We start from the raw sequence: 54,962 nt of genomic DNA, 5'->3' as shown, positions 1-54,962 counted from the left end.
CCTAGAACAAGAGGCCACCGACGCCGGCTTGCGTCATCCCAACCGCAACCTCGACAAGCCGGAACTCGACAAACCACCGTACGCGTAAGTGACACAATCAATAGAAAAGCACCTTCTTACCTGAGAAGGTGCTTTTTTCATCGTTATCCATCGGCTAATCTTATTGCTCATTGCTATGGCCCGTTATGCTACCACCGACCTGCACGGCTGCCTGCACACGTTCCGGCACTTGCTCGAGGAAGAGCTGAAGCTACAGCCCACCGACGAGCTGTACGTGCTCGGCGACTACGTGAACAAGGGTCCCGACAGCCGCGGCCTGCTCGACTACTTGCTAGCGCTGCCCGCCCAAGGCTACCGCGTACACTGCCTGCGCGGCAACCACGACCAAGAACTGCTCGACGCGGCTCACGGACGAGGACACCTTACCTGGGCCTCAGCCACTGACCGTTTAGCGACTCTGCAAAACTTCGGCGTAGAGCGACCCGAAGACATACCCACGCGCTACTTACAGTGGCTCGACGAATTGCCGTACCAGCTCGATATTCCGGGTTTCACGCTAGTGCACGCGGGCTACAACTTCCGCCTGCCGCCGGACCGAATGCGTACCGATTGGCACGGCATGCTCAACATCAAGCAGTTTTCTTTCGATGCTTCCCGATTGGAGGGCCGGCGGTTGCTCCACGGCCACGTGCCCACGCCCACCGCCGAAGTGCAGCGCCAAGTACGGCTGCACAGTGGGGCAATCAGCTTAGATACGGGTTGCGTGTACCGCCACAACCCAGAGCTAGCGCACCTGGCTGCCCTCAACCTCGATTCGTTTGAGCTGACCCTAGTGCCCAATCGAGAGCCTGCGTATTACATAGCGCGCCGCTAACGCACTACCCGCTGCTCGGCAGCCTGAATATATTATTATAGCTGTCAGACTTCTTTCCCTTCACGCCATTGTGAAGAGAGAGCAGATCGTTGTTTAGGCTACTGTCGAGTATAACTTCAGCAATAAGATTCACTCCTATTTTTGCATCGATTGAATAACAGATACAAATAAAAAATCATTGATGATAAAAATAGTCATAAAAGAGAAAGCCGATTATACCTGAATATTAAGTTTTTTCAACCAGCGTGAGAGGCATTGTTGTCTTGACTAGCCTGTTGGGAAACAGTTGCTCATCGCAACCTGCGATGGTTGAAAAGGCGCATTACGGAATGATTAAGCAGGTTTTCAAGCATTGTTTAATCAACGTGTTAGGAATGGTAATGCAAATTTTATTCTGACTGGCTTGCCCTCATTTTATTTGCCTTTATATTTGACGAATCATATTGGGTGCAAGCTTACACAAGGCCTAATAATTAGATTTTTACAGGAGAAACGCACCATCTCTTTTCTGATTTCGTGGCTGAGTTGTGTGGTACACCAGTAGCGGCTGGTGGTGTGTGGGGCTCTCTTTTGAGAGCCAAGGGCCCTAAGTGGGGCCGATAGTTCTGTTTGCGCTTTTTAACCGTGCTTGTCTACCAATCATAAGGATGAAAACACCAGTACTTTTCAATCGAACAGCTTTTTCTGCGGGCCTGCGAGGCGTTTTGCTCTCGGGTTCCTTGCTGCTCAGTTCTACGGCTTGGGCCGCTCCTATCGTTAAAACCGTGGGAGTCTTGGGGAATTACCCCACCATCACGGCGGCATTGGCTTCTATTCCAAACACTTTTTCGGACCCTATCGAAATTCGGCTGCTAGACGTAGCTTACTCCGAAAACGTGCTCATCAATAAGGCCGGAACGGCAGCCAATCCCATTACCATTCGGCCGGCTACCGGCATAGCCACCGAAATTACGGGTACTCTGGTCTTCGGAGCTGGCAGCCGCTACGTGACGATGAGCGGCAACAATGGCTCTGGTCTGCCTGGCCGTTTTCTTACGCTGCGGCAAACTGCCATCACGAAATCAACCGTGGAGTTCAAGGACGATGCTTCGTACAATGCTGTGAGCGAAGTGCGGGTGCTAGGCAACTGCCAGATGCCGGCTATGGGCGTGATTACCATTGGCAACGCAAACTCTGGCGGCACCGGTAACGACCATAACACACTGAGCAACAACTTTATTTCTAACGCGTCGCCGACGGTACTGCCTACTACATTGGTGTACGCCTTCAACATTGAGCCCGGCACGCTCAATGATGCCACTAGCATTACGGGCAACTACTTGTCCAATTATACGGCCAATGGCCTGCAAGTGCAGGGCGGCAATGGCTTGAACTGGAACGTATCGAACAACAAGTTCTTCTACGACGCCCTCACCACGCCTACCACCACCCAAACAGCCATCGACTTCGAGCCCGGCGCGGCATCTACCGGCAACACCATCAGCGGCAACGTTATTGGTGGGCAATCTATAGAAATCAATGGCGCCATTCCGGTCGTTATCGGTACGTGGGTGAATACGGGCGCCGAGTTTCGGGGTATTGTAGCGCGGTTTGGCGATGAGGTGAGCAGCACCGTGAGCAACAACCTGGTGAGCAACGTGAGCCTCACCAACACCACGCAGCCACTCACGGCCTTGCGCCTGGAAGACGGCCGCGCCACGGTGTCGGATATCCGCGTTACCAACGTCACGAACAGCGGCCAAGGCGGCGTAATCAGTCTGAATTCCCGCACCGAAACCAACCTCACCAACTTCACGGTAGCCAGCGGGCAGATTGTGAACGTAGAAGTAGGCGGCCTGCTGAACGTAACCGGCAACCTGCGCAACGATGGAGTGTTGAAAAACGCCGGGGACGTGCTGGTGACCGGGGATTTCGTGAACAGCAGCACCGGCACCTACAACCAGACCCAGGGTACGCTCGAAATCAAGGGCGACATGGACAACCAGAGCGGCACGTTTACGAGCGTGGGCGGCCTGGTGAAGCTAACCGGCAACCGGCCGCAGCTGGTCAGCGGCGGGGTGTATTTCAACCTGGAAGTCAACGGGTCCGGCAACAAAACCATCACCCGCGACGCCGACATCATCAGCCAGCTTACGCTCATCAACGGGGTGCTCGTGACGGGCACGCGCACGGTGAAGCTGCTGGAGCAAGCCAACATAACGGAGTCGGAGACGAGCTACGTGCTGGGCCGGCTACTGGCCAGCCGCACCGTGCGGGCCAACAACACGGAGCTGTTTGGCGGTCTGGGTTTGGAGCTGACGCCGGCCTCCGGCTCGGTATTGCCCGGCGTTACGGATGTACTGCGCGTAACCGGCACGGCTTCTACCGCTCCCAACGGCAGCCCCACCATCAAGCGCTACTACGACGTAACGGCCGCTACGAGCACCGGCCTGAACGTGAATATGGTGTTTCGCTACCTGCCCTCGGAGCTGAACGGCGTTGCGCCAGCTACTCTTGGCTTCCTGAAGTCAGTAGATGGGGGCGTGAGCTGGCAGCCGCGCGAGGCCACCAGCCGGGGCACTAACTTCGCCATGCTCAGCAACGTGGAAGGCTTCTCGCGCTGGACCCTCGGTGATGTGCAGCGTCCGTTGCCAGTGGGTCTCACGGCGTTTCGGGCCGTGCGCCAAGGCCGGCAGGCTCTTGTTTCCTGGACCACTGCCACCGAAGTCAACAACCGTGGTTTTGGGGTGGAAGTGAGCACCGACGGCCACAGCTTCCGCCCGCTAGGTTTCGTGGCGGCGCAGGAAGGTTCGGCCACCGCGGCCCGCAACTATCAGTTCCTGGACCAAGAAGAAGGCAAGCAGGGCACCCGCTACTACCGCCTGCGCCAGGAAGACCTAGATGGCAAAACCAGCTACTACGGTCCTGCCGTGGTTTCCTTCCAGGATGGTCTCTCGACTCAACTAGCCGCTTACCCCACGTCTTTCGAGCAGCAATTAACGGTGGAAATGACGATTCCGGCCGCTACCCCAGTCGCCTTTACCCTGACCGATGCTATAGGCCGCGTGGTGTGGCAGAAAACAGAGTCGATGGCCGCTGGCTTCACCCAGATGCAGGTAGCTCCGCAGTGCCCAGCTGGTACCTACATACTCACGGCTCGGGTGAATGGCACTGTGCTGCGCCAGCGCGTGGTACGCCAGTAACTGTCCATGAATCAATAGGTAGAAGCGTAAGCTTCAAACATAAGTTGAAATGCAGGCAGCCGAGCCGTTCCTTCCGGGGCGGCTCGGTTCTTTTATGGGCCTGTTGATGAAGCTACTGATGGATAGCCGCGCAAATCGTGTAGCTTTAGAGTCAGGTGTTTTACGTTGCTCGCCCCTGTACTATATGTTGGACTACTTTGCTCCTGCTGCCTCCTCTCTTTTGCCACTGCCGCACACTGCTGCCACGGCTTCCAGCACGCCCGCGCGGTTGCGGAAGCGGGCCTGGGTAAAGGAGCGGGTGTTTCTGATGCAGAACATTGTGCGAGGCAACTTCATCCACAACACCGGTGGCGCCCTGAACGTGATGCGGCTGCTTTCGGTGCACAAGATGCCAGCCGGGCTGCTGCCGCCCGCGCACCCCTGGGTGACGGGCCAACAACCCAATGGGCAAGGCGCGGTGTGGCCGTGCAACGTCGTGTTTCGGACGGCAGTGGGCACGGAATGGGCCGAAGCCAGCTACACGCCCGAGGCCGATGAAGTCATAGTAAGCAAAGTGGGCAAGTTCCTCGCCACGATGGTGGGTAAGTCGGTGCCGACGCCGGAAATCCCGCACGGCACGCGCCGCCGGATGCCGCACGCCATCAACTACCTGCACGGCGCGGTGCACTACAACGGCGTCACGCTGCTGTTCAACAACTTCGCCGAAACCCTCGAATACCTGGCCGATACGCGCTTCCGCAAGGAGTTGCGCCGATTGATAAAAACGGAGCGCCGAGAAGTAACGCTGGTGTTTCGGGAGCGGAATTACGAGCCGGTGGAGTACGCTTACTTCTCGGCTTTTGTGATGTCGCACTTGCCGTGGTTTGCGAATGTAAACGGGGCTCAGCGCCGCGTCATGTGGGGCAATCCGTCGCCGTACCCGGCCGTCAACATCATCAACGGCAGTTGGGTGGCTGACACGGAGCGCCTGCGCCACGGCGATACATCGAGCATCGTGCGGCCGCCAGTGGAGCTGGGCCGCTACTTTCAGGGCGAGTACGGCGTGGCCACGCGCGGAGTGAACAAGCTGGAGAAGACGCACGCTTTTCTCATCAATAATTGGGTGCGTCGGCGGGGCTTCCGCGGCGGTCTGTATTTTGTGGATAGGCGCAAGGTAGAAGCGGAGCGGTACCAACAGTATAAGGCCACCCGGGGCCAGAACTTCATCGGCAACGAAGAAATCCAGAACCCGCTACGCCGCCGAAGAAAAGCGAAATAATCTTCACCTTCTGTCCTTACGAGGCCGCGCGCGTGTCATTGCGAGCAGCGCGAAGCAATCCTTCCTCTATGGGCCGAGAGCTGCACTTGTAAGACAAGCCCTTGGCGTACGCTAATGTCGAAGGCTTGTCGCTCCAGTGGGTTTTGCGCATAGAGAGGAAAGATTGCCACGGCTGCGCCTCGCAATGACAGAGGATTATGTCACACCTTATCCTGCCGAATCAATTTTCGGTACACCCGAACCAACGTGGACTGCGAAACGCCAAGCCGGTAGAGTATCGTGATGAGCCCGAAGATGCCTTGCAGCCGGAACACGCCGTTTTCGCGGTATTTGCGGGCCGAAGTAGTAGCAGGGCCGCGCAGCACCTGGAACGAACCGAGTTGTTTTAGGCGGTGAATAATTTCCTGATCTTCAAACACCAACAAATCGGCGCGGTAGCCCTGGGCTTGCTCGAAGAGCTGGCGCCGTACGAACAGGCTTTGGTCGCCGAAACGGACGGGCTCCACGTTGAAGCGCGTAAACCAGGCATTGGCCCGCAAAAACCAGTGCGGGTCGTCGAAGGCGAGGCGGAAGCAGCCGCTGCCCGCACCCTGTGCCACTGCCGTCCTGATTTCGTGGGCGAAGTTTGGGGGCGGGTAGGTGTCGGCGTGCAGAAAATAAAGAATGTCGCCAGTGGCCTGAGCCGCGCCGAAGTTCATCTGGGCGCCGCGGCCTTTCTGCGGGCAAATAAACGATTGGGCGCCCGCGCCCTGCGCCACGGCTGCTGTATCGTCGGGGCTTTGCCCATCGGCCACTATAACTTCCAGTGCAGATTCCGGCCCGGCCTTCGCGTACAAATAGCGCACTAGCGGCTCAATCTGGCTGGCTTCGTTGTAAGTAGGAATAATGACGCTGATGCGGGCCGGCGCGGCCGCCGCAGAAAAACTAGCACGCATAAGTTGCTTCCTGACGGTGAAACGCCCGGAGCCTAGTCGTGGAGTTGCAGTACGCTCGCCTGTAGCACTTGCCGGGCATTGAGCCGATACGGATTTTGTGGGTCTTCGGCTACGGCGCGCAACGTAGTGCTGGCCTGGGTGCTCTGGCCGGTACGCCACTGCGCCATACCCAGGTGGTAAAGAGCCTTGCCTGTGAGGGCCGAGCCGGGTTGGCGGCTGGCGCGGGTAAGGTAGGAGCGGGCTGACAAAGCTTCGTCTTGCCGGAGCAGCATCACGCCCGTGTAATAAAGGAGGGTATCGGCGCCGAGGCTGGCTTCCGGGATGCGGCGCAGCGAGTGCAGTGCGGCGGGATAATGACCGTCGCGGTACTGGCGCATGGCCTCAATGAGGAGCGGGCTGGCCGTGCGTTGCGTGGCGGCTTCGGTCAGGCCGGGGTCGGGGGTGTAGTAACGGGCCCAGGCTTCGTCGGGGCTCACGGCGTGCGGGCGTAGTAGCAACCACAGCGCGCAGCTCAGCACCAGCAGAATCACGCCCCCTACCACCGCCCACCGCACTTGCTTGCGGCGGCGGCGGCGCTGTATCCGCACCAAGGCTGTCTGACGCTGGTCGAGGCGCTTATCGAGGCTGATAAGGCGGTGGCGCAGGGTTTCATGGCCCGCCACCCAGCGCAGGTCGGCCGTGAACCGCTCGTAGGCCTCATACGCGGCACTCAACTGCTCATCCTGCTCCAGCCGCAACTCAAACGCCTCCTGCTCGCTCACCGACATCTGCCCATCGGCGAAACGTTCCAGCTCATCAAGGTAGGGGCGCAGGTCAGACATGGGTTGTTAGTGCTTGTGTGTTAGTGCTTGGTGCTTAGTGCGTAGTGCTTAGTTGATAGTGTTTGGGTGGTAGTGCTTGGGACTGAAGCCAATTATCCAGGGGGTGAAGGTATTGGTTATTGGTTGTGTTGAATAGGCCTTGGTGAGCTGAAACTATTAACTAAGCACTAAGCACCAACAACCAAGCACTAACAATTACGCACCAAACACTAAGCACTAACCCGCAGGCTGAGGTCGTAGAGACGGCGCAGGCAGCCGGATTTCTGGAGGCGGGCCACCGTGGCATTGGCGAAGCCCATCTTGCCGGCTACCTTTTCGAAGTTATAAGCGCGGAAATAGAAAAACATCAGGATCTGTTGGCAGTCGGAGCTGAGCTGGCCGAACAAACCGAGCAGGCGGCGGCGGCGGCGCGCTTCGGCGGCGGGCAGCTCGTCGGTTTCGGGGCGAGAGGTTTGTTGCATCTGCACGGCCATGCCGTACACGTGGGCCCGCAAGTCGGGCGGCATTTTGGTGAGGCGTCCGTCGGCTACTTGGTCGTAGAACTCCACCAGCACCGAACGCAGCAGCTCGTGGGCGGCGGCGGGTTCTAGTTGGTGCTGCCGCCGCGCCCAGCGCGCAAATAGGTCGCGGTTTTCCTGGTAGAAATTGACCAGAAACGACTGGTTGCCAACGCGCAGATGGGTTAGGGTTTCGGCTAATGGCTGAGGCACGGCACCAGAACGATAAAGGCGAAAAAAACACCCACCGTCAGCTAACGACTAGGGCCGGAACAATATAACGCAGAAAGTTGGCTTGAAAGGTAGCGGAAGTGTTTTTAGCGCGGCACAAGGGTAGCGGCCACAACCACCAAACCGCAATAGCAGCCGGAAACCGCGCCGGCCGTATCTTGGCGGAACTTGCGGGCCGCTGGCCAGCTCCGTTTCGCATTATGTTCTTCCGTCGCCGCCCCGTTGTCCCTACTGAGCTGCCCGATGCGGCGCTACTGGCCCGTTACCGGACCCAGGGCGACGTGACGGATTTAGGCGTGCTCTACGAGCGGCACATGCCCGAGGTGTTTGCCATTTGTAGGCGCTACCTCCGCGACGATGCCGACGCGCAGGATGCCGTGATGCAGTTGTTCGAGCAGCTCGTCGAAAAGCTGCGCCGCCATGAGGTCGACAACTTTCCGGCCTGGCTGCACGCCACGGCCCGCAACCACTGCCTCATGGTGCTGCGGGCCCGGCAGCGGCCCGGCCCCGACCGGGGCGGCGGACTGGTGCTGCATTTTCCGGATGCGGCCAGTATGGAATCGGCGGTGGCCGGGCATCTGGATGACGATGACCCCGCCGAAGCCGAATTCACCGAAGCCCGCCTGCAAGCTCTGGAGCACGCGCTGGCCACCTTGCCCGACGGCCAACGCCGCTGCCTGGAACTGTTCTTCCTCGAAAAGAAGTGCTACCGCGACATTGCCCAGGAAACCGGCTACGACCTGAACGCCGTAAAAAGCCACCTGCAAAACGGCAAGCGCAGTTTGCGCCGTCACCTCGAATCTCCCCCCGCTACGCCTTCGCCTTTCTCCTCCGATGCGGCCCGATAACCAGTCACCGTCTTCCCCGCTGCTACCCGCCGACTCCGGCGGGGCGCACCTGCCGCTGGCCTTGCTGCGGCAGTACGTGGCCGGTACGCTGCCCGCCGCTGAGCAGTACCGCGTGGAGCGCCACACCCAGGCCTGCCCCCGCTGCGCCGACGTGCTCGAAGGCCTGTCCCAAACCGACCTCACCACCACCGACCAAGCCCTCACGGACTTGCAAACCCGCCTGCGCGCCCGCGTAGCCGAACTCCAGACTGTTGCCGAACCGGCCGTGGTGTCCATGTGGCCCTGGCGGCAGCTGGCGGCCGTGGTACTGCTGCTGCTAGTGGGCACGGCCGTGTGGCTCGGGGTGCGCCGCCCCACCGAAGGCCCCGCCGCCGTGCCGCGGCTGGCCCAGCGCCGCGCCCAACCCAAGACGTACGCTACGGCCCCCGTGCCGCCCGCCTCCACGCAAGCCGCTAAGCCAGCCGAGCAGAATGATCTGGCCGCCGTGCCCGTTGGGCCTCCTCCTGCCCCAGTAGTAGCGCCACTACGGTCCCCGGCGGTTCGGCAGCCCCTGCCAGCCTCTACCTCCGCAGGCTCAAGCGCTGGCCTTGCCGAAGCTGAAATAGCGGAGGGAACTAGCGTGGCAAGCGCCCCAGCCGGAGATTACGCCGCCGTGGCGGACAGCCCGCCACCGGTTGATTCTGTGGTAGCCAGAGAAGAGGTAGCCGATCAGACAAAAGCAACTGCCGCGGGCGTGGCTTCTGCCCGGGCTCGTGCAGCCGCGCCATCTGTTGCGTCGCCATCCGCTCCAGTAGCCGCGGCTCCGGCCGCGGAGACAATGGCCGGGAGTGGGCGTAAGGCCAAGCTTTTCTCGGCGGTGACTGGTACCCGCACAGTGCGGGGCCGCGTCACGGACCGCAGCAGCGGCGAGGGCCTGAGTGGGGTAACCGTGACGGCGAAAGGCACCGATGCCAGCGTGCGTACCGCCGCCGATGGCTCATTTACGCTGGCCGTGCCCGCGCCGGCTACGGCTCTCGCTTTATCCCTGCCGGGCTATAGTCCGGTTGAACAATCCGTGCCCACCGACGGCACCGCCCTGGCCCTCACGCTGGCCTCTGCCCCGGTAGTGGCTAGCAAAAAGGCGGAAGAGCCGGTGTTGGTTCGGCGGGAGGCCCCTCCGGCGGCAGTGAACCTCGCGGCGGTGCCCGTTGGCGGCCAACAGGCCTTCCGCAGCTACCTGCGCGACAGTCTGGAGTACCCGGAAAAAGCACTCAAAGAAGTGAAGGAAGGCACTGTAAAGCTGAGCTTCGTGGTGAATGTGGATGGCTCTCTACAAGACATCAAAGTAGTGCGCGGCCTCACGGAAGAGTGCGATGCCGAAGCCATCCGGCTGCTGAAAGAAGGTCCGGCCTGGCATGCTGCCATCATAAACGGCCGCCGCACCGCCCGCACCGTCCAGGTCAGCATTCCCTTCCGCATTGCCGATGTGCGGTGAGGAGCCGCCAGATACGGGACATGGGACTATGAGAGATGAGAAGTGGGAAAAGGAAGTGCGAGCCTGTGATTTTAGCCTGTTTAGACAGCCCGTCAAGACGCCTGGCTCAAGAGAAGAAGCGCCTCTACCACTTCGTTGGAGGCACCAAAATGAAGCATAACAGACTATTTTGCTTGTGTACTTCTGACCACTCACTCCCCTCGCAACACAAACGCCCTTGACGATTGATAACGTCAAGGGCGTTTGTGTTGCGAGGCGGGCGTTGAGCCAGTGCCGACTAGGTTAGCCGCTGTACCCGCCGCCGCTTTCGGGTTCGGTGGCGCTGCCGCCGGCCTTATCGGGCTGGGGCAGGTCGGGCTCGGTTTTGATTTCCACCTGGCTGTAGTCGGGGGCGCCGTTGCCGCTGGTGGGCACGGGTGGCTGCTCAGTATGAGTAGTGCTAGGGTTGGTGGTAGCGGCGGGCTGGGCGGTAGTGGGCGTGCTGCCCGCCGTAGCCAAGGCGTCGGATTCGGCTTCAAAAGTCTTTTTCATAGGGAAGGGGGTGGACGGCTAAGTGCGTTTACCTTTCTATACGCGGCAATGACCCAACGCGGCCATCTGCTGCCTAGCGCGAGCAGCAGGTATTTCCCGTCGTCCCAGGGAGTAGGTAAGTTTCTTCCTGGAATCGAAGCCGCTTCGATGCTGGTACCGGACCCGCTGACCGTCCGCGCGGATTCAGCAGCTTTTTCAAGAAGTCCGCACCACTCTGCCCTTCTTGGAGTCAGCGGCCGGGGCCAAATCGTACGACATATCTTTTGGCCTTGCTGCTTACTTTTGCCCACCTTTCTTACCTCCTCACCCGAAACCTTCCTCACCCCCGACGCATATGCAATTCCGCCAGGAGAAAGACACCATGGGCACCGTGCAGGTGCCCGCCGACGCCTACTATGGTGCCCAGACGCAACGCTCCATCGACAACTTCCAAATTGCGCAGGACATCAACCGGATGCCTAAGGAAATCATCCGGGCCTTCGCGTACTTGAAGAAAGCTGCCGCCCTCACCAACCGCGACGCGGGCGTGCTGCCTGCCGACAAAGCCGAGCTAATTGGCCGCGTGTGCGACGAAATTCTGGAAGGCAAGCTGGATAAGGAGTTTCCGCTGGTGGTGTGGCAAACTGGCTCGGGCACCCAGAGCAACATGAACGTGAACGAGGTGGTGGCTTACCGCGGCCACGTGCTGCAAGGCGGCCAGCTCAGCGATGAAAAGAAGGTTCTAGCCCCCAACGACGACGTCAACAAGAGCCAGAGCAGCAACGACACCTTTCCGACGGCCATGCATATTGCGGCCTACAAAATTCTGGTGGAAACCACGATTCCCGGCATCGAGAAGCTGCGCGACACGCTACGAGCCAAGTCGGAACAGTTCATGCACATTGTGAAAATTGGGCGCACCCACCTCATGGACGCCACGCCGCTCACAGTAGGCCAGGAGTTTTCGGGCTACGTGTCGCAGCTCGACCATGGCTTGCGCGCCATCCGGAACACGCTGGCCCATTTGAGCGAGCTGGCCCTAGGTGGTACGGCCGTGGGTACGGGCATCAACACGCCGCCCGGCTACGCCGAAAACGTGGCCAAGCACATTGCCGACCTCACCGGCCTGCCCTTCGTTACGGCCGAAAACAAGTTTGAAGCCCTGGCCGCCCACGACGCCATTGTGGAGGCGCACGGCGCCCTCAAAACGGTGGCCGCTTCGCTGATGAAGATTGCCAACGACATCCGACTGCTGGCATCGGGGCCGCGGGCGGGCATCGGGGAGCTGCACATCCCCGACAACGAGCCGGGCTCCAGTATCATGCCAGGTAAGGTGAACCCCACCCAGAGCGAAGCTATGACGATGGTAGCCGCCCAGGTGATGGGCAACGACGTCGCCATCAATATCGGCGGCATGAATGGCCACTTCGAGCTAAACGTGTTCAAGCCCCTCATGATCTACAACTTTCTGCACTCGGCCCGCCTCATCGGCGACGTGTGCGTGAGCTTCAACGACAAGTGCGCCGTAGGCATCGAGCCGCTCGAAGCCAACATCAAGAAGCACGTGGATAGCAGCTTGATGCTCGTAACAGCCCTCAATCCGCACATCGGCTACTACAAAGCCGCCGAAATAGCCCAGACGGCCCACAAAAACGGCTCGACGCTGAAAGAAACCGCCTTGCAGCTCGGCTACCTCACCGAGGAGCAGTTCGACCAGTGGCTGAAGCCCGAGGACATGGTGGGCGAGATTAAAAAGTAGCGCGCAAGAAGCCGCCGCCCAGGCCTGGTGGCCGGGCGGCGGTTCTCAGCTCAAAAATTAGGATAGGGCGGTGATTGTATAGCTTGTAAACGTGCATGTTCAACGTCGTTTTGCCCTATCGTCTGGTGCAGCGCAACCGCAACCGGGCGGGCCTGGGTAGCTGGCGCTTCGAGTGGATTTACAAGTTCTTTATCCATTCGCCGGACTCGCGACGCAAGTACTTGGTAGAAGTGCGTCAATATCCCGGCCACTTGTACACGGTGGACTTCTACGCGAAAGTCCACAACGTGAACCGCTACCGGCTGCGTACGCACCAGTACACGGCGGGTAAGCTCGGTGCCACCGTGCTGGATATTATAGCCCGCACCATCCGCCACGACTCGCAGGCGTGCTTTGGGTTCGTGGCAGCCGCCATGCTGGAAGAAAAGTCGGAAGTGAATACCCGGCGGTTTCAGCTGTACGTAAAGATGCTGGAACTTAAAACGGACCCCACACGCTATAAACACGCTATAAAGTAGAAGCATTTACAGAAAACAGCACCATCTTTGTCCTTCCCGTTGCGCTTGTGAATCAGCCCGGAGCTTTGCAAAAGATTATTTACCGCTATGACAGCATCTTCCGCGAAACGTTCTAGAAAAACGGATGCCAGGCAGGCTGCCAGGGAAGCCCGTAAAGCCGCTAACCGGAAAATCAAGCCCGAGCAAATTGCAGCAGTTCATGTGCTGGCTGATGGTAGGGAGCTGATAGAGTTGAAACCGGTTCATATTCCCGGCTACACCTACGCTTTTTAACAGAGAAATTTTCTTCCGAAACCCACTGCTCGACGCCGGGCGGTGGGTTTTCTGTTTTTGGGGCATCTTTACATTTCCTCTTCATTGATTGCCCTAATGGATTTCGCCCAGGACCTTCTACTCGAAAACAACCGCGCCCTGCTACGCCCCTTGGCTGCTACCGATATTGACCTGCTCCACGAACCCGCCTCCGACCCGGAGCTGTGGCGCTACACGCTCACGCGCGGCGACGACCGGGCCAGCCTTGAAGCCTACGTGGTGGCGGCACTGCAAGGCCGGCAGCAACAGCAGCGCTACCCGTTCCTCATCATCGACAAGCAAACGGGCTGCGCGGCAGGCAGTACCAGTTACTACAGCGTGTTTCCCGACGACCAACGCCTGAGCATCGGCTACACCTGGATAGGGCGCGACTTCCAGCGTACTGGCCTCAACCGGGCTTGCAAGCACTTGCTGCTGCGCCATGCTTTCGACGAACTGGGCTGCGAGCGGGTGGAGCTGGAAACCGATGCCCGCAACCAGAAATCGCAGAACGCGATGCGCCAAATGGGCGCTACTGAGGAAGGCACCCTCCGCAACCACCGCAACACGCAGGGCGGCATCCGGCGCGACACAGTGATCTTCAGCATTATCCGGCCCGAGTGGGAGACGCTGCGGCAGACGGTGTTCCGGGATTTCGACGCGCGTGGCTAAGCCTGATTCCTCGCCCCGCCGATTTCCGGCTCTGGTTCGGCGCCGCGTGGCCAGCTTCGGCTACGCCTTCCTGGGCGTGTGGTCCGCACTCCAGACGGAGGTACACTTACGGTTTCACGCCCTGGCAACGGTGGTGGTGCTAGGTTTGGGGTTGTACTTCGGTATCAGCCGGCTGGAATGGGCCTTGGTGGCGCTGGCAGTGGGTTTGGTCTGGAGCCTGGAGTTGGTAAACACCGCCGTGGAAACCGTAATCAACTTGATATCACCAGACTACCACCCCCTGGCAGGCCGCGCCAAAGACGTAGCCGCCGGGGCCGTATTGGTAGGCGCAATAGCCGCTCTGGTAGTAGGTCTATTAGTATTCGCCCCGCGTGTGTGGGCGTTGTTACAGTGAGTAGGTGATTGAGTGATTAGGATATTAGGTGATGAGGTAACAAGGCATCTCTCCCTGCTTTCCGCTACGTAGCCCCGGGCTTCAGCCCGGGGAGCCAGCCAACCTCACCTGTCACCTAATACCCTACTCACCCAATCACCTCACACCCCAACCCTGCGCCGTGTGGGGGCGTAAGCTCGGGAATGAGGCTATGCTTTTAGAGTTGGCCTGCCTACTTTCGCGCCCTCTTTCTTCGCTCTTATGCGGTTCTCTTCTCTTTTGCCGACTGCCGCGCTAGGCTTGCTGCTCTTCGGATTCGCTTGCCAGCGCAACGTGAACGTGACGACGCCCACCGACGCGCCCGTTACGGGTACGACGGGCATTACATCAACCCCCGCGCCAGCCGCCAAGAACACTACCACGCCCGTGCCCGATGCGCCGGTGGCGCAGTTCGATACTACCGCCCGGCCCGGCTGGCTGCGTGCGCGCATCGACGCGCATTTGGCCGAGAAGAAGCAAAACCCACCCATCCAGATTTTTCGCTACCGCTACAAAGGCAACATCGTGTACTACGAAACAGCCGCGTGCTGCGACCAATTCACCAACCTCTACGACCAGCGCGGCAAGCTGCTCTGCCACCCCGACGGCGGCATCACCGGCCGCGGCGACGGTAACTGCTCGGACTTCAGCAAAAACAAAACCGAAGAAAAACTGGTTTGGCAAGATCCACGGTGATGTGCTGATTGTTTGATGTGCTAATGTGCTGATTCTTTGATGTGCTGGTTTGACGAGGAGACTAGGCTAAACCGCCCCAAAGCCAGAGCAAGAGTAAGACTCATCCCGTTGTAACTAAGCACATCGGCCTACCAACCACCAAATCAACCCATCAGCACGTCAAAAAATTAGTATACCAAAGAATCAACCCATCAGCACATTAGCACATCAGCACATCAAACAATCAGCACATCACCCCCATGATTAACACCAATGAAAAGCTGGGGGCCTACAACGTGTGGGCCAACGAAACCCTACTGCGTCACCTCGATGGTCTGGTAGCCAATGGCCAGCAGATTCCGGCCGTTTGCCTACGCCTGTTCAGCCACGTATTCAACGCGCAAGCCATTTGGATTGCGCGCCTCACCGGCACCCAAAGCCCCGTAAAAGTGTGGCAGGAGCACGATCTGACTGGCCTGCACCACTGGCACGAACAAACGTCGAAGCACTTTCACCAGCTCGTGAGCACCGCCGACGAAACGGAGCTAAACCGCCACATCTCCTACACCAACTCCGTGGGCGATGCATACGTGAGCCAAGTGTCCGACATCTTCACCCACGTGCCGGTACACGCCAACTACCACCGCGCCCAGGTCGCCACTCGCCTCCGCGAGAATGGCCTCGAACCCATCAACACCGATTTCATTACCTACTGCCGGGAACTGACGGCGGCTGGTAAAGAACAGGTAAGCCTGTAAGCAAAAGGCCAAGTTAATGGTTATAAAAGCCTTTTCGGAGTAGTACCGGAAAGGCTTTTTGCGTCTCAATCGACTTTTCATTCTCTCCTATGTCTGCTGCCGCTTCTGCCATCCAGCCCGTGCTGACTCCTAAGCGCCTCAACGCTGCCTACACCTACACCAGCTACCGCCAGCTTATCGATAGCTTGCTGGCGGAAGACAAGACCACTGGCCCCAACCAATCGGCGGATCTGACCGAGTACACGCGCCTAAACGTGCAACGCATGCGCCGCCTCGACAAGACCGTGCACCTGCTGCCGGAACTGCAGACGGCCATTCACAATCTGCACCAAAGCTACGTCTGGCTCGTCATCACGGAAGGCTGGTGCGGCGACGCGGCGCAGATAGTACCCGTGCTGGAAACCATAGCACAGGCCAGCCAGGGCCGCATCAGCACGCGCTACGTGCTGCGCGACGAAAATCCCGACCTCATGGACCGCTACCTCACCAACGGGGCCCGCTCCATCCCGAAACTGGCAGTACTTCACCCCGATACGCTCACGGAAGCCGCGCACTGGGGCCCGCGCCCGGCGCCCGCCCATGCGCTGCTCCTCGACCTGAAAGGCCGCGGCGCCACCCACGAAGAGTACGCCGAGCAGTTGCACGGCTGGTACGCCCGCGACAAAACCCTCACCACCCAGCTCGAACTGTTGGCCCTAATTGAAACCCTCAAGTAGGTTAGCAGGAATTACCCAGGAAACAGGGTTTTCATGAAAAAGCCCTAATGCCAACTGGCACTAGGACTTTACACTATAGAAGCAGTTGAGCTTAGTTCAGCTGAATTGAGCCGAGGTCTTTCACTTGGTCATTGACAACTACAACGCCAGTGCGCGTTTCAACCCGGTAAGCTGGCTGGCCAACCGGCGCCGTAGTGGTGGGGAACAGCTCGACGCGGTAGGTGCCAGCGGGCAAACCACTAAACTGAAAAGCACCCGAGGTAGCATCGGTGGCGGTGCTAAAGGTGTCGGCGGGGGTGATGGACTGGCGGATGGCTAGCACCTGTGGCCGTGCCGCGGCGGGCGTTGCCGTGCCGCGGATGCTGGCCCGCAACTCCTGCGCCAAAACCCGAATAACTGGCTTGAGCAGATATCGTTCTTTCCGGTCGTTGCCGGGGCGCCAGTTGCCGCGCTCCACTATGGACCTGGCCACGTCGAAGTCCAGCAGCAACTGGAAAGTTTGATCATTGCGGACTACTACGTTATCCAGTTTCAGCTTCACCCCTGAAGTCTGGCCGCTGGGCGTTTTGAGGTCGTAGCGCTGCCCGTCGCGGCCCGTTACGTAACTGTTAGGGCCTAGGATCAGGCGAATTTCTTTCAGCTCGCCGGGCTCAAAATCGGTGCTAACCAACAGCGCCGAGCGCCCGTTCACGTAGTCGAGCACATTGATGGTCTGGGCCTGAAAAGGCAAGGTTTGCCAGCCGTCGGGGCTGCTTTCTTCCTTCAGGTGAATTTCGATTTGGCGCACGTCCAGCACAACGCCTTGAAAGTCGCCAGGACCGTCCATCAGGCGCACTTCCAGCTTAGAAGCCCCTGAACCTGAGTCGCTATCCTTGTTGCAGCTAGTAGTGAAGGCCAAGGCTGCAAGCAAGGCCAACGGGAGAATACGCGTGATTTTCATGGTACTACGGTGAGCGTGAGGGAACGAGAAACAGAACAGTGCGGCGGTATACGAAAGCCGTACTGTTGCGTTGTACGCAATAAACAGACCAGCTAGATTGCTCAACGCCCTCCCGCAAAATTATATTGTCCAGCTATTATACAAGCTATTGAGCTGAAATGGATTTTAACGACGAAAAAGCTGCGGCGGCAGCAAAAGAAACGGAGCAGCCGAGCGGTATGTATCCGCTGGGCTGCTCCTTCTACAGATGGTTGACCGAATTTGGCGAGGATTACTACCCGGCTTTCGCGCTATCGGCTTTTGCTGGGGCCGGTTCCGTTTTGGGTGGGTCGGCGGGAGTTGGTGCCGGCTCAGCGGGTTTGGCTTTGGGCTTGCCAAAGAGCGAGTTAAGACCTTTGCTGGCTTCCGCTTTCAGCTTGGCCTGGGCTTCTAGCCGCTTTTTCTCGATTTCCTGCTGGGCCTTGGCTTGCAGCTCCAACTGCTTGCGGTTCAACTCGCGCTGGAGGCTGTCTTGCGCTACTTTGGCTTTGGCCTGTAGTTGCAGCTTAGCACCGTCTACTTTGGCTTGTACGATGTTGCTTACCAAGTCTTTGGCCTGAGCTTTCACGCTGCCCGAGGCAAGCTTCACGATCGGGTTGCTGGCGGTGCCCCCAATGTTGAGACCTAAGGTTACGCGCTCCGTGCCTTTGATGTCGGAAACGCCAGTGAGGCGAGTGAGCTGCGAGCTGAGCTGGGTGCCGAGCTTGCCGGTAGGCACGTTCAGGGCCGTTACGTATTCCAGCCCGCCGCTGCTGATGTTGTTGGAGCCGCCCACCGTCATCTTGATCTGGCCCACGTTCAGGTCGAAAGGCTTCACGATGAAGTTGCCGTTGATGATTTCGGCCGCCACGTCCTTATTGTTCACCGCAAACTTCTTCAGGTCCTGCAGCTGTGTCACGGCGCTGATTTTGGTGAGTACCGGCGAGTTTTCCACGGTGGTCCGCACTACTTCAAATAGGCCTTTGCCGCTGAGCGTGTTGTAGTTGGGCATCATGTCGGGACCCATTTCACCGCTCACGTTGAAGTTGGTCGAGAAAATGCCTTCCAGGTTGTCGGCCAGCGGCACCATGGCCTTCACCGAGTTGAAGGCATTGAAGGCGTTCTGGAAGTTCAAGTTTTTGATGTTGAGCCCGAAGTTGAACTTGGGATGCGCCAGGTCCTTGCTGCTGTAAGAGCCGTTGGTAGCAAACGAGCCGCCCAGCGTGTTGAAGGTCAGGTTTTGCAGCGTGGCGGTTTGGTCGCGCACCGTCACGAGACCTTTCACGTTGTCGAGCTTGAGGTTGTCGTAGATGACTTGGCCCACGATGGAATTCATCGTGAGGTCAAACTCCTTGGGAATTTGCAGCACGCCATCGGCTTTGGTAGCGGCGGCCGGGGCTTTGGTGGCGGCCGTAGCGCCCTTGGTTGGCGTGGCCGAAACCTCGTCTACCATCCACTCATTCACGTTGAAGCGCTGCGAGTTCACCGTCAGGTTGCCGCGCAACGGCTGGCCCGGCACGAACAAGTAACCCATGTAGTTGCTGATGGTGCCCGAGGCCGCAATATCCGACGAGCCGACGAAGCCGCTCATGTTTTGCAGCACAACCTTGTCGTTGTTGAAGGTAGCCGTGGCCTTGCTCACCTTCATGCCTTGCGGCAGCTCTTTGCTCTTGTAGGTAATATTCTGCGCGTTCACCGTGCCCGAGGCTATTACCGTCTGGTAGCGGCCCGCCTCGATATCGGCCATGTTGCCTTTGGCGGCCACGTTGCCATTGAGGCGGCCCGTCACGGTCATGCCTTCGAGCGGGAAGATTTTGGTGAGCTTGGTCAGGTCCACGGTGCCTTTCACATCAGCATCGAAGCGCAGCTTATCCACGCCCTGCGTGGCTACGCGGCCTTCCAGCGGCTCGCCTTCCAGCAGCATCCGGAAGTTGGAAATGTCTACGCGCGTGTCATTGATCTGGCCGGTGGGGTTGGTCACGGTACCTACCACGGCCAAGTTTTCGATAGGGGCGGGGAACTGCTTGCTCTTCACATAGCCATTGGTGAGGTTCATTTTGGCCTGCACGACTGGCATCTGCGTCTTGGAATACGTGCCCTTGGCCGTGCCATCCACGAAAAGCTTGCCGCGCAGCAACAGGTCCTGCACCGGGTACACCTTCATCATTTCGGCCAGGTCCACGTTGGCTTTCACCCGGCCATCCACTTTCATTGGTTCCAGGCCGTCAATGGCAATGTTGCCGTCCACGGGGTTGGCGCCCAGGTCGAGGTGGAATTGCTTTACGTTCACCTTTACATTGTTAGTGAAGCCCGAAGGGTTATCCACCACCATGTCCACGTTGATGTTTTTGGCGGCTTGCGGTAGCTGCGGGTAGTGGAAAGTACCGTTCTTCACCTGTAGGTTCACGCCGTAGCCCGGCATTCTCACGGCATTCTGCACGCCTTTGAAGTAGCCATCGAAAGCCACTTTGCCACCCGCTTCCACATCCTTGAACTGCGCCGTATACACGCCCGGCACCAGACTCAAGATGTTCTTGAAGTCCGTTTCCAGGGCTTTAAAGGTGAGGTCGTAGGTGATGTCGGTGGCGTTGGGCAGCCCGATAGAACCAGCAAACTGCGCCGGAAAATCGTTGAGCTGCACCTTGTTGTCTTTGAAGGTGAACAGCATCTTGCCTAGGTCCATGGCCATGGTCACGTCGGCCGTGAGCTTCTTCTTGCTCACGTACTCGGTGCCGGCGTAGGTCATGGAAAACTGCTCGGCGGTGGTCTGGCTTACCAAGTCGAACACGTTGCTGGCGAAGTCGCCGGAACCGGTGTGGTTGAGGCCGCGCAACTCCATATTAAAAGGAATGGTGCGGTCTTCGTAGCGTACATGGCCGTCTTTCACCTCCCACTTGCTGATAGCCAGGTTCAGTGCCGTCGTATCCTGGCCTTTAGCAGCCGCGGCGGAATCGGAGAGCATTACGTCCCAGTTGGCCTTACCGCTCTTGAGCACCTTCGCACTGATTTCGGGCCGGTCGAGCAGGATGCTTTTGATCTTGATCTGGTCGCCGCTCACCACGCTCAGCAAGTCCATGCCCACCCGAAACGAGGGCAGGTAAGCCAGCGTGTCGCGGGCAAATGAGTCTTGCCCAATCACGCGCAGCTCATCAATGCCTAGCGCCAGGTCGGGGAAAGTGCTGAACAGACTCAGGCTGACGTTGCTCGGGTCGTATTGCACTTTGGCATCCACGCGCTGAGCCAATTGCTTGTCGAGGGCTTGCTTGATTTTGTCTTTGAACAGCAGCGGCGTCAGAGCCACCGCCGCCACCAGCACGACCAGAAAAATCAGCAGGCCAATCCAAAATTTGCGCATAATCAAAAGAGAAATGAAGAATCAGGGGAAAGAGAAACGAGGGAGCAATGAGTTTTTGTACGGATGAGTCGAGACAAGCCTCGCGGGTAGCAAGTGGTTGTTGAGTAGCGCGAAGCTCCCGCTTCGCGCATCGTTGCTGACTCCCGCGCCAGAACAACGATTATCGTTCAACGATGCACGAAGCTGGAGCTTCGCGCTACTAGCCCCACTTCTTAGCGGCAAGTTGTTCTGTTTACAGTTTTTCGTTCCACCGTTTTCGCTTCTGACCTCAAAGAAGTCGGTTGTAAAAGTAGCAACCTCAACCGGCGAGTCTAGCAGATGAACCGCAAAATGACGCGGTTCATCGATTTATGCTGCTGACTTTCTGTTATTGAGCCCGGAAAGTGGCAATTTAGTTGCCGCGAAGAAGGCTAGTGCTGTACGATGTGCGGCCGGTTGGGCGTTTACTACCTTGATGATGGGGCTATTCCGACGGAAAACTACGAACCTGCGCTACCTGCGGCGCGGCCTGCACCAAGGGCTCGGGGCTGCCGCGGCCGTGCTGGCGTTGCCGGCGGCCGCGCAGGATCTGTATTTCGCCCAGCCCTACGCCACCCGTCTGCACCAAAACCCCGCCTTCGCCGGCCTCCTCGACGATGCCAGCGTCTCGCTCAATTACCGAAACCAGTTTCCAACCCTGGCTGGCACTTTCCAAACCAGCCAGCTCGCCGCCGACTTACGCTTCCCCAATCAACACAATGCCGCTGGCTTGCTGCTGAACTACGACCGTACTGGTGGCCTCGGCTATACCCGCCTGGAAGTGGGTGGCATCTACGCCTACCACACCCGCCTCACCGAGGAACTGGCCTTAAGCGCTGGTTTGCGCGCCAGCTATGGCAACCAGCGCATCAGCTACGGCAACCTGGTCTTCGGGGACCAAATTTCAGAGGATGGTACCACCACTCCCACCACTCGCGAACCGCTGGATTTCAGCCCTGTAAACTACGTTAGTCTGGGCACGGGTTTGATTCTGTACACCGAAAAGTTCTGGGTGTCGGTGGCGGGGCATCACCTCAATCAGCCTGACTTAGGCTTCCGCACCCAAAGCAAGCTGCCGCTACGCTACGAGCTGAGCACTGGCTACAAACACTACTTCGTGCGGCGCACCGAAAAGCAGCAATACCGCGAAATCAGCCTCACGCCCACCGCGCACTACGTGCGGCAGGGCGGCTCCCAACGGGCCGAAGCCGGATTGTACGCTACCGTGACGCCCATTACGCTCGGGGCCGTGTATCGGGGCATTCCATTGCCCGGTGCGCCGCGCCCTCAGCAGATTCTAACGGCCATTGCGGGCGTGAGCGTAGGCAGCTTCCGAGTGGGCTACGCTTACGATGTGGGCCTGAGCAGCTTGAGTGCTGAATTAGGCGGCGCCCACGAAATATCTCTGACCCTCCGCGCGTTTGATTCGCTGGATGCCGCGTGGCGCCGACTAAAACGTCGAAATTCTCCGGCGCCTCCTTGTCCGGCCTTTTGAATTGTTGTATTATTGCAGCAACTTGCCTTGCTTAACCCCTTTTCTAACAGGTAGTTTTCAACTCAATCATGAATTTTTCCAAGTACCTGCGTTTTGCACTCGTAGGAGCCTGTGCCTTGGCTTCCTGCAAAAGCGGTCCGCCCACTGCTACCAAACCCGGGAAGTATAGCTCCACTACGGGTATCGATTACAACACCGAAGAGGGGATGAAGGTAGCCGACTACGCCGGCATCCCAGAAGGCCCCGGCCTCATCTTTATCGAAGGTGGCCGTACTGTGTTGGGCTCTCAAGAAGAGGACGTGACGATGACCCACGACAACGTGGAGCGCACCGTAACCATCGCCTCGTTCTACATGGACGAAGCTGAAGTGGCCAACATCCACTGGCTCGAATATCTGCACTTTATCCGCAAAGACTCGTCGGAGGAATTCTATCAGTCCGCTCTGCCCGACACCACCGTGTGGGCGCGCGAGCTGTCATTCAACGACCCGTATGTAGATTACTACCTGCGTTACCCTGGCTTCCGCTTTTTCCCCGTGGTGGGTGTGAGCTGGCTGCAAGCCAACGATTATTGCACCTGGCGCACGTCGAAAGTGAACGAGCGTTTGGCTGGCGAAGGTGAAGACGGCGGCGACAATGGCGGAGGTGGCCTGTTCAAGAAGAAGAAAAAAGGCGGCGATGCCGCCGAAGGCACCGACAGCGAAGGCAAACCCCGCATTGCTATCGAGAACGGTAACACGCTACCCAACTACCGTCTGCCCACGGAGGCGGAGTGGGAGTATGCCGCGCAGGCTCTCATCGGCACGCAGGAAACCGGCAACGAGAACCAGGAGAACAAGCGTATTTACCCGTGGGATGGCCGCCAGGTGCGGAATCCTTACGGCGGCAAGATGGGCCAGTTCCTCGCCAACTTCAAGCGCGGCCGTGGCGACTACGCCGGTATTGCCGGTTCGCTCAACGACGGCGCCATGATTACGGAGTACATCTACGCCTACCCGCCGAACGATTACGGCCTGTACAATATGTCGGGCAACGTGAACGAGTGGGTGCAGGATATCTACCGTCCGCTCTCGTTTGAAGACGTGGAAGACTTGAACCCCTTCCGCCGCAACGGCTTCCTGGACCCTTCGGAGAAGTACGACAAGAAAGGCTACCAGTCACTCATCGACGACCACGTGCGCGTGTACAAAGGCGGCTCCTGGCGCGACGTAGCCTACTGGCTCTCGCCCGGCACGCGCCGCTTCATGGCTGAAGACTCCGCAACCGCCACCATCGGTTTCCGCTGCGCCATGATCAACGCTGGCTCCAACAAATAAGGATCACGGATTAGCTCGGATTGTAGCGGATTTCACGGATTTTGTGGACGCAAGTAAAAAGCCACCTCGTATGGGGTGGCTTTTTGTATTTGTTGAGTTTAATCTTAGCGGCTCTCAGTGAGGCAGAGCTAATGCATTCCCGTAAATGAGATTAGCATGATGAGCACAAATGAAGGATAAAGAAAGCTGGGCCAATCGAATAGAAGCCGTGCCGTCCACAAAATCCGTGAAATCCGCTACAATCCGAGCTAATCCGTGATCAGCGGTCCGCGCAGGCGATGGTGGCTACGCTAATGGCAGTAGCTCCGGCGGCTAGCAAGGCGGCAGCGCAGGCTTCGAGGGTGGCGCCGGTGGTCAGCACATCATCAACCACCAGCACGTGCTTGCTTTGGATGAGAGTTGGATCGGCTACTTCGAACACTTCCGCCACGTTTTGCCAGCGTTGAAGGCGGTTCTTGCGAGTTTGCGACTCGGTTTGGCTGGTGCGTCGGAGAACATCGGCATGCCAGGGTGTTTGCAGGCTTTCGGCGAGACCTTCAGCGAAAGGGTCGGATTGGTTGTAGCCGCGCTTGGCCAGCTTGCGTGGGTGCAGCGGTACGGGTACGATGAGGTCGAAGGTGAGGCCTTGGCGGGCAAGGTCGTGGCCGTACCAGCGGCCTAGTACTAGGCCTACGTTGCGCTGGCCCTGGTACTTGAGTTGGTGAAGCAGATGCTGCACCCGGCCGCGGCGCAAGAAACGCAGGTAGCTGAGCGTGTGGCGTATGGGCAGCTTGCCCCAGAAGCGGCGGGCCAGTGGGTTGTCGGCTTCGGGGACCAGGTGATAATCGGTGTAAGGCAGTTGGGCGCGACAGTCGGTGCAGAGGTGTTCTTCGCCCCGCGCCAATGGCTCCTGGCAACCTAGGCACACGCGCGGAAAAATCAGGCCCCAGAAGTCGGAAAGTAGCGTGGCGGGCATCATGGCGTGGTGGTTTGAAGGCGGCGGGAGATGTGGCGGTCAGCCAAGGGGCTGCTCCATGCCAGCACTACGCCGCCACCCGCCAGCCAGTAACTCAACGGCAGCCACCGAAACGACGCTGGTATGGCCGACAGCGTAAGCAACAATCCCAGGCTCCAAACCAGATGCCCCGCGGTGGTGCGAGCCGGTTGCGAAATCGTGGGGATGTACGCCACGTCGGACCAGAGCACCCGCAGCCGGCGAAACTCGGAGAGGAGCAGGGCCAGGTTCATGAGCAGCAGTACGGCCACGATATAGGGAGTACCGGGCCAGCGCTGGGAGATGATGATAACTAGGATGTTAACCAGCATCGGTACGAGCATAATGGCGCCCAGCAGCCAGAACCGGCGCGTCAGCAACAGGAAACCCGTGACAATCTGGGTGAGGGCAATAAAGTCGGCGAAGAAATCCAGCTGAAACGGTTTCAGGCGCTCGGCCAGCCACACCGGACCAATCCAGCCGATGAAACGGTGACCAGCATAGAGCTTGGCCATACCGGACGAGAAGAACGTGAACCCCAGGAAGAAAGCCAGCGCCGCGCGCCACACTCGAACAAGCCCCATCGCCAAGAAGAATAGAAGGTATACATAGAAGGACCACGATTTAAGGTAGGTGTTGCGCCAGTACCAAGCAAATCAGCGCACCATTTCTGCCTACTTTCGTGTTGCCGTGAAGGTCATGTTTGCTCGTAACGCACAGTACAAGGTGAGCAGTTAGCCTAACACGCAGCCTCGGGCTACCGGCCCGACAGTAGCCGGCCGGACGCCTCGGCGTGGGTGCTTCTAGTTATTGCCCAATCACCTCATCACTCAATTACCTCCTCACCTCCTTCCCATGTCCCAAGTCACCGAATTCAACGAGTACCGCCAGCGGATGAACGAGAAAATCCTGGCGGCTGATAACAAGGTTATTAAGCGGTTTTTCAACCTCGATACCAACACTTACCAGGCGGGCGCCTTGGATGTGAAAACCAAGGAAATGCTAGGTCTGGCCTGCTCCATGGTACTGCGCTGCGACGACTGTATCAAGTATCACCTGGGCAAGTGCTACGAGGAAGGCCTCAACGACGAGGAGATTTATGAGGTGTTTGCCATTGCCAACCTCATCGGCGGCAGCATCGTGATTCCGCACTTCCGGCGGGCTGTGGAGTATTGGGAAGCCCTGAAAGAAGAGACGGTGGCCGCCGCGCCCGAGCACTCCCACGAGGCATGAGCAGCTACCTCGACCCACAGGAAACCGAAGCCCAGTTCGAGCAGCGGTGGTGGGAGTTCATGAATGAAATGCGCGCCCGCTTCGGCAAAAAGCCCGATCTGAACGCGCTGCTGCTGCTAATTGGCGTGCAGGAGCTGGGTCAGGGCGCGGGTCCGTTTACGAAAGAGCAGAAGCAAGATCTGATGCACATTGCTACCTGCCGCCTGTTCAGCCTCTCCGGCTACTACGAGCTAGAGCGAGTAGACGAGGAAGGCTGGCCGCACTTTCAGCTGGTGAAGCCTGTGCCTTTCGCCAGCCTAAAAGAGCAGGAAAGAATGCTCAAATGGCACATTCTGGAATATTTCGCCGAAATGGGAGGGGAATAATGGTTGAATGATTGAATGGCTGCATTGTTGAATGGTTAAATGGTTGGTCGTTCTGACGTTTCGTTGAACGACCAACCATTTAACCATGCAGCCATTAAGCAATTAAAAGAATGAACATCGTCAGCTATAACGTAAATGGGCTACGCTCGGCTCTGAGCAAAGGCTTGCTAGACTGGGTGCGCGAAGCGCAGCCCGACGTGCTGTGCGTGCAGGAAATAAAAGCGGGCCGGGAGGAACTGGACGTAGCTGGTTTCTCGGAGCTAGGCTACACTGCCTACTTACACCCGGCACAAAAACCTGGCTATAGTGGTGTGGCCACTTTCACGAAGCAGGCGCCCACCGCCGTAGTAGTCGGGTGCGGCACCGATTTGTATGATGCTGAAGGCCGCGTGCTGCGGCTGGATTTCGAGGACTTATCGGTGCTGAACGTGTACATGCCTTCCGGCACGAGCGGGGAGGAACGGCAGACGTTTAAGGTGAAATGGCTGCACTTCTTCCGCGACTACGTGCGGCAACTGCGGGCCGAGGGGCAGCGGCTAGTCATTGGCGGGGACTTCAACTGCTGCCAAACGGCCATCGACCTGCACAACCCTAAGGCCAACCAAAACAGCCCCGGCTATACGCCCGAGGAGCGGCAGTGGTTTAAAGACTTGCTGGCCGATGGTTTCACCGACTCGTTCCGGCACTTCCACGCCGACGCGCCCGGCCACTACTCCTGGTGGAGCTACCGCGCCGGTTCCCGCAAGCGCAACGTCGGCTGGCGCCTCGACCATCTGCTCATCGACCAAACCCTAGAGCCTCGCCTCACCAGCGCCGGCCTGCTCCCCGACGTCGTACACTCCGACCATTGCCCTGTGTGGGTGGAGTTGAATGGCTAAATGGCTTAATGATTAAATGGTTGGTCGTTCTGACGACTCCAGAACAATCAACCATTAAGCCATTTAGCCATTCAACAACATTTCGGCCACTTCCCGGCCCGAGGCCATAGCGGCGTTCAAGGAAGGATAGGCGGTGTAGTCGCCGCAGCGGTAGAGGGTGGAGGTGAGGCGCAGCTCCTGGCGGGATGGTTGGCCGGCAGAGTATACGGGTAGCGCGTGCGGCAAATCGTAGGTGCGCAGGTGCTGCCACTGACTTACTTCCTCGCCAAACCACAACATCAGCTCAGCGCGCAACATGGCCGTGAGGGTGGTTTCGGATAGGCCATGCTCGCCGTGCGTGCTCACCGAAACCAATGTGCGGCCGGCTGGCGCGTAGTCGGGCGCCACATCGGATGGGAAGCAGACGTTGTGCGCCAACTGGCCGGGCACTGCGTTTAGCCGCAGCAGCTTGTCTTGGCGGCCGGGCGAAGAAGGGGCCGCGAAGTAGGTGCAGGTGGTGCGCCGCCAGGCCGTGGCGTGAAGCTGAGTCAGGTGCGGTAGAAGCCGGGCCGTGGTGTCGCCATCGATGGCGACTACTACGGCGGCGGCTTCTATAGTTTCGCCGCCGCGCAGCTGTACGGTAGTGCCTTCCACGGCTTCGGCAGGCGTGTTGAGGCGCACTGTGCCAGCGGGCAGGCGGGCGGCCAACTGCTCGGGAATTTGCTGAATGCCCAAAGCGGGCACCGTGGCTTCACCCAACACAAATTGCTGGAACACGAACTCGAAGAAGTTGCTGCCGGTGCTCAGACTCCGGTCCAGGAATACGCCGCCGAAAAAGGGCCGGAAGAAGGAATCGATGATTTGCTCGCTCCAGCCGTAGCGCCGCAGGAAGGTGAGCGTGTCGGAACTAGGGCGGGCCAGCAGTTCTTCGCTGCTGCGCCGGCTCACGTGCTGCGCCAGGCTGGCGATACGGAGCTTGTCGCCAAGTGTGCCGATAGGTGAAAAGGCGGCGGACAGAGCCGAAGCGGGTTGCCGCAGTGGGTTGCGCAGGGTGGTTTCCTCACCCGAGGCCAACCGAATGACGGCCCCCGAAAGAAAGGCCCGCAGGTCAAGCGCCCCATAATCGATCATGCGCTGCACTTCCGGGTATTTGGTGAGTAGCACTTGAAAGCCCCGGTCGAGGCGGAAACCATCGGGAGTGACATCGGTGCGGACGCGGCCCCCGACGGCCTCGGCGGCTTCGAGCACTACCACGGCGCGGCCAGCGCGGTGCAGGTAATTGGCACAGGTGAGGCCGGCCATGCCGGCCCCAATAACTACGATGGGCGCGGAAGAAGAGAGAGGAGCAGTCATATCAGCCCCAAACTACAAAACGCGATAGAAGGTTGGGTGCTAGCAGGCCGTAGTCCTCCGGTTCGTAGCGCGGAAAGCCATTCCGCACACGAGCCGCAGGCGAGTTCCTACGCGCTGAGGCATGTGGCACGGTTCCGAATACTCGCTTCGCTCGTGCGCGGAACGGCTTTCCACGCTACAACTCACTTAGACGGCGGACATACTGAACCTATCTCGTACTCTTCGGCATGGCTGTATTCCTCCCAATCGGCAATATCCAAACGTGATTCGTCCTGGTACGCTTCCTGAGTAGAGAAGACAATTCCACTGCGGAAGTGGCCTTTCACAAAGGTTTCTCTAGCTACCACGGTTTCGTCCTGGGCCCGGCGCAATTGCCAGCGGCCATCCGGAATACCGTTTACAATAGTGCCACGCAGCCGTAGCCCCAACTCTTGCCGGTACCAGGTGCCGTTACCATTCACTACGAGCTGCTGGCCGGCCTCATCCCAGAACTGCTGCACCAGCGGGTCGCGGCCATCCTGGAAGCTCAGCACCTGCCGCCGATTGCCCGACGGATACCAGTAGGCCCAGTCGCCTACTTGCTGGCCCTGGCGGTAGTGGCCGCGGGCCGCTAGCTCGCCGGTGGCGTGGTATACTTCAAACAATCCTTCTTTGCGGCCCTCACGGTAAGCTCCCCGCAGTACGGGCAGGTTGTTGTCGAGGCGAAAGTCGCGCACGAAGCCGTAGAACTTGCCGGCACTGTCGAGGCGCACGTGGCGGCGGATGGTGGCACAGCCGGCCGGCGTGAGCACGTAGTTGGCGGAGTAGAAAAAAACCACGCTGTCTTTGCCCACTACGCGGTAACAATCGTTGAGCTTAGCTTTCTCCGGCGCGGGCTTTTGCGCCCAAGCCGTAGTGGCGATAAGTAAAGCAGAAAGAAGTAGAAAAGGCCGCAGACAGGTATACATGGGCCGCATTAAGCACATAATTAAGATGAGTTGATAAGGTAGCTGGTTCAGACTTGTGCTTCCTGTTGCTGCCTGCATTTCGGCCTTTTGCCGAAGATTGAGGTCAGTAAAGATCTACGCTTAGCGGCTTGCAAGAAAAGGCAAGTCGTGCATAGTACACACCCATTCACCACGAGTAGCTCTACTTCAATAAGCAAAACACTGCTGCTGACGAGGTAGCCAGGAAGAACCTGCTTCATGAAATATCTAGTAATATTTATTGATAATCACACATTTATGTGGTTGTGTACCCGATAATAATAGATATATATTTGATCGATTAATGTAAAGACAGGCACACATAAGACAGGCCTGAAATTCTCTAGCCAGACCGCAAAACAGATGTTGCTGTCGATAAACCAAGCACTTCAACAGCCAATCAGTAAGGCTCCGTTGAATTTACTGGTTGGGCTTCATTAGAAAAAGCATCCTTCTTTCCTCACTCACTTATCCTTCCACCACGTGGCAAAACAAGCAGAAGACCGTACCCACCAGTTTAAACTGGACAGCCGGACCGATTCGGTGCAGCAAATTACGCCCGGCGAAGCAGCCAAGCAGCCATTCATGGCCCTCGGCAAGTTTCACGGTCTAAACCGTGACCTTTCGCGTCTTTCGGTGGCTGATTTAGTCACGCGCTTTCGGATCCCAGATCGGTTCAGCTACATGTTTCGGGTACCCGTGGGTGGCAAGCTGCCTTTTACGCCCGCCAACCGGCAAGCTTTAGAAGATCTAGGTCGTAAGATGCTGGATATCGGGCTGGAAGGCGACCTGGCCGACCCCAAAGTGAACGAATCTACTATCGACTCGGGCTACGTGTATTTCGGGCAATTCGTCGACCACGACATCACCCGCGACAACTCGGAGTTTCCAAGCTCTCCGCAAAACGCGGCCAAGATTCCGAACGTCCGCACCCCCAACCTGGACTTGGATTCGGTGTATGGCCGCGGCCCCGCCCTCGATGCCTTTCTGTATGATGGTATCAAAATGAAGTTGCCCGCTGCCAATACCGGCAATTCGGGCAAAGTGAACAACACAGGAATGGTAACGGACCTGCCTCGCGCCGAACTCAACCCCGTTACGGGCAGCCGCGACGCGCTCATTGGCGACGACCGGAACGACGAGAACCTCTTTGTGCAGCAACTGCACCTCGGTTTTCTTTCCTTCCATAATGCCGTAATTGATGCGCTGAAGCAGCAGAAGCCCGCCGCGCCCAACGCCGAGGTTTTTATAGAAGCCCAGCGGGAAGTCCGCCGTCATTACCAATGGGTGCTGTTGCACGATTTTCTGCGCACCATTTGTGGCAGCCTAACCGTAGACGATGTGCTGCAACACGGCATCAAGTTCTACAACAACAAGGTGAACCCCTTCACCAAGCAGCCGCCGATGCCCGTGGAGTTTGCGGTGGGCTGCTACCGTTTCGGACACAGCATGATCCGGGACGTGTACAACTTCAATGACAACTTCCCGAAGGACACCTTTCTGAAAGCGTTTGAGTTTACGGGGCAGGTTATTGGGCAAGACCCCGCGCACAATGCGCAAGCGGGGACTTCTAAGCACCCGTTCTGGCGCGTCAACTGGAACCGTTTTTTCTCCAGTGCCGGGCATCAGGCCCAAAACAAAGCGCGCAAAATAGATACGCGCGTGGCCTTGCACATGGGCAAGCTGCCGCCCTTCACCGATAGCCCAACTCCGAATTTTATGGCCGTGCTATCGGCTCGTAACTTGGTGCGGGCCCTGGCCTACGGCGTTCCTACCGGGCAAGCCATAGCCAGTATTATGGGCGCAAAACCACTCACCGTGACGCAGCTCAAATCGAATCCGTTTGAGAATACGCTGTTTTTGCCTGGTCCTATAAAGTTTCCTAACGTAGCGGCCGAGGCAGAAGACGTGGTGGAAGCAGCTTCCCCCATCAATCCAAAGCTGAAGGTGCAAGTGCAGCCTTTCCCCGTGCTACGGCCCCTGAAGTGGAATCCGATAATTATAAAGGCTACACCCGAACAGCAAGCCCTGCACGAAGGAACGGTGGAGGTATTGTCGCGCAACAACGATGCGCTGTGCAAGAACACGCCGTTGTGGTACTACATTTTGAAGGAGGCCGAAGTACTGGAGAAAGGCAACCACCTTGGCCCCGTTGGTGGGCGCATCGTGACGGAAGTATTCGTGCGGCTACTATTCGAAAACCCCGATTCCATCCTAAACAACCCCGGCTGGAAACCCAGCTTCGGCGTAGATGCCAGTGGCAACTTCCGCATCTTCGACCTACTCAAATTCGCCGGCCGCATCCCGGCCCAGGACACGCTATAAATTCCGCGCCGGCTCGGTTTCGGCCGTACAAGTCCACCGCATTAAGCAACAGCTGATCCTGCAAAGCAGGCCGCCCCACGCAGAGGCGGCCTGCTTTATTTACTGCGGGCTTATAGCGCGAAGCTCCGGCTTCGCGCATTGTTGAACGACCCTCGTTGCTACCTCACGCTTGTCGTTCAACCTCCGTAACGATACGCGAAGCTGGAGCTTCGCGCTACGGGCCGTATCCGCCAGCATATTGTCTCAATACTCAGTACTCAGGTCCAACTACTCAAAACAGCTTGCGCCGCTTTGGAATCTTACGGGTTTTCATGGTCCAGAACTCCGCCACGCCGGTTCGTTTCATGGCCAGGCGCCACACGGCCATGGGCTGGCCTAGCGCGTAGCCCATGGCCTGGTCCTGCGGGTATTGCTTGCGAATGAGGGCGTAGTCAGTCGCCGTAATGTCCTGTCCTACCGTGCCGTGGCAGCGCAGGCACAGCGCGTCGTTGAGCACGATGGGGCGTTGGTAGAAGAAGGTTTCGATGTTGGGTCGCGAGATTTGGCGGGTGGTATCGGGCTGCAAGTCAGTGGGGGCCAAGGTGGCTTGATGGGCTGGGTTGCGCGGGCGGCTGCTCACGCGCCGGGCATCAGCTTCCAGCACCTTCGCCACCGAATCGACGGAGGCGAAGGTTTCGGGGCGGCAGTAGGGCAGGGCTGTGGCTACTCCGCCTTGGGCTAGCTTTTCGGTGAGTACGCGGCGTAGTTCCTGGTCGGCGTAGCACGTGAGCGAGTCGCCGGCCCAACGCGTGGCGCGGAGCAAGTCGGCGGGCATGATGCGCTTCACCTGCCAGTTTTCGGCTTCCCGGCCAATACGCTTGCTGTCTTTGAGGTGCTCAATCTGGTCGGGGCGGCAGGCGGCGGCCAGGAGCAGCACAGTGGCTGCGGCCGCCCGAAGGAAGTGGCGCATGAGGCAAGGCAAAAAGAAGGACCGGCAAGATAAACACGGCACGCCGTCCTTCGTTCGGCCATTCTTGAAACTCAACGCAGCAAAAACGTCTGTAGCGCCTCGTACTCCGGCTCCAGCATCACACTTTGCTTGAGTTTCGTAAGCAGCCCGCGCACTGCCACTGGCACGGGCACGGCTGCTTCAATAACTGGCTCCACTACTTCCGGAAACTTAATGGGATGCGCCGTTTCCAGGAAAAAGCCGCGCACCGCCGGGTGCTCAGCTAGGTATTCTTCCAAAGCGCGCAACGCCACGGCGCCGTGCGGATCGAGCAAATAACCAACTTCCTGATAGACGCGTCGAATGGTGGCATGCGTCTCCTTGTCAGAGATGGTAGCGCCGCTGACGAGGGTACTCAAGGGGCCGTGCTGATGCCCAAACAGCTCCAGAATACGCACGAAGTTGCTCGGGTGGCCTACATCCATGGCGTTGGAGAGGGTGGCTACCGCCGGTTTCGCCGCGAAACTGCCCGTGCGCAGGTACGCCGCTACGGCGTCGTTGGTGTTGCAGGCCGCCACGAAGTGACCTATGGGCAGGCCGGAGGCGTGGGCCATGAGGCCGGCGCACAAGTTGCCGAAGTTGCCGCTCGGTACGGCTACCACTGGTGGCTCGGCGTGCGTCCATTGTTGCAACGCGAACAGGTAGTAAAACTGCTGCGGCAGCCAGCGGGCCACGTTGATGGAGTTGGCCGAAGTCAGTTGCCGGTGCTGCGCCACGAGTGGGTCGAGGAAGGCCTGCTTCACCAGCCGCTGACAGTCGTCGAAGTTGCCGCGCACTTCCAGCGCCGTAATATTCTGGCCCAGCGTGGTGAGCTGCTTTTCCTGCAGCGGGCTGACCTTGCCCGAGGGATACAAAATCACGACTTCCACGCCGTCCACGCCCAGAAATCCATCGGCCACGGCCCCGCCGGTATCCCCGGAAGTAGCTACCAGCACTGTGACGGGCGCTGCTTGCTGCCGCGAAAAGTAGCCTAGGCAGCGGCTCATGAACCGCGCCCCCACATCTTTAAAGGCCAGCGTCGGCCCATGAAACAGCTCCAAGGAAGCTATGCGCTCCGTCACCGGCATCAGCGGAAACTCGAAGTCCACGGTTTCGGCACAAATCCGGCGCAGCTCCTGCTCGGGAATAGATTCGCCCACGTAAGGTCGAATCACCTCGTACGCCACTTCCGCCCGCGGCAAGGAAGCCAAGTTACGCAGCAGCTCCGGCGCAAAGCGGGGCACCTGCTCCGGGAAGTAAAGCCCGCCATCGGGCGCCTGCCCGGCTACGGTAGCCGCGTGAAAATCAACGGGCGCGGATTGGCGATTAAGGCTGTAGTAGCGCATAGAAGAGATGTTGATGATGTTGAGGCCTGCCCATCTGCCCGCTTTTTCGCGGGCTGACGGGTCGCCGTATGCTGACGTCTGCTGGAATACCTGTTGGTGACTGATTGAGGGCAGCGTCTTTTCCCAAACCGAGCAACTGCCCGCTTAATTAAGTGGTGAGGCGAAAGTACTGCGGCACGAATCTTCTGTTACTCGCCGAGTCATCCGGTAAAGCTTACGGCTTATGGCTCATTGCTTAGACCCGTCAGCCCGCGAAAAAGCGGGCAGACGGGCGGGTGTTAGCCAAACCGTACGCCGGTGGGGTTGATAGTGGTAATGTGGATGTGAAAGTCGATGTGCAGTTGCTCGTATATGACGCGCATGGCGGCGGCTACGGCCTGGGCCGTTTGCTCGTCGCGGCTCAGCATGAAGATAGAAGGGCCCGAGCCGGATATGCCGCCGCCTAGGGCACCCGCCGCCAAGCTAGCTGCCTTTGCCGCCGCGAAACCGGGAATCAGAATGCTGCGCACCGGCTCCACGATAACGTCTTCCAGAGAGCGGCCAATCAACTCGTAATCTGACTTGAGCAAGCCCGCCACCAGTCCCGCCACGTTGGCCCACTGCCGGATGGCGTCTTTCAGGGCCACTTGCTGCCGCAGAATCTGCCGGGCATCGGCGGTACGCACTTCTATCTGCGGGTGCACCACCGTCACGTGTAGTTCGGGCGCCGAAAGCGGCACGATGTCCAACGGGTCGGCCGAGCGAATAAGCGTGACACCGCCGTAAATGGCCGGCGCAATGTTGTCGGCGTGTTGGGCACCGGAAGCCACTTCTTCGCCAAACATGGCGAAGCGCACCAGCTCCTCCGGCGAAAACCGCCCGCCCAACAATCGATTAGCGCCTACTACTGCCCCCGCCGCCGAAGCCGCGCTGCTTCCAATCCCGCTGCCCGGCATAATGCCCTTGCGAATCCGCATCTCGAAGCCCACCGACTCCGGCAAGGCGCGCAGCAGCGCCAGCAGGGCCGCTCCCGCCACGTTGCGCGCCGGCTCGGTCGGCAGGTTGTAGTTGTCTTCATTGATGATGACTACGCCCGGCTCCGCCGTGCGGTGCAGGTGCATGGTATCATAAGGGGCTTCCAGCGCGAAACCCAGCACATCGAACCCGCACACCACATTGGCAACGGTAGCCGGCGAATAAACAGTCAAAGAATCAGACATAAAGAGAAAAGTAGCGCGAAGCTCCGGCTTCGCGTATCGTTGCTGAGGTTGAACGATAATCGTTGTTACGGTGCGTATGTCGGCGTCCCTAGGGCCCAGGGTTGAACCCCTGGGCTACGCAGCGGGCGGTTCCGTTTTCGCTAACTAGCCCAGGGCTTCAGCCCTGGGAACTCCGCCCCACCCGCACCGTCCGAATATAACCGCGCACTACCGCTTACGCTCGCGCGGCCCGCACGATGTCGGCGAATACACCAGAGGCGGTTACGTCGGCACCGGCGCCGGCCCCTTTCACTACCAGCGGCTGCTCTACGTAGCGGTTGGTGAAGAACAGCACGGCGTTGTCCTTGCCTTGGAGCACGTAAAAATCGTGGCCCGGAGCTACGGCTTGCAAGCCCACGCTGGCCCGGCCCTCGACATAGCGGGCCACGAACTTGAGGCGCTTGCCTTCCGCCGCCGCTGCTTCGTACAGCGCCCGGAAGTGCGGCTCGTGTACAGCCAGCTGCCCATAGAAAGCTTCTACGTCGCCTTCCAAGCAAGAGGCGGGCAGGAAGGATTCATTTTCGATGTCGGTCAGCTCCATTTCCTGCCCGGCTTCACGCGCCAGAATCAGAATTTTACGGGCCACGTCGGTGCCGCTCAGGTCGAGGCGTGGGTCGGGCTCGGTGTAGCCTTCGGCCTGGGCCTGGCGCACCACTTCCGCGAAGGGCCGCGTGCCATCGTAATGGTTGAAGACGAAGTTGAGCGTGCCCGACAGCACCCCCTCGATGCGCCGTACTTCGTCGCCGCTGCGCAGCAGGTCGTTAAGCGTACCGATGACGGGCAGGCCCGCGCCCACGTTGGTTTCAAAGAGGAACTCGGCGCTGAACTCCCGCGCCAGGGCCTTCAGGTGGGCGTAATTGGTGTAGGCGGAGGAGCAAGCCACCTTGTTGCAGGCCACCACCGCCACGCTTCGCTCCAGCAGCTGCGCGTAGATGCCGGCCACATCGGCGGCAGCCGTTACGTCCACGAACACCGTGTTGCGCAGGTTGCGGGCGTGCAGCTCGCGTACCAGCTCGGGCAGGTGCAGCGGCTGGCCTGCTTCCAGCGCCGCCGACCAGTTTTCCAGGTCCAGCCCTTTTTCCTCAACCACAAAACGGCGGCTGTTGGCTAACCCCACCACGCGCACGTTCAGGCGCAGCTTCTCGCGCAGCCACGCTTGTTGCCGGGCCAGTTGTTCCAGCAGCTTGCGCCCCACATTGCCGACGCCCGCCACAAACACGTTCACTTGCTTGGCCGTGGCTTCAAAGAAATCCTCGTGCAGCACATTGATGGCCTTGCGCACGTCCTGAGCCCGAATCACGACGGATATGTTGCGCTCCGATGAGCCCTGTGCAATAGCCCGGATATTGACCCCGTTGTTGCCCAGTGCCCCAAACATGCGCCCACTGATGCCCGAGTGGTTGCGCATTTGCTCGCCCACCAGCGCCACAATGGCAAGGTCGGTTTCCAGACGCAGCGGGTCCACCCGGCCGGCGGCTATTTCGGGCTCAAACTCTTCGTCTACGGCTACTTGCGCCACGGCGGCATCAATGACACGCACGGCCACCGAAATGGAGTGCTCCGAGGAGCTTTGCGTAATGAGAATCACGTTGATTCGCTCCCGCGCCAGCACGCCAAATAGCCGCCGCGAGAAGCCCGGAATGCCTACCATGCCGCTGCCTTCCAAACTCAGCAGCGCCAGCCCCGCGATGCTCGACAAGCCCCGTACCACGTCACGGTTGGCAGGCGGATTTACTTCTACCAGTGTGCCTTCATCGTCGGGAGCGAAGGTGTTTTTAATCCAGAGGGGAATACCCTGGCTCATCACCGGCTGAATGGTGGGCGGGTACAGCACCTTGGCCCCGAAGTGCGACAGTTCCATGGCCTCCTGGTAGGAAATGCGCGGAATAGGCCGAGCCGCCGATACCAGGCGCGGGTCGGCCGTCATCATGCCGCTCACATCGGTCCAGATTTCCAACTGCTCAGCGGCCAAAGCCCCGGCGAAGAGGGCCGCCGTGTAGTCGGAGCCGCCGCGGCCGAGCGTGGTGGTGGCGCCCTGCGCGTCGCTGCCAATGAAGCCCGGCACCACGTAGAGAGCCGCCGGCTGCGCAGCCACGAACTCCCTGATTTGCTGGTTGGTGACGGCCGCGTCCACCGCCGCAAAACCATGCTGTGAGTTGGTGCGAATGAGCTGCCGGCTGTCGTGCCAGAGGTGAGCTACGCCTTGGCTGCGCAGGGCCGCCGCCAACAGCCGCGAGGCCAGCAGCTCGCCGTAGCTCATGAGCCGGTCCAGCGTCCGGTCCGACAGCTCGCCCAGGGCGAATATTCCGTCGCAGAGGCTTTCCAACTCGTTGCAGTGCGTTTTGACGAGGCTCAGCACCGCGCTTTGCTCGGCCACGGGCAGTAAACCACGCACGGCGTCGAGGTGGCGCTCTTCCAACTGGCGGAGGTGGGTGCGGTAATCCTCGTGGCCGGCGGCGGCGCGGCGGCCAGCTTCAATGAGGCCATCGGTGGTGCCGCTCAGGGCCGATACCACTACCACCGTGGGTTGCTGCCGGGCGGCGGCCTCTGCCAGCCGGGCTACCCGTTCCAGATTAGCGGCCGTAGCCACCGACGTACCGCCAAATTTAAGAACCTGCATAAGCGTAAAAGTCAAGTAGAACACACGAAGAAGCCCGTCGGGCCGGGGCTTCCGAAGCGGGAAGCGGCCGGCGGACGGGCTGCGAAAACTCTGAGGGGTAAGGAGAAGGAGGTTCGGCAGCCCGCGTCAGCGGGTTGTTGTAGCCGTACCTGTGACTGTCAGTGGAGTGGCAGCCGGGACGCGGAAGAGGAAGCTTGAAGCGGTGAGCAAAAGCATAAGCGCGCGGAGAACGGGCCCAAAGTAGAAAACTTTGGCTGAAAGAGCAGAGCGGCAAGCAGAAACAGACGAAAAATAGTTTTACAGCGGTTCTTGGATTGGCGTACTGACTGGCGTGTAGCGCGAAGCTCCGGCTTCGCGTATCGTTGCTGAGGTTGAACGATTGGAACCGCGCCATAACAACGCTTGTCGTGCAACGATGTCGCGCTACACGCCGCCCCGCAACCGCGCTCTAGCTGCTCCTTGTTGCAACCTCCTTTTAGCCTAGAACTCGTTTTCTAACTACCGCTACGTCAACGCCAGCCGCACTCATCTTCTGCTCCGCTTCCCGCTCGATCAAGTCTTTGAAAAGCTGTAGCGTCTGATCGAACGTTACATGCTGACCCATCATGTAGCTCATATCATATTCGATAGGCTCCCAGGTAGAGAAGTCCGCGTGGTTGTGTTGAAGTTGTACTTCAAGCTTATCAATAGCATTTGCCACTCTCGCTTCGTATGTGCTCTTGGCTTCAAACTCATACCAAAGGGCGTAGACCTCCTCCCCCACGGGAGCGCCTAGCATCTGACGGAGGTGCTCTATCGCAGCCTCTTCTCTTTCTTGCTTCTCAACGCGCAACGCAGGATTGCGCAAGACATCCAGAGCCGACATATCCCCAGCTTCCGCTTCTATAAGGTCATGAATAATTATCATCTTCAGAAGCTTCTCAATGGACACCGGCTGCTCCAAATGTGGCTCTAATAAAATAGCCATCAGGGACATCCGCCAAGTATGCTCGGCAACGCTTTCCTGACGTCCGCTGGACAGGTAGCTGTGGCGCAGTTCAAATTTCAGCCGTTCAGCTAGTTTCAAAACATCGAGAACGGCTCGTAACTGGGCAGGTGTAGCTGGCATGGCTGAAATGTTAGGTCAAAGCAAACTTAAAGAACTTCTGATACTACAACTGAAGAGTAAGTGTTACTCGGAGCAACCGAAATTATGCTTTTGAGTTTTCAGTACCTTTGGGGCTACCAATACAATTCCCCGCAGGCAAGATGCTAGATAAACTGGAAGCCATTCAACAGCGCTTCAACGACGTGAGCGAGCAGCTCACGCAGCCGGAGGCCATGAGCGACATGAAACGCTTCAAAGCCCTAAATAAGGAGTATAAGGACCTCGGCAAAATCGTGGCCGAGTATAAAGCCTATCAGAACGTACTGGCCAATATCGACGGAGCCAAGGAGGTGATTGCGACCGAAAAGGACGAGGACTTCCGCCAAATGGCGAAGGACGAACTCGAAGCGCTGTACCCCGAGCAGGAGCGCCTCGAAGCCGTTATCAAGGACCTGCTCCTGCCCAAAGACCCCAACGATTCCAAGGACGTTATCATGGAAATCCGGGCCGGAGCGGGCGGCGACGAAGCGGCCATCTTTGCCGGCGACTTGCAGCGCATGTACATGCGCTACGCCGAAAAGCAGGGCCTGAAAATGGATTTGATTGACGCCACCGAAGGTACTTCGGGCGGCTACAAAGAAATTATTCTAGCCGTGAAAGGCGAGGACGTGTACGGCAAGCTCAAGTTTGAGAGCGGCGTGCACCGCGTGCAGCGCGTACCAGCCACCGAAACGCAGGGCCGCATCCACACGTCGGTAGCCTCCATCGTGGTGATGCCGGAAGCCGAGGAGCTGGACGTGCAAATCGACATGAACGAGGTGCGCAAAGACCTGTTTATGTCGTCGGGTCCCGGCGGGCAGTCGGTGAACACGACGTACTCGGCCGTGCGCCTCACGCACTTACCCACCGGCCTCGTGGCGCAGTGCCAGGACCAGAAGTCGCAGCTCAAGAACTTCGACAAAGCCTTGCAGGTGCTTCGCTCGCGCCTCTACGAGATTGAGCTGGCCAAGAAGAACGAAGCCGAAGGCGCGGCCCGCAAGAGCATGATTGGCGGCGGCGACCGTTCCGACAAAATCCGCACCTACAACTACCCCCAAGGCCGCGTCACGGACCACCGCATCGGCTACACGGTGCACAACCTGGCCAGCGTAATGGACGGCAACATCGACGACTTCGTGGAGCAGCTGCGCCTGGCCGAAAGCGCCGAGCGCCTGAAGGAAGGAGTAGGATAGGCTTTTGGTTTGTGGTGATTGGTTTTTGGCTGTTGGTAAGCTCTGCTTATCCTATTATACCAGTGATTGGGTTTTGGTCGTTGGTAAGCTCCGCTTCTCCCATTATAGTCTCATAAGAATGAGTCCAGTGAGCCAATCTATTAGCAGCCAAGAACCAAAAACCAATCACCAAAAACCAGCTATGCGCTTTTTACTCCCGTTGCTGCTTGTTCTTTCGGCCTTTCTGTGCCTGCTGCCGGGCTGTGAGCCGAAGGAAGATATACTTACCACCGACGGCAGCGCCAAGCTGGAGTTTTCGGCCGATACGGTCATCTTCGACACGGTTTTCGCGCAGGTGGGCACCGTGAGCAAGCGCCTATGGGTGTACAACCGGAACAGTCGTGCCGTGAAGGTGGACCAGATCCGGCTCAGTGATACCAACCCCGGCACCTATTCACTCATCATCAACGGCGACGAGCTGCCGGCTGCCGCGGGCCTCGAAATCCGGGGCGAGGACAGCCTATTGATTCTGGTGAAGGCCAGGCTCGGCGCCACGTCGGCTCTCAAGCCGTTCCTTGTAACCGACCAGCTGTTGTTCAGCACCAACGATAACGAGCAGCACGTGGATCTGGTAGCTTACGGGCAGAACGCCTATTTCCACGTGTTGGAGCAGATTGGTACCAGCGACGCGCCCAGCACCACGGTCTGGCCCAACGACAAGCCGCACGTTATTTACGGCGCCGTACTAGTGGATTCGCTCTGTACGCTGCGTATTCAGCCCGGCACGCGCGTGTACGTGCACGGCGGCTCGGCCTTGGTGGTACGCGGCACGCTGCTCATCAACGAGAATACCCAGCCTTCTGGCGAGTTGAGAGATGACGACCGAGAAACCTTCGTGCGTTTCCAGGGCGACCGGCTGGAGCCGTTTTACAACGAGATACCGGGGCAGTGGCTGGGCATTCAGTTTGATGCCAGCAGCAGCCGCAACAACGTGGTGAACTTCACTGAAATTAAAAATGCTTCGTTTGGCTTGCTGGTGTTCAACCCTCGCAACCGGCCTCATCCCAAAGTAACGGTGCGCAACACGCTGCTACGCAATATCTCCGGTTCCAACATTACCGCGGGTAATGGGGGCCAAAGCTTCGACGGAGCCGGGGTGCTGAGCTTCTCGGGCGACTTCGACCTGACCAACTGCCTGTTTACTAACTGCGGCGAGTACGCTATAGCGGGCGTCGGCGGTATTTATAACCTGAACTTCTGCACCATCGCCAACTACACGCCGTCGTTCCGGCGCGAAAATAAGTCCCTTACTTTCACCAACGAGCCAGCCACTAACCGGCCGCTGGTGGCCCCGATGACCCTCAGCATCAACATCAACAATTCTATCGTGTGGGGCTCGATTCAGGATGAGCTGTTCTTCGAAAACAGTGACCAATACCGCAGCAGCATCAACATCCGCAACAGCCTGCTCCGCACCCGGGATTACGCCTCTGCCACGGATGCCACCGACAAACCAGGACTGGGAAACCAGGCCCTGAACAACATCCTGAACGAGAACCCGAAGTTCAAACGCTCCCCCGAAAACTTCGGCGACAAGTACGACTACCGCCTCGACACGCTCTCGGCCGCTAGCAACAAAGCCCTATTCAACTCCGCCGTACCGCGCGACCTGCTCAACAAGCAGCGCAGCACCACCGCGCCCGACTTAGGAGCCTACGAGCGCGTAAACCCCTAGTGGTTGTAGAGCTTAGAGCCTAGTGCTTGGTGCTTAGAGGTAAGAAGTAGGCGTTTGTGGTATCGGCTTTCGACGGAATGGAAGTGTGTACTTCTAAGCACTAGGCACCAAGCACTACGCACTAACATATTCCATATGCTGTATTTCCAGAAACGTCTGCGGCTGCCGGCGGTGCGCCGGGGCTTCCACCTCATTACCGATCTGCTGGTGGCCGAGCTGCCCGAGCTGGAGCAAATCCGCATCGGGACGGCGCACTTCTTCATCCAGCACACCTCCGCCAGCCTCAGCCTCAACGAAAACGCCGACCCCACCGTGCGGGCCGATTTTGAGGCGTACTTCAACCAAGCCGTGCCGGAAAACGCCCCCTATTTTCGCCACACTCTGGAAGGCCCCGACGACATGCCGGCCCACCTGAAAGCGGCCCTGCTGGGCCACGCCGTGAGCGTGCCCATTACCGAGGGAGAACTAGCCTTGGGCACCTGGCAGGGCATTTATCTGGGCGAGCACCGCAACCACGGCGGCCGGCGCTGGGTGGTGGCCACGCTCATGGGCACGGAGTAAATTAGCGGCAGAAAGTCGGCAGCGGAATGGACCTTTTGGCAAGCCGCTCCGTAAATGGTTGCGTATGAAGCCGAAATGCTCCGACCTCCGTGCCATGTTTTCCGCCGTTCTATTATTCGTCTCCAAGTCGCTGCCCGGCGTGCTGCTCTCCGCCGCGCTGAGCTTGTTTGGCTGCGCGGATGAACAGCAGACGAATACCGCCGCCTCCGAGCCCGGACCTACGCGCCGCCGGGTGGCCGTGGCCCCGCCCCAACCGCCGAGCGCGCCCAAAGCCGTGTGCACGCTCACCAACGACACATTAGCCGGGCAGCCTTTCGGGGCCGAGCCTACGGTGGAAGAGCTGCTGCGCGCCGGAGCCAAAGTCACGGCCCGCAAGCCGTTCCGCAACGTGCACGAAGCCAACCAGACGGATACCATTCTCACGCTCCGCCACCAAGGCAACGAGTTCGAGTTTTACCGGACTTCCGAGAAGGATTTGCTGCGGCAGGCCGTCATTACCAATTTCCGCCCCAACTATGGCCAGCGCCTGCGCGCCACGCTCACGGAGTCTACGCGGCAGAACGGCGGCCCCTGCGGCCAGCTCCGCCTCCGCGACACCGAGCGGGCCAACAACGTATCCGCCACTTTCACGGCCGGCCAGCCCAGCTTAGCCCGCGTGCAGCCCTACCTGGATTGAGGCGGAGCCGCTCAGAAACTTGAAAAAGGCTTCCCGAGTACTCGGGAAGCCTTTTTTGCTGCGCAAAAGTGCTCCGCGCCAAGTCGGGAGGCACTCCAAGAGTTACGGAAGCGGCCCGGTACAAGTCCCGAGGCACTCTAGGAACTGCGTAAGCGCCTCGGGACTTGTACCGGGCCGCTTCCACAAGTTGAAAAGCACCCTGGGACTTGTACCGAACCATTTCCGCATTCGTGAAAATACCTCGGCACAAGTCCCGGGGTGCTTTCGTAAACACAAAAATGCCCCAACACAAGTCCCGAGGCACTCCAAGGTGTCTAAAACCGAGGTGGGACAAGCCACGGAGCAGCTAGTGAAGTAATGGAAGCAGAACGCGCCGTTTGTTTCCGGGCAGGCGGCTTTTCGCCGCCCGCCCGGTCGATGTAAGCTGACGCTGTACCGCCTCTGTTCAAGCGGCAACAGGCAGCGAAGAGCCGCCTGCCCGGACAGCCGCCGCAACCTACTGCCCCACCTGCGTCCGCACCGAATAGCGCACCGTATCGAACATGACCAGCTTCTGCACTCCTACCACTTCGTACTCCGAGAGCAGACCGTTGCGAGTGCGTAGCCGCAGTTTCTTCTCCGAGTAGAACAGCGCATTATCCTGCTTGATGACGGCCGTAAGCACCTCGGGCGTTGAATCGGCACCGGCTACGGTTAACTGCGTCACGGGCGCGTCGAGGCCGGGGTTGCGCTGGTAGCTGCGGCCGCCGGGGCCCGATGTCACGGTGTACGCGCCGCGCAAGGCGGGCTTGTTGATGTCGGCCTGGTAGAAGACCTGCAACTCCTTGCTCCAATCGAGTTTGGTGACGCGGGTGGTTTCGGCGCTACCGTCGCGTAGCTGCACTTGCTTTTCTACGGCGGGCTGCTGCTGGTTGAGTCGGGCTACCTGCGCGTCCAGAAACCCTTTCACGTCGAAGTAGCTGGGCTTGCGGTTGGCCGGGTTGGGGCGCACCGCGGCATCTTCCGGCCCGCAGGCAGTAAGCAGCAGCAACCCCAGGCTCCAACAGCGGCTAGGCACGCGCACCAGCGGAAGGTTGCAGCAAACTCTGCCCGCTCATATCGGCCGGCTGCGGCAGGCCCATGAGCGCCAGCACCGTCGGCGCGATGTCGCCGAGCTTGCCATCGGCTAGCGTGCCGTGGTAGTCGGTATCGGCCAGGATGCAGGGCACGAGGTTGGTGGTGTGGGCCGTGTTGGGCGAGCCGTCGGGGTTCACCATGTACTCGGCGTTGCCGTGGTCGGCAATAACGATGCAGGCGTAGTTGCTGGCCAGAGCCGCTTCCACTACGTCTTTGGCGCATTCGTCCACGGCTTCGGCGGCTCGCACGGCGGCTTCAAACACGCCCGTGTGGCCCACCATGTCGGTATTGGCGAAGTTGAGCACCACGAAATCCGCCGACTTGGCTTGCAGCTCCGGCACCAGCGCGTCGCGCAGCTCGTAGGCGCTCATTTCGGGCTGGAGGTCGTAGGTGGCTACTTTGGGCGAGTTGCGCAGGATGCGGGTTTCGCCCTCGAATTCCTTTTCGCGGCCTCCCGAGAAGAAGAACGTTACGTGCGGATACTTCTCGGTTTCCGCAATGCGGATCTGCTTTTTGTGGTTGGCTTCCAATATCGCGCCCAGCGTGTTTTCGAGGTTGTCTTTCTCGAAAATCGGCGTCACGCCCGTAAACGTGGCGTCGTAGTTGGTCATGGTGAGGTAGTGCAGGTTCAGCCGCCGCATCTGGAAGGCGTTGAAATCCTGCTGCGTCAGGGCCTGCGTGATTTCGCGGCCCCGGTCGGTGCGGAAGTTGAAGCAGATTACCACGTCGCCTTCCTGAATGGTGGCCAGCGGCAGGCCGTCGGCACCCACCTTCACAATGGGCTTCAGGAACTCATCGGTCACGCCTTCCTTGTACGAGTCGAGCATGCTCTGAATCAGGTTCTGCGACTCCGTGCCCTTGCCGTTCACCAGCAGATCGTACGCCACTTTCACCCGTTCCCAGCGGTTGTCGCGGTCCATGGCGTAGTAGCGCCCCACAATGGAGGCAATTTTGCCGCTGGCTCCGCGCTGCAAATGCTGCTCCAGGTCGTTGACGTAGCTAACGCCGCCCTTGGGGTCGGTGTCGCGGCCGTCGGTGAAGGCGTGGATGAACACGTTGTGCACCTCGGCGTCGTGGGCCAGGGTGCACAAGGCTTTGAGGTGTTCGATGTGGGAGTGCACGCCGCCATCGGAGAGCAGGCCCATCAGGTGCACGGGCTTGGCGTTTTCGCGGGCGTAGGCAAAGGCTTTTTCCAGCGCCGGCATAGTGCCCAGTTTCCGCTCCCGAATAGCTTTGTTGATGCGCACCAGGTCCTGGTACACCACGCGGCCGGCCCCAATGTTCATGTGGCCGACTTCGGAGTTGCCCATCTGCCCGTCGGGCAGGCCCACGGCTTCGCCCGAGGCTTGCAGCTTGCTGTGTGGAAACCGCTCAAACAACGAATCCACGAACGGCGTCCGGGCCTTGTCGATGGCCGAAACCTCCTTGTTCTGCGCCAGCCCCCAGCCGTCGAGAATCACCAACAATACCTGTTTGTTCATGCGGGCAAAGATAGGGGGGCCGCGGCGGACAAGCGGCATTTTCTTATCTTGCCTATCTCGCCCCAAACAACCGGGCGGTGGCCTCCCACGTAGCGGAGGGTTGGCATAATTTTAGCGTACTGCATGAAGAATTTTCTCCTCTAAGATGAAACGTATCTTCTCCCAAGCCCTCGTGCTCGCGTGGCTGCTGCTGACTTCGGTAGTGACCCATGCACAAGGCGAGGCATTCGGAGCTGTACGCAGCGCTCTGCGTAACGCTTCTTCCCGCGAATTGTCGCAGTACTTCGGTGCCACCGTCGACATCAGCTTCGATGGCGACCGGCAAAGCTACAGCGCCACGCAGGCCGAGTTCGTCATGAAAGACTTCTTCGCCAAAACTGCGCCCGTCACTTTTGAGATTATGCACCAGGGCTCCAGCCAGGGCGGCATTCCCTACGCCATCGGCAAGTACAACGGCAAAACCGGCGCGTACCGGGTGTTCGTCAAGATGAAAAACGCCAACGGCACCCTCCGCATTGATACCATGGACTTCACCAAAGAATAACCCCTGTCATTGCGAGGAGGCACGACGACGCAATCCTTCCTCTATCTGCGGAGACCTTCACTTGTAAGACCAGCCCTTGACGTTGTCATACGTCAGGGGCTTTCTGCTTAAATGAAGCTCAGCGCACGGAGAGGAAGGATTGCTTCGCTCCGCTCGCAATGACACGGCATTCCGCGCATCGGCGGCTATGTTCTGCTGATATGACCGGGTAGTGGGGCCTTTTTGCTATTTTTGCGCCGTGCAAAACACCCCCTACCTCACGCCCGAAGCGCTTACTGATTTTATCCGCACCGCCCTCCGCGAAGACGTCGGCGACGGCGACCATTCCTCGCTAGCAGCCATTCCAGACGATGCCCAAAACCGGGCCCGGCTACTGGTCAAGGACAGCGGCGTGTTGGCCGGCGTGGAGCTAGCCTTGCTCATTTTCAAGGAAGTAGACCCTAGCCTGCGCGTGGAACCGTTGCTGTCGGAAGGCAGCCGCATCAAGCACGGCGATATAGTATTGACCGTAGAAGGCCGGGCCCAGAGCATCCTTACGGCCGAGCGACTGGTGCTTAATTGCATGCAGCGCATGAGCGGCATTGCTACGCACACGGCCTACCTCACCAGCCTGCTGGCCGGCACCAAAGCCCGCCTGCTCGATACCCGTAAAACCACGCCCAACTTCCGCCTCTGCGAAAAGTGGGCGGTGCTCATCGGGGGCGGCGTAAACCACCGCTACGGTCTCTTCGACATGATTATCCTCAAGGACAACCATGTGGACTACGCGGGTGGCATTCGGCAGGCCATTGAAGCCACGCACGCCTACCTGGCTCGCACTGGCCGCCAGTTGCCCATCGAAGTTGAAACCCGCACGTTGGCCGAAGTCCAGCAAGCCCTCGATACCGGCGGCATCGCCCGCATCATGCTCGACAACATGCCGCCGGCCCAGCTCCGCGAAGCCGTGCAGCTCATCAATGGCCGTTTCGCCACCGAAGCCAGCGGCGGCATCACGGAGCAGACCATTGCCGAAGTAGCCGCCACCGGCGTCGACTTTATTTCCGTAGGAGCCCTTACCCACTCCACCAAAAGCCTCGATTTGAGCTTAAAAGCTTTTTGAATGGTTGAATTGCTGAATGGTTAAATGGTTGGCCGTTCAGGAATCTATAAGAGCAATTAACCATTTAACCATTCAGCAATTCAACCATTTACCTTCATGCAACTCCCCAACCAACGCGGCGGCCACCGGCAGCAACAGCAGCAAGTAGGCTCGCCATTGGCTATTCGTACCAAAAAACACCAGCTCGATTCCAACCTCTACACTCGCGTGGCCATGGCGCGTGTGTGGCGTAAGGAGTGGTGGTACGCCCTCATTCCGTTTGCCATCGGGGTGCTGCCAGCGGCCATCTGGCCCTCGTGGTGGTGGCTGACGGCCGGCTTGGTGCTTACACTGCTGTTCGTGCTGCTGCGTTCCTCGCAGATTACGGCCGTAACCCAGGTAGAACAGACTAAACCCCTGTTCGAGCGCATGAGCTACGTCATCGACCAGCGCCAGATTGGCCTGATGCAGAACGAAAAAGAAGGCCGTGGCATGGGCGTAAACTGGGAAATGATTGGCCAAGTGAAGCGCGAGCCCGACAGCTACTTGCTCTGGTTCCGCAACCAAGACGTGCCCGCCGACGTCACCGGCTGGCGGGCTTGGGTGGCGCGCACCTTCGAGACCCCCATGTTCCTGCACGTTCCGTTCAAGATCTTCAACTCGCCCAACGACCAGAAGCTGTTCGAGGCTATGCTGCGCCGCAAGAACCTGCTGCCCGCCGCTCCCGCCCCCGACGCAAAATAAAGCCTGCTCTGGACGCTGTTTCTTTCCTCTCAACTCATTCTCTTTCTCCTTATGAATAAGCAAGTTCTGCTTTCTGCCCTGGCTGCTGCCGCTCTTTCCCTGTCTGCATGCAGCACCGAGCCCTCAGACTGGCGGCCCGAAAAGAAGGTGTCGCTAGACATGGTAGAGCCCGGCACCCGCTCTTCCGATAACTTCGACCAGCACACCGATGCTGCTCCTAGCCAGGAGAAAGGTGGTGCCATCGAGCGGCCTATTAGCTCCCATGTGACGCTGGAAAAGAAAGAACTACCCAACGCGCAGCAAGCCACCTCGGCCAACAGCCGCGAAACGCTGGAGAACAAGAGCGACGAGCCCAAAGACGAGAAAGCCACTGCCACCGACCCGGATAAGGCCAACAAGCAGTAGTAGCTCGCCCATGCGCCTTTTTTCTTTCCGCACATTAGCGGCGACGCTGTTATGCTTCGGCGTTCTAGCTAGCTGTGAAAGCCGCTCTGCCGGGCAGCCAACCAGCACCGCGCCAGCCGACAGCAGCGCTGCTTCGGCAGTAGCGGCTGCGTATATCTGCCCGATGGAGTGCGACGGCAGCGCTAGCAACCAACCCGGTAGCTGCCCGGTGTGCGGGATGGCGCTTGAGCCTAATCCTGCGTACAAAGCGCCTGTTCAGTAAAAGTTCTCATTTCGGTTCCACGTACTTCCTGGCGGTGTCTCACGCGCCGGGCAGTACGTGGAACTGCTGTTGATGAAGGTATTTTGTAACATTGTTGCAAGTAACTTTGTCTTATGCCTGCCGGCTTGCCACAAGCGTGTAAAGCCGGCTCAGATGTCATGTATGTTCGCACAAGCTGCCGTTGAGCCAGAGTGGTTCAGTACCTGGTTCGATTCGCCGTATTATCACTTGCTGTACCACGACCGGAATGAGTCGGAGGCGCGGGCGTTTATTGATGCGTTGCTCCGGCACCTGCATCCCAAGCCCACCTACCAATTGCTGGACCTGGCCTGCGGCAAAGGGCGGCACTCCATCTACCTGAGCCAGCAGGGCTACGATGTAACGGGACTCGACTTATCGGCGCAGAACATTGCGGCGGCGCGGCAGTACGCCCACGCTCACCTGCATTTTCACGTGCACGACATGCGCGAACCGCTGCCATACGGCCCATTCGATTTCATTTTCAACCTGTTCACTAGCTTCGGCTACTTTCAGCACGAGAGCGAGAACGTGGTGGCGTTGCGTAACGCCACGGCGGCGTTGCGGCCGGGTGGTAAGATGGTCATCGATTTTCTGAACACGGAGCGCACCGTACGAGAATTGGTGACGCACGAGCGCAAAACTGCGGGCGGCATCGAGTTCCAGCTCTATCGCCACCTCGACCGGGACTTCATCGTGAAGGAAATTGACTTCGAAGCACCCAACGGCCAGCACCACCATTACGAGGAACGCGTGCGGGCCCTAAGCCGGGAGCGGTTTGAAGAGTATTTCCAGATGGCTGGCCTGCGGCTGGTGGAAATCCTCGGCGACTACCACTTGCAACCGTATCACGAAGCCACCAGCCCCCGCATGATCTTCGTGCTTAAAAAATGAAGTTGATGTGCTGATTTATTGGTGTGCTAATGTGCTGTTTCAGCCTTGTCATTCTCTATTAGCACACCAATCCAACAGCACAGAAAAGCCAAAACGTCAAAGTCGGCAATCAACACATTAACACATCAATAAATTAGCACATCAATATGTGGTTCGCTGTTTTGCTGTTGTTTCTTACCGTGCTGGGGGCCGGCTGGTCTACCCGGCTGGTGCCAACGGCCAGCACTACCTGGATGAAGCCGCTGCTGGCTTTCAGTGGGGCGTATTTATTCACGCTCACGATTACGCATCTGCTGCCGGAGGCTCTGCTGCTGGTGCCCGGCAATATGCACCGCATTGGCTATTTCGTGCTGGCGGGTTTCTTTGGGCAGTTGGTGCTGGAGGTGTTTTCGCAGGGAGTGGAACACGGGCACGTACACCACCACACGGCACACGCGGGGCGGGTGCCGTTTCTGCTGCTGTTTTCGTTGGTCATTCACTCTTTTCTGGAAGGCAGCATTCTTGTAAAAGCGCCCGAAGCGGGCACAGTGAGTGACAATTTCTACGCCATCCTGACGGGTGTGGCCTTGCACCATATTCCGGCCGCCTTTGCGCTGATGGCGGCGTTGTTGCTGCGTCTGGGCAGTTTTCGGCGGGCATTACCGTTTCTGGTGCTGTTTGCGCTGGCCGCGCCGGTGGGTATCATCGTCAGCAACTACGTGGTGCTGGAGCAACTGCTTAGCGGCGGCTTGTATGCGGCGCTGCTCGGCTTCGTCGCCGGCAATTTCCTGCATGTATCCACTACCATCCTGTTTGAAACCAGCCCCGAGCATCGACTGAACTGGCCCAAGCTAGCCGCTACGCTGGCTGGCACTGCGCTGGCGCTGGTCGTAGAATTGCTGTAGACCTGGTAACGTTGCAGAGCCGGTTTTGGCGTTGAGTATACATTTCACAACCAATCATCCGCATCTAGCATAGGCCCGTTGCTTCGGAGCATGTGCTCCAACTGACGGGCTCGGGCACGCTGGTGCGCTAGCTCCGTTTGCAGGGCCAGCAGGCGCTGCCGCATAGCCAAAACCACATCAATTCCCTCGTGGCTGAGGCCGAGTTCGTGATGCAAACGGGCGAGTAGTGCCAGGTGGTCCGGCTCGTCGCGGATGGTATCGGTGGTGGGGCCGGCGCCGAGCAAGCCGAGCTCCACGAAGCCCCGCAAATCAACCTCGCTCAACTCGTACTGGGTGGCGCAATCGTGGTAGCTGATGGTTATGAAGTGCGTTTCCATAGCAGATAGAAAAGGTGCGGCTGGTTTCCGCGCCACTACGAGCCGCGCAGAGCAGCGAGCTGGCGCAGGAGTTCTTTTTCCTTGTCGGTAAGGTTCTGGGGGAGCTGCACGGTGAGGCGTAGGTACAAATTGCCGAACTGGCTCGCCTGCTTATACACCGGAAAGCCTTTGCCCCGCAGGCGTAGGCGCGTGCCGTTTTGGGTTTCCGGCTTGATATTGATTTTGACGGGTCCCGCTAGCGTTTCTACTACCTGCTCGCCACCGAGCAGCGCCCGGTACAACGGCACTTGCACTTCCTGGGTCAGGTCGTTGCCGTTGCGTACGAATCGAGCATCGGGTCGCACGCGCAACGTAATGTAGAGCGAGCCATTGGGGCCACCGTTGCGGCCGGGGCCACCTTGGTCCCGGAGCCGAATAGTTTGGCCGTCTTCGACGCCGGGCTGGATAGTGAGGCGTAGGTTTTTGCCGTTGACGGTGAGCGTACGCGGCCCACCCTGGTAGGCGTCTTCCAGCGTCAGTTCTAGCTCAGCCTGGTAATCTTGGCCGGCCCCGGCGCGGGTACTGCGGCCGCCGGCGCCGCCCGTGTTACCGAAGATGGAACTGAAAAAGTCGGAAAAGTCAGCGTCTGCCCCAAAATCTCCCCCGTTAAAGCCGCCCCCGAACCCACCAAAACCACCCGCGCCGCCTTGCTGCTGGTACTGGCTCCAGTCGAAGCCGCCCGCACCGCGGCCGGCTCCGGCCTGCTGGTAACGTTGCCAATCGGCGCCGAGCTGGTCGTATTTCTGCCGCTTTTCAGGGTCAGAAAGCACCTCGTGAGCCTCATTCACTTCCTTGAACTTACGCTCCGCTTCCGGGTCGTTGGGGTTCACGTCGGGGTGGTATTTGCGGGCCAGCTTACGATACGCCTTCTTAATTTGGTCGGTGGTGGCAGTTTTGTCCACTCCCAATGCTTGGTAATAGTCTTTGTAATCCATGAGGGGCAAACAGGGCGGAAAACCAAAGGGAAACAGGAAAAACCAAAAAGCCTGACTTGAAACGCAAATTGCGGCTATGTAGTTGGCCTGCCTACAGCTTTGAGGTACAAGCTATGATACAATGAAAAAAGCCTCTGCGCAACGGCAGAGGCTTTTTTAATGCCTAGTTGGTGCGCAGAAACGTTTAGGCTACCAGCCGGATTTGCTGAATGGCTTCCCGGGCCGTCCAGAGCGGCTGCTCACCTAGCAGGTTGAGACGGTCGGCGCTGATGAGCTCCACATCGGTGATGCCAATGAAGCCTAGCACCTGCCGCAGGTAAGGAGTGGCGAAATCATACGCACTGCCGATTTCCGTGCCGCCCGAGGTGAGAACTATATAAGCTTTTTTGCCCTTCAGCAAACCTTCTGGTCCAGCTTCCGAAAACTTAAACGTAAGGCCGGCCCGGCACACCAAGTCGATATAAGCCTTCATCGCGGCTGGAATTGTGAAGTTATACACGGGCGAGCCTAGCACCAGCACATCGGCGGCCGTTAATTCCTGCACTAGCTCATTGGAGAAGGCCAGTGCCTGGCGCTGTTCGGGCGTATGTTGCTCGTCCGGAATGTAAAAGCCACCAATCATGGTGTCGTTGACGAAAGGCAGGCCGCTGGCGGCGTCGCGGTGGGTAACGTGCAAATCTGAGTGGTGCGAATGCAGCTGGTTCAGCAGCTCTTGCACCAACTTGCGGCTTACCGATTGCTCAGCCCGGCCACTGGAATTCACTACGAGAACGTTCATTTTTCAGGTTTTTAGGAGTTAGATGGGCTAGTTATAATCATTACTATACATTTGTTAGTAGACACATGAATGTGTATTAATTACCTTTTTGTGAGTAACATTGAAAACCAAGCATATGACTTGCGAAAATAATTCTGGACAGCGGTGCCCGGTTCGGTACACCCTCGACCTTCTCGGTGGCAAATGGAAGCTGCCCATTCTCTCGTTGCTACGGCAGGGCCTTAAGCGCTACATCGAGTTGGAGCGTCAAATTCAGGGCATCAGTCCGCGCATGTTGGTGAAAGAGTTGAAGGAACTGGAGCAGCACCAGCTTATCACTCGCACCATTTATGCTGAAGTGCCGCCCCGCGTGGAATATGCCCTCACAGAAGCTGGCCAAAGCATTGGTCCGCTGCTGCGCGAAATGCACGAGTGGGGCACGCAGCACATGGAAGAGCACAAACTAGCCTGAAAGCCGAGCTCTTGAAGCACGCGTGTAGTGGCTAGCTAGAGCTACTGCTTGGGCTAAGTTATTTTTGAACGGAACTTAGACAGAACGAACTAGGCAAAAGAAAGAGGAAATTGCGTTTCGGCGAGAAAAACTAGCCTTGCTTTTCCTAAACGACAGTGGAGCTAGGACTTTTGATGCATAATTGGCCCTGCTTTTGTAGATTACGCTCTTAGTCGTTTCTTGTCTTTTCCCTTTCTCACACAAACGCATTCATGAAACCAGTTGCCTCGTTCTTCTGCACTCTGGCTTTACTGCTGACCGTTGGCAGTGTCGCCGCCCAAGCTCAAGCTAAACTGCCACCCCGTAGGCCCGTGCAGCCCGCCGCTCGAATGGTGAGCAAAAATGCCGCCGTCAGAGATGGCGCGGTTATGAAGGAAGGGAAGCTGCTGCTCACGCAGCAGGGCCACACCAACCCCGTGCTCCAGGAAACCAGCCTCACCAACGGTACTAAGATGATGCCCGACGGTACCGTGACCATGACCGATGGCACCACTGTTGTCATGAAAGAAGGCGACTATCTATCATTGAGCGGCCGCCTAACCACCGCCGCTATGAAAGCCGAGCAGGATAGCCTCAAACAGGCCGCGAAAATCGACCCGAAGGCCAAAGGCAAGAAGAAGAAAAAGAAATAAGTAGAGTTTTTTGCTTACAAAACAGGGCGCACCGGACCAAATCCGGCGCGCCCTGTTGTTTTTGTGGGTCGATGGCATTGCTGGCTAGAACTTCTGCGGTGACTAGCGTTGCGTGTAGTCGCTGAGGATGGCTAAGGCTTCCGTATCGTCGGGCGCTTCAACCACTTCATTGATGACGAACTGCACTTCCGCTTCCGACCACTGCTGCGTTTCGGCGGCTTTGATGAAGGCTTCCAGAGCCACAAAGCGGCCGGGTTTAGCGGGTATAGTCCAGGTAACTTTCTTCTTGATGCGCATAGGAAACGAGTTGCAGAGCAAAGCAGCTCCAGTCTAGCCTTTCTTGACCACCTTGAGCTTCACCGGTGCCACACCAGCGCCAATGATATCGATTTTACGAGCTGCTTTCTTCGATAGGTCGATTACGCGGCCTTTGGCGTGCGGGCCCCGGTCCGTAACGGTAACCTTGACGGAGCGGCGGTTGCGGGGGTTCATGACTTTCACAACGGTGCCGAACGGCAAGGTGTTGTGAGCGGCCGTGAGTTTCTCAGACCGATAAATGGTACCGCTGGCCGTTTTGCGCCCGTCAAACTTGTCGGCGTAGTACGAGGCTTGGCCAGTTTGCGTGAAAGCCGAGCCGCGGCCCGCGCAAGATCCAAGCAAGAGCACTAAAGGCAAGGCAACTACGAGCATCACCCGCCAGCCAAGCAAGGTTGAAGTAGCTGCACGGTTGTTGAGCCGAGTAGAGGAAAATGGCGCGCACCGAGGAGGAAAACTTTTATTCATGGGCAAGGCACTACTATCGAGCCGCTGGTGGCCGCGCCAATAGCGTCATTGGCCACTCAACTCGGCAATACTACGCAAACGCCGCCAACTCCTCAATTGTGCGTAGCGTCTAACGCAGCTGCGGCTCCCGGCTGGTTTTAGAAGGGATGCGCAGGGCCAACAACGTCTTAAAGTTGCCCTGAAACACGTTGAAGTCCACGGCGCCGCGAATGCCGGGAATGTAGGCCTCATCGGAGTGCTGCCAGATAAGCCATTTTTCGCGGGGCAGGCTGGGTTGGTCGACTTCGTAGTGCGCCAGCCAAAGCGGATACTTATCGAAATGGCCGGCGAGATAACGCTTGTAGAAACTATAATTAGAGTAGAACGCTTGGTGTGAGTTCGGTTAGAGGATGTTGCGGGAGAAAAAACGAAAGGTGC

General features: G+C 58.6%; 55 protein-coding genes and 1 pseudogene (1 of these 56 running past the window's edge). 33 read left to right on the top strand and 23 right to left on the bottom strand.

Annotation, left to right across the window (positions count from 1 at the left end):
• From ACYSMN_RS21295 to ACYSMN_RS21280, 4 genes are all read left to right on the top strand, one after another.
• Positions 1-88: the 3' portion of a hypothetical protein gene (locus ACYSMN_RS21295; protein ID WP_488925937.1), read on the top strand. It extends 128 nt beyond the left edge of the window; only the last 88 of its 216 coding nucleotides appear in the window; the start codon falls outside the window, past its left edge; its stop codon occupies positions 86-88.
• A gap of 87 nt (positions 89-175) precedes the next feature.
• Complete coding sequence (locus tag ACYSMN_RS21290; RefSeq protein ID WP_488925936.1) at positions 176-874, top strand: metallophosphoesterase family protein; 699 nt, start codon at positions 176-178, stop codon at positions 872-874.
• Between the two features lie 773 nt (positions 875-1,647).
• Positions 1,648-4,056, top strand: a complete 2,409-nt coding sequence (locus ACYSMN_RS21285; RefSeq protein WP_488925935.1) for a hypothetical protein — start codon at positions 1,648-1,650, stop codon at positions 4,054-4,056.
• A gap of 184 nt (positions 4,057-4,240) precedes the next feature.
• The gene (locus ACYSMN_RS21280; RefSeq protein WP_488925934.1) at positions 4,241-5,314 is read left to right on the top strand and encodes a hypothetical protein; all 1,074 of its coding nucleotides are present in this window, start codon (positions 4,241-4,243) and stop codon (positions 5,312-5,314) included.
• Positions 5,315-5,514: 200 nt separating this feature from the next.
• On the opposite strand, the gene ACYSMN_RS21275 is transcribed toward ACYSMN_RS21280, so the two are convergent.
• The 3 genes from ACYSMN_RS21275 to ACYSMN_RS21265 all read right to left on the bottom strand — a co-directional run bounded on the left by ACYSMN_RS21275 (position 5,515) and on the right by ACYSMN_RS21265 (position 7,780).
• The gene (locus ACYSMN_RS21275; RefSeq protein ID WP_488925933.1) at positions 5,515-6,249 is read right to left on the bottom strand and encodes a TIGR04283 family arsenosugar biosynthesis glycosyltransferase; all 735 of its coding nucleotides are present in this window, start codon (positions 6,247-6,249) and stop codon (positions 5,515-5,517) included.
• A gap of 32 nt (positions 6,250-6,281) precedes the next feature.
• On the bottom strand, positions 6,282-7,070 hold the full coding sequence (locus tag ACYSMN_RS21270; RefSeq protein ID WP_488925932.1) for a tetratricopeptide repeat protein: 789 nt from the start codon (positions 7,068-7,070) through the stop codon (positions 6,282-6,284).
• 209 nt (positions 7,071-7,279) lie between these two features.
• Positions 7,280-7,780 (bottom strand): hypothetical protein, encoded by a 501-nt coding sequence (locus ACYSMN_RS21265; RefSeq protein ID WP_488925931.1) that lies wholly within the window; start codon positions 7,778-7,780, stop codon positions 7,280-7,282.
• A gap of 218 nt (positions 7,781-7,998) precedes the next feature.
• Between ACYSMN_RS21265 and ACYSMN_RS21260 the strand changes: the two genes are divergently transcribed.
• Both ACYSMN_RS21260 and ACYSMN_RS21255 read left to right on the top strand, forming a co-directional pair.
• Complete coding sequence (locus ACYSMN_RS21260) at positions 7,999-8,646, top strand: RNA polymerase sigma factor (protein WP_488925930.1); 648 nt, start codon at positions 7,999-8,001, stop codon at positions 8,644-8,646.
• Positions 8,633-10,120, top strand: coding sequence for a TonB family protein (locus ACYSMN_RS21255; protein WP_488925929.1), 1,488 nt, complete (start codon positions 8,633-8,635; stop codon positions 10,118-10,120). The genes ACYSMN_RS21260 and ACYSMN_RS21255 overlap by 14 nt, the downstream gene beginning before the upstream one ends.
• Positions 10,121-10,402: 282 nt before the next feature.
• Here the strand turns inward: ACYSMN_RS21255 and ACYSMN_RS21250 are convergent, their stop codons facing one another.
• Positions 10,403-10,651, bottom strand: a complete 249-nt coding sequence (locus tag ACYSMN_RS21250; RefSeq protein ID WP_488925928.1) for a hypothetical protein — start codon at positions 10,649-10,651, stop codon at positions 10,403-10,405.
• 334 nt (positions 10,652-10,985) lie between these two features.
• Between ACYSMN_RS21250 and fumC the strand changes: the two genes are divergently transcribed.
• The 8 genes from fumC to ACYSMN_RS21210 all read left to right on the top strand — a co-directional run bounded on the left by fumC (position 10,986) and on the right by ACYSMN_RS21210 (position 16,431).
• Entirely contained in the window at positions 10,986-12,389 is a 1,404-nt protein-coding gene (gene fumC / locus ACYSMN_RS21245) for a class II fumarate hydratase (protein ID WP_488925927.1), read from the top strand.
• 95 nt (positions 12,390-12,484) lie between these two features.
• A complete protein-coding gene (locus tag ACYSMN_RS21240) occupies positions 12,485-12,907 on the top strand; it encodes a hypothetical protein (RefSeq protein WP_488925926.1) in 423 nt (140 codons plus the stop codon).
• Positions 12,908-12,994: 87 nt separating this feature from the next.
• Complete coding sequence (locus ACYSMN_RS21235; protein WP_488925925.1) at positions 12,995-13,180, top strand: hypothetical protein; 186 nt, start codon at positions 12,995-12,997, stop codon at positions 13,178-13,180.
• 96 nt (positions 13,181-13,276) lie between these two features.
• Positions 13,277-13,870, top strand: a complete 594-nt coding sequence (locus ACYSMN_RS21230) for a GNAT family N-acetyltransferase (protein WP_488925924.1) — start codon at positions 13,277-13,279, stop codon at positions 13,868-13,870.
• Positions 13,863-14,264, top strand: a complete 402-nt coding sequence (locus tag ACYSMN_RS21225) for a diacylglycerol kinase family protein (RefSeq protein ID WP_488925923.1) — start codon at positions 13,863-13,865, stop codon at positions 14,262-14,264. The genes ACYSMN_RS21230 and ACYSMN_RS21225 overlap by 8 nt, the downstream gene beginning before the upstream one ends.
• Positions 14,265-14,504: 240 nt before the next feature.
• Positions 14,505-14,978: a DUF6970 domain-containing protein gene (locus ACYSMN_RS21220; RefSeq protein ID WP_488925922.1), complete on the top strand. Its 474-nt coding sequence runs from the start codon at positions 14,505-14,507 to the stop codon at positions 14,976-14,978.
• Positions 14,979-15,217: 239 nt separating this feature from the next.
• The gene (locus ACYSMN_RS21215) at positions 15,218-15,715 is read left to right on the top strand and encodes a DinB family protein (protein ID WP_488925921.1); all 498 of its coding nucleotides are present in this window, start codon (positions 15,218-15,220) and stop codon (positions 15,713-15,715) included.
• Between the two features lie 89 nt (positions 15,716-15,804).
• The gene (locus ACYSMN_RS21210; RefSeq protein WP_488925920.1) at positions 15,805-16,431 is read left to right on the top strand and encodes a thioredoxin family protein; all 627 of its coding nucleotides are present in this window, start codon (positions 15,805-15,807) and stop codon (positions 16,429-16,431) included.
• A gap of 91 nt (positions 16,432-16,522) precedes the next feature.
• On the opposite strand, the gene ACYSMN_RS21205 is transcribed toward ACYSMN_RS21210, so the two are convergent.
• Positions 16,523-17,371, bottom strand: coding sequence for a DUF4382 domain-containing protein (locus ACYSMN_RS21205; RefSeq protein WP_488925919.1), 849 nt, complete (start codon positions 17,369-17,371; stop codon positions 16,523-16,525).
• 274 nt (positions 17,372-17,645) lie between these two features.
• Positions 17,646-20,744, bottom strand: coding sequence for an AsmA family protein (locus ACYSMN_RS21200; RefSeq protein WP_488925918.1), 3,099 nt, complete (start codon positions 20,742-20,744; stop codon positions 17,646-17,648).
• Positions 20,745-21,198: 454 nt separating this feature from the next.
• Between ACYSMN_RS21200 and ACYSMN_RS21195 the strand changes: the two genes are divergently transcribed.
• A complete protein-coding gene (locus ACYSMN_RS21195; protein WP_488925917.1) occupies positions 21,199-22,257 on the top strand; it encodes a PorP/SprF family type IX secretion system membrane protein in 1,059 nt (352 codons plus the stop codon).
• A gap of 68 nt (positions 22,258-22,325) precedes the next feature.
• Positions 22,326-23,573: a gliding motility lipoprotein GldJ gene (gldJ, locus tag ACYSMN_RS21190; RefSeq protein WP_488925916.1), complete on the top strand. Its 1,248-nt coding sequence runs from the start codon at positions 22,326-22,328 to the stop codon at positions 23,571-23,573.
• A 259-nt stretch (positions 23,574-23,832) separates the two neighbouring features.
• Here gldJ and ACYSMN_RS21185 read toward each other — a convergent pair whose 3' ends face one another.
• A complete protein-coding gene (locus ACYSMN_RS21185) occupies positions 23,833-24,531 on the bottom strand; it encodes a ComF family protein (protein WP_488925915.1) in 699 nt (232 codons plus the stop codon).
• A complete protein-coding gene (locus ACYSMN_RS21180) occupies positions 24,528-25,130 on the bottom strand; it encodes a hypothetical protein (protein ID WP_488925914.1) in 603 nt (200 codons plus the stop codon). The genes ACYSMN_RS21185 and ACYSMN_RS21180 overlap by 4 nt, the downstream gene beginning before the upstream one ends.
• A gap of 271 nt (positions 25,131-25,401) precedes the next feature.
• Between ACYSMN_RS21180 and ACYSMN_RS21175 the strand changes: the two genes are divergently transcribed.
• From ACYSMN_RS21175 to ACYSMN_RS21165, 3 genes are all read left to right on the top strand, one after another.
• The gene (locus tag ACYSMN_RS21175; protein WP_488925913.1) at positions 25,402-25,779 is read left to right on the top strand and encodes a carboxymuconolactone decarboxylase family protein; all 378 of its coding nucleotides are present in this window, start codon (positions 25,402-25,404) and stop codon (positions 25,777-25,779) included.
• Positions 25,776-26,144: a hypothetical protein gene (locus ACYSMN_RS21170; RefSeq protein ID WP_488925912.1), complete on the top strand. Its 369-nt coding sequence runs from the start codon at positions 25,776-25,778 to the stop codon at positions 26,142-26,144. Before ACYSMN_RS21175 ends, ACYSMN_RS21170 begins: the two co-directional genes overlap by 4 nt.
• Before the next feature lie 110 nt (positions 26,145-26,254).
• The gene (locus tag ACYSMN_RS21165) at positions 26,255-27,022 is read left to right on the top strand and encodes an exodeoxyribonuclease III (RefSeq protein ID WP_488925911.1); all 768 of its coding nucleotides are present in this window, start codon (positions 26,255-26,257) and stop codon (positions 27,020-27,022) included.
• A 63-nt stretch (positions 27,023-27,085) separates the two neighbouring features.
• On the opposite strand, the gene ACYSMN_RS21160 is transcribed toward ACYSMN_RS21165, so the two are convergent.
• Both ACYSMN_RS21160 and ACYSMN_RS21155 read right to left on the bottom strand, forming a co-directional pair.
• Entirely contained in the window at positions 27,086-28,354 is a 1,269-nt protein-coding gene (locus tag ACYSMN_RS21160; protein WP_488925910.1) for a protoporphyrinogen/coproporphyrinogen oxidase, read from the bottom strand.
• A 182-nt stretch (positions 28,355-28,536) separates the two neighbouring features.
• Positions 28,537-29,301 carry a toxin-antitoxin system YwqK family antitoxin gene (locus ACYSMN_RS21155; RefSeq protein WP_488925909.1) on the bottom strand — a complete coding sequence of 255 codons (765 nt, stop codon included), beginning with the start codon at positions 29,299-29,301 and terminating at the stop codon, positions 28,537-28,539.
• A gap of 501 nt (positions 29,302-29,802) precedes the next feature.
• Between ACYSMN_RS21155 and ACYSMN_RS21150 the strand changes: the two genes are divergently transcribed.
• Positions 29,803-31,644 carry a peroxidase family protein gene (locus ACYSMN_RS21150; protein WP_488925908.1) on the top strand — a complete coding sequence of 614 codons (1,842 nt, stop codon included), beginning with the start codon at positions 29,803-29,805 and terminating at the stop codon, positions 31,642-31,644.
• Positions 31,645-31,915: 271 nt separating this feature from the next.
• Here ACYSMN_RS21150 and ACYSMN_RS21145 read toward each other — a convergent pair whose 3' ends face one another.
• The 5 genes from ACYSMN_RS21145 to ACYSMN_RS21125 form a co-directional block, all read right to left on the bottom strand.
• Entirely contained in the window at positions 31,916-32,593 is a 678-nt protein-coding gene (locus ACYSMN_RS21145; RefSeq protein WP_488925907.1) for a c-type heme family protein, read from the bottom strand.
• 71 nt (positions 32,594-32,664) lie between these two features.
• Positions 32,665-33,957 (bottom strand): threonine synthase, encoded by a 1,293-nt coding sequence (gene thrC, locus ACYSMN_RS21140; RefSeq protein ID WP_488925906.1) that lies wholly within the window; start codon positions 33,955-33,957, stop codon positions 32,665-32,667.
• 278 nt (positions 33,958-34,235) lie between these two features.
• Positions 34,236-35,156 carry a homoserine kinase gene (locus ACYSMN_RS21135; RefSeq protein ID WP_488925905.1) on the bottom strand — a complete coding sequence of 307 codons (921 nt, stop codon included), beginning with the start codon at positions 35,154-35,156 and terminating at the stop codon, positions 34,236-34,238.
• Between the two features lie 214 nt (positions 35,157-35,370).
• Positions 35,371-37,815, bottom strand: coding sequence for a bifunctional aspartate kinase/homoserine dehydrogenase I (thrA, locus tag ACYSMN_RS21130; protein ID WP_488925904.1), 2,445 nt, complete (start codon positions 37,813-37,815; stop codon positions 35,371-35,373).
• Between the two features lie 475 nt (positions 37,816-38,290).
• Positions 38,291-38,923: an HD domain-containing protein gene (locus ACYSMN_RS21125; RefSeq protein ID WP_488925903.1), complete on the bottom strand. Its 633-nt coding sequence runs from the start codon at positions 38,921-38,923 to the stop codon at positions 38,291-38,293.
• A gap of 140 nt (positions 38,924-39,063) precedes the next feature.
• On the opposite strand from ACYSMN_RS21125, the gene prfA reads away from it, so the two are divergent.
• The 4 genes from prfA to ACYSMN_RS21105 all read left to right on the top strand — a co-directional run bounded on the left by prfA (position 39,064) and on the right by ACYSMN_RS21105 (position 43,085).
• A complete protein-coding gene (prfA, locus tag ACYSMN_RS21120; RefSeq protein WP_488925902.1) occupies positions 39,064-40,134 on the top strand; it encodes a peptide chain release factor 1 in 1,071 nt (356 codons plus the stop codon).
• A gap of 181 nt (positions 40,135-40,315) precedes the next feature.
• Positions 40,316-41,848 carry a hypothetical protein gene (locus tag ACYSMN_RS21115; RefSeq protein ID WP_488925901.1) on the top strand — a complete coding sequence of 511 codons (1,533 nt, stop codon included), beginning with the start codon at positions 40,316-40,318 and terminating at the stop codon, positions 41,846-41,848.
• Positions 41,849-41,983: 135 nt separating this feature from the next.
• Positions 41,984-42,409: a secondary thiamine-phosphate synthase enzyme YjbQ gene (locus ACYSMN_RS21110; protein WP_488925900.1), complete on the top strand. Its 426-nt coding sequence runs from the start codon at positions 41,984-41,986 to the stop codon at positions 42,407-42,409.
• 94 nt (positions 42,410-42,503) lie between these two features.
• Positions 42,504-43,085 (top strand): hypothetical protein, encoded by a 582-nt coding sequence (locus ACYSMN_RS21105; RefSeq protein WP_488925899.1) that lies wholly within the window; start codon positions 42,504-42,506, stop codon positions 43,083-43,085.
• A gap of 496 nt (positions 43,086-43,581) precedes the next feature.
• On the opposite strand, the gene ACYSMN_RS21100 is transcribed toward ACYSMN_RS21105, so the two are convergent.
• On the bottom strand, positions 43,582-44,142 hold the full coding sequence (locus tag ACYSMN_RS21100) for a hypothetical protein (protein WP_488925898.1): 561 nt from the start codon (positions 44,140-44,142) through the stop codon (positions 43,582-43,584).
• Complete coding sequence (gene gpmI, locus ACYSMN_RS21095) at positions 44,135-45,682, bottom strand: 2,3-bisphosphoglycerate-independent phosphoglycerate mutase (RefSeq protein WP_488925897.1); 1,548 nt, start codon at positions 45,680-45,682, stop codon at positions 44,135-44,137. The genes ACYSMN_RS21100 and gpmI overlap by 8 nt, the downstream gene beginning before the upstream one ends.
• Before the next feature lie 145 nt (positions 45,683-45,827).
• Here gpmI and ACYSMN_RS21090 point away from each other — a divergent pair, with 145 nt between their 5' ends.
• The 7 genes from ACYSMN_RS21090 to ACYSMN_RS21060 all read left to right on the top strand — a co-directional run bounded on the left by ACYSMN_RS21090 (position 45,828) and on the right by ACYSMN_RS21060 (position 50,511).
• Positions 45,828-46,226 (top strand): DUF4783 domain-containing protein, encoded by a 399-nt coding sequence (locus ACYSMN_RS21090; RefSeq protein WP_488925896.1) that lies wholly within the window; start codon positions 45,828-45,830, stop codon positions 46,224-46,226.
• A gap of 238 nt (positions 46,227-46,464) precedes the next feature.
• Positions 46,465-47,325 (top strand): carboxylating nicotinate-nucleotide diphosphorylase, encoded by an 861-nt coding sequence (gene nadC, locus ACYSMN_RS21085; RefSeq protein ID WP_488925895.1) that lies wholly within the window; start codon positions 46,465-46,467, stop codon positions 47,323-47,325.
• 96 nt (positions 47,326-47,421) lie between these two features.
• On the top strand, positions 47,422-48,048 hold the full coding sequence (locus ACYSMN_RS21080; RefSeq protein ID WP_488925894.1) for a hypothetical protein: 627 nt from the start codon (positions 47,422-47,424) through the stop codon (positions 48,046-48,048).
• 51 nt (positions 48,049-48,099) lie between these two features.
• Positions 48,100-48,453, top strand: coding sequence for a hypothetical protein (locus ACYSMN_RS21075; RefSeq protein WP_488925893.1), 354 nt, complete (start codon positions 48,100-48,102; stop codon positions 48,451-48,453).
• Positions 48,454-48,463: 10 nt separating this feature from the next.
• Positions 48,464-48,715 (top strand): heavy metal-binding domain-containing protein, encoded by a 252-nt coding sequence (locus ACYSMN_RS21070; RefSeq protein ID WP_488925892.1) that lies wholly within the window; start codon positions 48,464-48,466, stop codon positions 48,713-48,715.
• A 162-nt stretch (positions 48,716-48,877) separates the two neighbouring features.
• Complete coding sequence (locus ACYSMN_RS21065; RefSeq protein ID WP_488925891.1) at positions 48,878-49,627, top strand: class I SAM-dependent methyltransferase; 750 nt, start codon at positions 48,878-48,880, stop codon at positions 49,625-49,627.
• 146 nt (positions 49,628-49,773) lie between these two features.
• Complete coding sequence (locus tag ACYSMN_RS21060; protein WP_488925890.1) at positions 49,774-50,511, top strand: ZIP family metal transporter; 738 nt, start codon at positions 49,774-49,776, stop codon at positions 50,509-50,511.
• A 44-nt stretch (positions 50,512-50,555) separates the two neighbouring features.
• On the opposite strand, the gene ACYSMN_RS21055 is transcribed toward ACYSMN_RS21060, so the two are convergent.
• The 3 genes from ACYSMN_RS21055 to ACYSMN_RS21045 form a co-directional block, all read right to left on the bottom strand.
• Entirely contained in the window at positions 50,556-50,888 is a 333-nt protein-coding gene (locus ACYSMN_RS21055; RefSeq protein ID WP_488925889.1) for a MerR family transcriptional regulator, read from the bottom strand.
• A 35-nt stretch (positions 50,889-50,923) separates the two neighbouring features.
• Complete coding sequence (locus ACYSMN_RS21050; RefSeq protein ID WP_488925888.1) at positions 50,924-51,862, bottom strand: DnaJ C-terminal domain-containing protein; 939 nt, start codon at positions 51,860-51,862, stop codon at positions 50,924-50,926.
• A gap of 184 nt (positions 51,863-52,046) precedes the next feature.
• On the bottom strand, positions 52,047-52,640 hold the full coding sequence (locus ACYSMN_RS21045) for an FMN-dependent NADH-azoreductase (protein WP_488925887.1): 594 nt from the start codon (positions 52,638-52,640) through the stop codon (positions 52,047-52,049).
• Positions 52,641-52,755: 115 nt separating this feature from the next.
• Here ACYSMN_RS21045 and ACYSMN_RS21040 point away from each other — a divergent pair, with 115 nt between their 5' ends.
• Positions 52,756-53,091, top strand: a complete 336-nt coding sequence (locus ACYSMN_RS21040; protein ID WP_488925886.1) for a winged helix-turn-helix transcriptional regulator — start codon at positions 52,756-52,758, stop codon at positions 53,089-53,091.
• A 251-nt stretch (positions 53,092-53,342) separates the two neighbouring features.
• Positions 53,343-53,762, top strand: coding sequence for a DUF6799 domain-containing protein (locus ACYSMN_RS21035; RefSeq protein WP_488925885.1), 420 nt, complete (start codon positions 53,343-53,345; stop codon positions 53,760-53,762).
• A gap of 102 nt (positions 53,763-53,864) precedes the next feature.
• On the opposite strand, the gene ACYSMN_RS21030 is transcribed toward ACYSMN_RS21035, so the two are convergent.
• The 3 genes and pseudogenes from ACYSMN_RS21030 to ACYSMN_RS21020 all read right to left on the bottom strand — a co-directional run.
• A complete protein-coding gene (locus tag ACYSMN_RS21030; RefSeq protein WP_488925884.1) occupies positions 53,865-54,059 on the bottom strand; it encodes a hypothetical protein in 195 nt (64 codons plus the stop codon).
• Between the two features lie 33 nt (positions 54,060-54,092).
• The gene (locus ACYSMN_RS21025) at positions 54,093-54,428 is read right to left on the bottom strand and encodes a septal ring lytic transglycosylase RlpA family protein (protein WP_488925965.1); all 336 of its coding nucleotides are present in this window, start codon (positions 54,426-54,428) and stop codon (positions 54,093-54,095) included.
• A gap of 226 nt (positions 54,429-54,654) precedes the next feature.
• A pseudogene (locus tag ACYSMN_RS21020) lies at positions 54,655-54,906 on the bottom strand (GH25 family lysozyme); the annotation flags it as partial.
• Between the last annotated feature and the right edge of the window lie 56 nt (positions 54,907-54,962).

Source organism: Hymenobacter sp. M1-2, assembly GCF_057808495.1.
This window is presented reverse-complemented; position numbering and strand designations above follow the sequence as displayed.

Excerpts from the sequence above, each read along its gene's own strand:
- fumC (WP_488925927.1), top strand. The coding sequence starts at position 10,986 with ATGCAATTCCGCCAGGAGAAAGACACCATGGGCACCGTGCAGGTGCCC.
- ACYSMN_RS21195 (WP_488925917.1), top strand. The coding sequence starts at position 21,199 with ATGATGGGGCTATTCCGACGGAAAACTACGAACCTGCGCTACCTGCGG.
- ACYSMN_RS21270 (WP_488925932.1), bottom strand. The coding sequence starts at position 7,070 with ATGTCTGACCTGCGCCCCTACCTTGATGAGCTGGAACGTTTCGCCGAT.
- ACYSMN_RS21110 (WP_488925900.1), top strand. The coding sequence starts at position 41,984 with ATGCTGTATTTCCAGAAACGTCTGCGGCTGCCGGCGGTGCGCCGGGGC.
- ACYSMN_RS21215 (WP_488925921.1), top strand. The coding sequence starts at position 15,218 with ATGATTAACACCAATGAAAAGCTGGGGGCCTACAACGTGTGGGCCAAC.
- ACYSMN_RS21135 (WP_488925905.1), bottom strand. The coding sequence starts at position 35,156 with ATGTCTGATTCTTTGACTGTTTATTCGCCGGCTACCGTTGCCAATGTG.
- ACYSMN_RS21045 (WP_488925887.1), bottom strand. The coding sequence starts at position 52,640 with ATGAACGTTCTCGTAGTGAATTCCAGTGGCCGGGCTGAGCAATCGGTA.
- ACYSMN_RS21240 (WP_488925926.1), top strand. The coding sequence starts at position 12,485 with ATGTTCAACGTCGTTTTGCCCTATCGTCTGGTGCAGCGCAACCGCAAC.
- ACYSMN_RS21185 (WP_488925915.1), bottom strand. The coding sequence starts at position 24,531 with ATGATGCCCGCCACGCTACTTTCCGACTTCTGGGGCCTGATTTTTCCG.
- ACYSMN_RS21235 (WP_488925925.1), top strand. The coding sequence starts at position 12,995 with ATGACAGCATCTTCCGCGAAACGTTCTAGAAAAACGGATGCCAGGCAG.
- ACYSMN_RS21060 (WP_488925890.1), top strand. The coding sequence starts at position 49,774 with ATGTGGTTCGCTGTTTTGCTGTTGTTTCTTACCGTGCTGGGGGCCGGC.
- thrA (WP_488925904.1), bottom strand. The coding sequence starts at position 37,815 with ATGCAGGTTCTTAAATTTGGCGGTACGTCGGTGGCTACGGCCGCTAAT.
- ACYSMN_RS21250 (WP_488925928.1), bottom strand. The coding sequence starts at position 10,651 with ATGAAAAAGACTTTTGAAGCCGAATCCGACGCCTTGGCTACGGCGGGC.
- gldJ (WP_488925916.1), top strand. The coding sequence starts at position 22,326 with ATGAATTTTTCCAAGTACCTGCGTTTTGCACTCGTAGGAGCCTGTGCC.
- ACYSMN_RS21105 (WP_488925899.1), top strand. The coding sequence starts at position 42,504 with ATGTTTTCCGCCGTTCTATTATTCGTCTCCAAGTCGCTGCCCGGCGTG.
- ACYSMN_RS21030 (WP_488925884.1), bottom strand. The coding sequence starts at position 54,059 with ATGCGCATCAAGAAGAAAGTTACCTGGACTATACCCGCTAAACCCGGC.
- ACYSMN_RS21210 (WP_488925920.1), top strand. The coding sequence starts at position 15,805 with ATGTCTGCTGCCGCTTCTGCCATCCAGCCCGTGCTGACTCCTAAGCGC.
- ACYSMN_RS21145 (WP_488925907.1), bottom strand. The coding sequence starts at position 32,593 with ATGCGCCACTTCCTTCGGGCGGCCGCAGCCACTGTGCTGCTCCTGGCC.
- ACYSMN_RS21230 (WP_488925924.1), top strand. The coding sequence starts at position 13,277 with ATGGATTTCGCCCAGGACCTTCTACTCGAAAACAACCGCGCCCTGCTA.
- ACYSMN_RS21070 (WP_488925892.1), top strand. The coding sequence starts at position 48,464 with ATGCGCCTTTTTTCTTTCCGCACATTAGCGGCGACGCTGTTATGCTTC.
- ACYSMN_RS21160 (WP_488925910.1), bottom strand. The coding sequence starts at position 28,354 with ATGACTGCTCCTCTCTCTTCTTCCGCGCCCATCGTAGTTATTGGGGCC.
- ACYSMN_RS21255 (WP_488925929.1), top strand. The coding sequence starts at position 8,633 with ATGCGGCCCGATAACCAGTCACCGTCTTCCCCGCTGCTACCCGCCGAC.
- ACYSMN_RS21050 (WP_488925888.1), bottom strand. The coding sequence starts at position 51,862 with ATGGATTACAAAGACTATTACCAAGCATTGGGAGTGGACAAAACTGCC.
- ACYSMN_RS21205 (WP_488925919.1), bottom strand. The coding sequence starts at position 17,371 with ATGAAAATCACGCGTATTCTCCCGTTGGCCTTGCTTGCAGCCTTGGCC.
- ACYSMN_RS21170 (WP_488925912.1), top strand. The coding sequence starts at position 25,776 with ATGAGCAGCTACCTCGACCCACAGGAAACCGAAGCCCAGTTCGAGCAG.
- ACYSMN_RS21280 (WP_488925934.1), top strand. The coding sequence starts at position 4,241 with ATGTTGGACTACTTTGCTCCTGCTGCCTCCTCTCTTTTGCCACTGCCG.
- ACYSMN_RS21290 (WP_488925936.1), top strand. The coding sequence starts at position 176 with ATGGCCCGTTATGCTACCACCGACCTGCACGGCTGCCTGCACACGTTC.
- ACYSMN_RS21260 (WP_488925930.1), top strand. The coding sequence starts at position 7,999 with ATGTTCTTCCGTCGCCGCCCCGTTGTCCCTACTGAGCTGCCCGATGCG.
- ACYSMN_RS21055 (WP_488925889.1), bottom strand. The coding sequence starts at position 50,888 with ATGGAAACGCACTTCATAACCATCAGCTACCACGATTGCGCCACCCAG.
- ACYSMN_RS21040 (WP_488925886.1), top strand. The coding sequence starts at position 52,756 with ATGACTTGCGAAAATAATTCTGGACAGCGGTGCCCGGTTCGGTACACC.
- ACYSMN_RS21080 (WP_488925894.1), top strand. The coding sequence starts at position 47,422 with ATGCAACTCCCCAACCAACGCGGCGGCCACCGGCAGCAACAGCAGCAA.
- ACYSMN_RS21180 (WP_488925914.1), bottom strand. The coding sequence starts at position 25,130 with ATGGGGCTTGTTCGAGTGTGGCGCGCGGCGCTGGCTTTCTTCCTGGGG.
- ACYSMN_RS21115 (WP_488925901.1), top strand. The coding sequence starts at position 40,316 with ATGCGCTTTTTACTCCCGTTGCTGCTTGTTCTTTCGGCCTTTCTGTGC.
- ACYSMN_RS21165 (WP_488925911.1), top strand. The coding sequence starts at position 26,255 with ATGAACATCGTCAGCTATAACGTAAATGGGCTACGCTCGGCTCTGAGC.
- gpmI (WP_488925897.1), bottom strand. The coding sequence starts at position 45,682 with ATGAACAAACAGGTATTGTTGGTGATTCTCGACGGCTGGGGGCTGGCG.
- ACYSMN_RS21125 (WP_488925903.1), bottom strand. The coding sequence starts at position 38,923 with ATGCCAGCTACACCTGCCCAGTTACGAGCCGTTCTCGATGTTTTGAAA.
- prfA (WP_488925902.1), top strand. The coding sequence starts at position 39,064 with ATGCTAGATAAACTGGAAGCCATTCAACAGCGCTTCAACGACGTGAGC.
- ACYSMN_RS21035 (WP_488925885.1), top strand. The coding sequence starts at position 53,343 with ATGAAACCAGTTGCCTCGTTCTTCTGCACTCTGGCTTTACTGCTGACC.
- ACYSMN_RS21075 (WP_488925893.1), top strand. The coding sequence starts at position 48,100 with ATGAATAAGCAAGTTCTGCTTTCTGCCCTGGCTGCTGCCGCTCTTTCC.
- ACYSMN_RS21090 (WP_488925896.1), top strand. The coding sequence starts at position 45,828 with ATGAAACGTATCTTCTCCCAAGCCCTCGTGCTCGCGTGGCTGCTGCTG.
- ACYSMN_RS21200 (WP_488925918.1), bottom strand. The coding sequence starts at position 20,744 with ATGCGCAAATTTTGGATTGGCCTGCTGATTTTTCTGGTCGTGCTGGTG.
- ACYSMN_RS21065 (WP_488925891.1), top strand. The coding sequence starts at position 48,878 with ATGTTCGCACAAGCTGCCGTTGAGCCAGAGTGGTTCAGTACCTGGTTC.
- ACYSMN_RS21175 (WP_488925913.1), top strand. The coding sequence starts at position 25,402 with ATGTCCCAAGTCACCGAATTCAACGAGTACCGCCAGCGGATGAACGAG.
- ACYSMN_RS21155 (WP_488925909.1), bottom strand. The coding sequence starts at position 29,301 with ATGTATACCTGTCTGCGGCCTTTTCTACTTCTTTCTGCTTTACTTATC.
- ACYSMN_RS21275 (WP_488925933.1), bottom strand. The coding sequence starts at position 6,249 with ATGCGTGCTAGTTTTTCTGCGGCGGCCGCGCCGGCCCGCATCAGCGTC.
- thrC (WP_488925906.1), bottom strand. The coding sequence starts at position 33,957 with ATGCGCTACTACAGCCTTAATCGCCAATCCGCGCCCGTTGATTTTCAC.
- ACYSMN_RS21220 (WP_488925922.1), top strand. The coding sequence starts at position 14,505 with ATGCGGTTCTCTTCTCTTTTGCCGACTGCCGCGCTAGGCTTGCTGCTC.